Origin of the sequence: Tropicimonas sp. (assembly GCF_047971885.1) — a bacterium.
Classification (GTDB): Bacteria; Pseudomonadota; Alphaproteobacteria; order Rhodobacterales; family Rhodobacteraceae; genus Tropicimonas.
This window is the reverse complement of sequence record NZ_JBKEAE010000164.1, coordinates 1-57,671: the sequence shown is the minus strand read 5'-3', so window position 1 is coordinate 57,671 and position 57,671 is coordinate 1. Positions and strand designations below refer to the sequence as shown.

Genomic DNA, 57,671 nt, shown 5'->3' with positions numbered 1-57,671 from the left:
CGCGCTGGTCGTCCTCCTCGGCATCCTGTTTCCGATGGCGGGGATCGCAATCGCGGTGGTGTTGCTGCTCGACCTGACGCTCCTGCGGGCGGTGCCTGCGTTGAGGCGCGCCCTGTCGTGATACATGGGTGCGGCGGGGGCGCTGCACCGATGTTGCAAGGGGCTCCCTTCCGTCTCCTGGCGGCGCACAGAGGGCAATCTTCGATGCCGCTGCCTTGTGCGGACGGGCGGGGGATTGCCAGCGCCGGCTTCATGGCCGAAAAGACGTTCATGGCAATCAGCGGACGACACGACATGACCGATGGTTCTGGCAAGGACACAGAGAAACGGCTCGCGGCGCTCGAGGCGGGGCTGCGGGATGCGCTGGCGATCCTGGCGCGCATCGAGGCGAAGGTGGACCGCTCGCTCGGTATCTTCGATGCGATCGGCTCCATCGCGGCGGGCATTCCGCCACGGCTGGTGGCGGCGCTGCACGATATGACGCCGGCCGAGCATGTCGCCCTGCAGATGGTGCTCGACAACCGCAGCAACCACGAGATTTCGGTCTGCCTCGACGTGTCCGAGGATCGTGTGCGCGCCTGGGTCGAATCCCTCTCCGGCAAGCTCGGCGTCAAGGCGCGATCCGAGGTGCGCGACCTGATGCGCCCGGTGATGGCCCGCATGCCCGCCGACGAATACGAACGCGCCAGCGGCGGCATCCCCAAGGACTGGAACAACAGATACGGGGTTGGCGGGATACGGGATCCGTACCGCGGCATCTACCATCCCGACGGGCAGAAGCCGGCTGGCTGAAGGTGGTCGAAACGGGGCTGTCCTTTCCGGCAGGGGCGCGGCAGGGCGGTTACGACAATCCCACGGGTTGTTGATTGGCTGTTGCAGGGGGGCCGAGCTAAGACAATCGCGTGCTGCTACGGAAAGTCTGCCGATGAAAGTGACTCAGCTGATTGCCGGTCTTGTGGCCGGGGGGGCGCTGCTGGCCCAGCCGCTGCCGACATGCGCCGAGAGCGGCAACCTCGTGGTTGTCGAACTGTTCACCTCGCAGGGGTGCTCTTCCTGCCCGCCGGCGGATGCGCTGCTGGCAAAGCTGGCGCTGCGCGACGATGTGCTGCCGCTGGCGCTGCATGTCGATTACTGGGATTACATCGGCTGGGCCGATACCTTCGCCCGGCCCGAGAACACCGAACGGCAGAAGGCCTATGCCCGGGTTGCCGGCAGCCGCAGTATCTATACCCCCCAGATGGTGGTGGACGGGCGCGACCAGATCGTCGGAACCCGCCCGATGGAGGTGGCCGAGGCGGTCATGGACCGTTCGGAAGCCGCGCCGCCGGTTGCGCTGACGGTCACGCGCGAGGGCGGCGATGTCTGGATCTCGGCACCGTCCATGGTACATGCCACCGCGCCGCTGACCATCCAGCTTGTCCGCTACATTCCGGAACGCGTGGTCGAGATCGAACGCGGCGAGAACGCGGGCAAGGTCGTGAGCTATTCTAACATCGTGACATCCTGGGATGTGATCGGCGACTGGAGCCCGGCCGAGCCGCTCGACATGAAGGTGCCCGTACCTGACGATGATGCGGCTGCGGTGCTGCTGCAACAGGCCGGGCCGGGCCCCATCGTCGCGGCGGCACGTCTTCCCTGAAGCGGCGCGCAAACGTCCTGTCCGAGCCTCCTGGCTGGCCAATAGAAGGGCACTCTCCGAAGCTAGCATTACAGTTGCATGACACGGAGACGGAGACTGGTGACGGGCCGGCGACTTACCCCGGTTGCGCGAGGCTCCTGCGCTGCATAGGTAGCGGGCAACCGCATGGAGCCCCGCGATGACCGATACCGCACCGCAAACTGTCCGCCTTGCCGATTACGCGCCCTTTACCCACCGGGTCGAATCCGTCCACCTGACCTTTCGCCTTGCGCCGGAAGGCACCCGCGTGATTTCGCGGATCGCGTTCTCTGCCAACCCCGAACGTGCGGACGGCCCGTTCTTTCTGCATGGTCGGAATCTGCGGCTGGTCCGGGCGGCTGTCGATGGAAACGAGGTGACGCCGACACTGACCGGCGAAGGGCTGACCTGCGAGGTGCCCGATGCCCCCTTCGTCTGGGAGGCCGAGGTCGAGATCGATCCCGCCGCGAACACCGCGCTCGAAGGGCTCTACATGTCCGGCGGCATGTTCTGCACCCAGTGCGAGGCCGAAGGTTTCCGCCACATCACCTACTACCCCGACCGCCCCGACGTGATGGCGCCCTTCACCGTGCGGATCGAAAGCGCCATGCCGGTGCTTCTGTCGAATGGTAATCCTGTCGCACGTGGCGCGGGATGGGCGGAATGGGCCGATCCCTGGCCAAAGCCCGCCTACCTGTTCGCGCTGGTTGCCGGCGATCTGGTCGCCCATCCGGACAGCTTCGCCACCCGTTCGGGCCGCGAGGTGGCGCTGAACATCTGGGTGCGCCCCGGCGACGAGGGCAAATGCGCCTTTGCCATGGACGCGCTCAAGCGGTCGATGAAATGGGACGAGGATGTCTATGGCCGCGAATACGATCTCGATGTCTTCAACATCGTTGCGGTGAGCGATTTCAACATGGGCGCGATGGAAAACAAGGGGCTCAACATCTTCAACGCGGCGCTGGTGCTCGCCAGTCCGGATACGGCCACCGATGCCAGCTACGAACGTATCGAGAGCGTCATCGCGCACGAGTATTTCCACAACTGGACCGGCAACCGCATCACCTGCCGCGACTGGTTTCAGCTTTGCCTGAAAGAGGGGCTGACGGTCTTTCGCGACCAGCAGTTCACCGGCGACATGCGCAGCCACGCGGTGAAGCGGATCGAAGATGTCCTCATGCTGCGCGCCCGCCAGTTCCGCGAGGACAACGGCCCGCTTGCCCATCCGGTCCGCCCCGAGAGCTTTGTCGAGATCAACAACTTCTATACCGCCACCGTCTACGAAAAGGGCGCCGAGGTGATCGGCATGCTGAAGCGGCTGGTCGGGGACGAGGATTATTACAGGGCGCTCGATCTCTATTTCACCCGCCACGACGGGCAGGCCTGCACCATCGAGGACTGGCTCGGAGTTTTCGAGGACACGACCGGGCGCGACCTGAGCCAGTTCAGGCTATGGTATTCGCAGGCGGGCACGCCGCGCGTCGGCGTCAGCGAGGCATTTGAAAACGGCACCTACCGCCTGACGCTTACCCAGTTCGTTCCGCCGACTCCCGGCCAGCCCGACAAGGCGCCGATGGTCATTCCGGTGTCGGTGGGTCTTCTGTCGCCCAACGGCGACGAGATCGTTCCGACCCGGACGCTGGAACTGACCGGTGCGGAACAGACCTTTGCTTTCGAGGGGCTGGGCGCCCGGCCGGTGGCGTCGATCCTGCGCGATTTCTCGGCGCCGGTGATCCTCGAGCGCGAGGTCGGCGCCGGCGAGCGCGCCTTCCTTCTGGCCCACGACACCGATCCCTTCAACAGGTGGGAGGCCGGGCGCGCGCTGGCCAGGACGTGCTGTCGCGGATGGTCATCGAAGCGGCCGCGCCGCCGGTGGCCTTCCTCGATGCGCTCGACACGCTGGCGGGCGACGAAAGCCTCGATCCGGCGTTCCGCGCCCTGGCCCTCCGCCTGCCGGGCGAAGACGACATGGCGCAGACCCTGTTCGATGCCGGGGTCACGCCCGATCCGTGGAAGATCCACGCGGCGCGCCGCGCGCTCGCCCGTGCCGTTGCCGGGCAGATCGGTGACACGCTGGGTGGCCTCTACGACGCGCTGCGGGCGCGCGGCGATTCCTATTCGCCCGACGCCGCAAGCGCCGGTCGCCGCGCGTTGCGTCAGGCGGCGCTGGATTATCTGTCGCTGCTCGACGAGGGCGAACGGGCCGCTGCGCAATTCGCCACCGCCGACAACATGACCGAGCAGTTCGGCGCGCTGACCTGCCTGGTGGAAACCGGGCGGGCGGAGGAGGCGTTGGCGGCGTTCCGCCGGCAATGGCAGGGCAACCGGCTTGTGATGGACAACTGGTTTGGCGTGCAGGCCGGCCGCGCCCGGCCCGAAGCGGCGGCCACCACGGTTCGCCGCCTGACCGAAGACGCCGATTTCGACTGGAAGAACCCCAACCGGTTCCGTTCGGTGATCGGCGGGCTGGCGGCGAACGCGGCGGGTTTCCATGACCCGAGCGGCGCCTCCTATGCGCTGGTGACCGACTGGCTGATCCGCCTCGATCCGGTAAATCCGCAGACAGCGGCCCGCATGACAACTCCGTTCGAGACCTGGCACCGCTACGATGCCGACCGGCGGGCGCTGATGCGCGAGAACCTCGAACGGCTTGCCGCCACGCCGGGGCTGAGCCGCAATACCGGGGAAATCGTTACGCGCATCCTCGATCACTGAGGGTACCACCGCCGGTTCCGGGGCGACGGAAACGTTGCCCGCCGCCGCCGCCGCGACCGGTGCGGCAGGCCGGCCCGGCGGAGAAACGCACAGGACCCGGCGGGGCGTGACGAGCCGTTATCAAGCTGTTAAGTTGTGGCTGTAGCGCTGTCTGAATGCGTCAAACCATGGGGCGGAGAATCAGATGAATCATGTTCAGGCGCCCGCAGCCTTCGGTGGCGGTGTGCAGGGCGACATGCGCGCGAGAATCGATCCCCTGATCCGCGAGCGCGCCAACTGGCTGTTCTCGGACAGTTTTGTCAGCCGCAACGCGCACCGGCTTCTAAACCGCGTGCTCAGCTACGACGACACCATCGCGCTCGGCAACCAGCTCAGGAACGAACCCGCCGACGTGATCATGAACCACATGGCCAAGCTGATCGCCCGCGATGTCCAGATTTCGGGGCTCGAAAACGTGCCGCAGAGCGGGCCGGCGCTGATTGTGGCCAATCACCCCACCGGTATCGCCGACGGTATCATCATGTGGCACGCCCTTACCAAGCGGCGGGCCGATCCGTTCTTCTATGCCAATTCCGACATCCTGCGCGTGGTTCCGCAGCTCGAAACCATGATCGCCCCGGTCGAATGGCGGGTCGAAAAACGCAGCCACGCCAAGACTCGCGAGACCATGGCCTATACCCGCAAGGCGATCGAGGCCGGCCGGATCGGCGTGATCTTCCCGTCCGGGCGCCTGGCGAAACGGCGCTGGCTGAAGCTGCACGAGCGCGAATGGATGGCCTCGGCGGCGATGATCGCGCGAAAATTCGACCTCGACGTGATCCCGGTGAACGTGCGGGCGCGCAATTCGGCGCTGTTCTACATGTTCGACCTGATCCACCCGAGCCTGCGGGATATCACGCTGTTCCACGAGACGCTGAACAAGGACCGCCAGCCCTACCGGCTGAATTTCGGCCGTCCGATCCCCGCCAAGTCGCTGCCGGCAAGCTCGGCCGAGGCCATCGAGGAGATGAAGGCGCAGACCCTGCGGCTCGGCGGGCGCCATGCGCCGACTGTTTCGCTGGCCGAGATGACGCGCCGGCCGCGCTGGGTCCGCACGACATTGTCGGCCTGATTCGCCGCCACCCGGTGGCACGCGCGGGCTATCGGGCGGTTTGCCGCCCCAAATCCGGCCGGACCGGCGCGACAGATGGACTTGCCCGGCATACTTGACTAGTTTGCCGTCGATCGCTGAGCCGCGCATCCCGCGTGGCCTCGTCATTGTCAGGTTCAGGTTAGAGCATTCATCCATGCACGAGTCGCTGCTCGACATTCTATCATCGCGCGACATTCAGAGCCGCCTCGAAAGGGTGCGGGTCATGCGCGGCGAACGGTTGATCCGGCAGGGCAGCCCGTCGTCGGAGATCTACTTTATCGCCGCCGGGCGCTTCCGCGTCGAGCGCGACGGGCATTCGCTGGGCGATGTCGATTCGGGCAGCGTGATCGGCGAGATCGCGTTTTTTACTGGTGTTCCGCGAACGGCAACCGTGACGGCCAGCCGGGATTCGCTGGTATTCCGGCTGAACCGCGAGGATTACGACCGGCTGTGCGACGAATTTCCCCGGCTGCGCGACGCGATCACCACCGAGCTTTCGGGCCGTATCGCCAACAGCCACAAGCTGCTCTCGGACGAAAAACGCCCCGACCCGTCGCCGCGAACGATCGTGCCCCTGGCGACCGGCGATGCCTTTCCCGTCGACACGATCATTTCCAGGCTTGCCTCGGCGCTGGCCGTCGACAGGCCGATCCGGGTGATAACCCACGAGGTCTACCTGCGCGAAATGGGGCGCACCCCGCCCGGCAGCCCGAACGCCATCGCCTGGTTCTGCGCCAACGAAAACCCCCAGGGGGTCACGCTCTACGTACCCGATCCCGCCGATGGCGACTGGACCCGCGCCATCCTCCGGCACGCCGACGAGGTGCTGCTGATCGGTACTGCAGACGACCCGCCGCCCGGGCTATCGGCGATGGAATCCTTTGCCTTCGAACAGGTTCCGCAGCCCCAGCGGCGGCTGATGCTGGTACATCCCGCGCGGCGCATTTCTGTCAGCGGAACCGCCGAATGGCTGGCCAGTCGCCCGGTTCGCATGCATCATCATGTCGCGCTCGCGGACAACGAGGATATCAGGCGCGTGGCGCGGTTCGTCAACGGAACGGCGGTGGGGCTTGTCTGCTCGGGTGGTGGCGCTTTCGGCCCGGCCCATGCCGGTGTCTGGGCGGCGTTCTCGCGCGCCGGTGGGCGGTTCGACATTGTCGGCGGCACCAGCGCCGGCAGCGCGATGACCGGTGCCTTCGTTCTGGGCATGGACACGCAGGAGATCGGCGTGCGTGTCGACGACATCTTCGTCCGCAACGGCGCGCTCCGCCGCGCGACGGTTCCGAAATACGCCCTGATCGATCACGTCCGGCTGGATGAGCTGCTGAAAAAGCACTTCACCGCCGTGAGGATCGAGGATCTCTGGCTGCCCTATTTCGCCGTGGCAACCAACCTGACCACCAACGCCACCGAGATCATGCGCACCGGCCCGTTGTGGATCGCTATCCGCGCCTCGTCGGCGATACCCGGCGTGCTGCCGCCCTATCTGGGCAAGGATGGTTCCATCCTCGTCGATGGCGGAATGCTCGATAACCTGCCGGTCGGCGAGATGCGGCAGATCAAGACCGGGCCAAACGTGATCTCATCGCTCGAACGCTGGAAAGAGCGTCGCGCCGATCTGGATTATGACGATCTGCCAGGACGGTGGGACATGCTGCGCGATCTGGTCAACCCGTTCAAAAAGCCCCGTTCCTGGGCGCCCGGGATCACCGAAACACTGGTGCGCAGCATGATGGCCAGCCAGTTCAGCCGCAGATTGCAGGCGACCGACAACGAGATCCTGCTGCGCCCGCCAATGCCGCCGAACATGGATCTGCTGAGCTGGCGGAATTACCAGACCGTCATGGATGCCGCCGACCGCTATACAGAGGACGTGATTGCAAGGGCGGATCCGGCGGACATCCCGGCATGGGCGCGGGTGATTCCGGGGATGGCGGCACAGGCCGGCTGATCCCCGGAAAGCCCGGCGATTATCCGTCGCGCTTGTTGCGGAACGGGTTGGACAGCGCGGCCTTGGCCTTGGGCTGGCAGAACGGCTGGCTGCGTGTCCAGGCCTTCATGTCCTCGCGCTTGGCGGCAGTGTGGAACGGCCCCCAGTCGGCGGCCACCCCGCGCATGCCCTGGCTGACAACTCCGTCGCGCGTCACCGTGCGCGCCATGATGCGGATTGCGCAACTCACGTTGTTCGCGCCGTCCTTGAGCGCCGAGCCGCTTTTGGCGGCACAGCCGTAGGATTGCGCGGTCGCCGGCGAAATCTGCACCAGACCGAACCAGCGCCCGCCGCCGCCAACGGCTGCGGGGTTCCAGGTGCTTTCGTATTTCGCCAGCGCCGAGATCAGGCCGACCCAGAACGCCTCGCGCTCTGCCTGGCTCGCATCGGCATAGCCCGGGCACCAGTTTTCGATATCCTGCGGCACGGTGGCCGGAAGCGCGCTGCCATGCGTGCGCAGCGCGGATACCGCGGTGCTGGTCCAGCGGTCGGATTCGGGGCGGTGATCCCACCGCATGGAATAGGCGCTCGTCGGTGTCTTGGACGAGGCCGTCGCGGCGGTTGCCCCTTCGTCGGCCGAGGTCGCAGGACCGGTTGTGGCGCAGGCTCCCACCGCCAGCGGCAGGGCGACAAGCATGACTTTCAGCGTCGCGAGGCGGGCTCGCATCGGCAGTCTCCGTGAAGGCTTCTGTTCCGGCCGACGTTTAGCGACAATTCCCCTTGCGACAAGCGCGCAGGAGAATTGCCCGAAAAACCGGCAGAACACCGCCGATGCAAACCTCATTAGCAAGATTAAAAATAATCAGTAACAATATGTATATAAAATAATTTTTCAAATAGTATCCTTGAGGAAACTCAAGTGCCGCAAGTCTGCTCCCGCTGCCCGATCTCCCTCGGGCGTGGCATCGGCGGAGGGTCGCGCGAACCAGGCATCGGGTTTACGGGCCCAATATCCTGCCGCAGCGGCCGGGTCCGGCCGGCGATGTTGAAATGGCGGGAAAGTTTGGCTAAGCCGGGCTGGTTCCGTCCAGCGAGGTAACGCGATGCTCGATCTCACCTTCGAAGCCCCGAAGCCAAGGGTCATTTCCGGGGCCCGGGAAGACTGGGAACTGGTGATCGGGATGGAGGTTCACGCCCAGGTCGCCTCGAACGCAAAGCTGTTTTCCGGCGCCTCGACCCGGTTCGGCGCCGAACCCAATTCCAATGTCTCCTTTGTCGATGCGGGGATGCCGGGCATGTTGCCGGTCGTCAACGAATTCTGCGTCGCGCAGGCGGTGCGCACCGGGTTGGGGCTGAAGGCCGAGATCAACCTTTTCTCTGCTTTCGACCGCAAGAACTATTTCTACCCCGACCTGCCGCAGGGCTATCAGATCAGCCAGCTCTACCACCCCATCGTCGGCGAGGGCGAGGTGCTGGTCGACATGGGGCCGGGGGTGGCGCGGCTGGTGCGGGTCGAACGCATCCATCTGGAGCAGGATGCCGGAAAGTCGATTCACGACATGGATCCGGCGATGTCCTTCGTGGACCTGAACCGCACCGGCGTCGCGCTGATGGAGATCGTCAGCCGCCCCGATATCCGCAGCCCCGAGGAAGCTGCCGCCTATGTCGCCAAGCTGCGCCAGATCATGCGCTACCTCGGCACCTGCGACGGCAACATGCAGAACGGCAACCTGCGCGCCGACGTGAACGTTTCGGTCTGCCGCCCGGGCGATTACGAGCGCTACCGCGAGACCGGCGATTTCGCCCATCTGGGCACACGCTGCGAGATCAAGAACATGAACTCGATGCGCTTCATCCAGCAGGCGATCGAATTCGAGGCGCGGCGCCAGATCGCCATCCGCGAGGACGGCGGCGAGGTGATCCAGGAAACCCGCCTCTACGATCCCGACAAGGGCGAGACGCGCTCGATGCGGTCCAAGGAAGAGGCGCACGATTACCGCTATTTCCCCTGTCCCGATCTGTTGCCGCTGGAAATCGACCGCTCGTGGGTGGACGATATCGCCGCCGGTCTGCCGGAGCTTCCCGACCAGAAGAAGGCACGTTTCGTCAACGATTTCGGCATGACCGAATACGATGCCACCGTACTGACCGCCGAGGTCGAATCGGCCGATTACTTCGAAGAGGTGGCGCAGGACCGCGACGGCAAGCTGGCGGCCAACTGGGTCATCAACGAGTTGTTCGGGCGGCTCAAGAAGGACGACCGGGATATCACCCAGAGCCCGGTCACTGCGGCGCAACTGGGCGGCATCATCGACCTGATCGGCAGCGGCGACATTTCGGGCAAGATCGCCAAGGATCTGTTCGAGATCGTGTTCAGCGAGGGCGGCAATCCGGCCGAGATCGTCGAGAAACGCGGCATGAAGCAGGTCACCGACACCGGCGCCATCGAAAAGGTGGTGGACGAGATCATCGACGCCAACCCGGCGCAGGTGGAAAAGGCGCGGGCCAACCCGAAGCTCGCCGGCTGGTTCGTCGGTCAGGTGATGAAGGCAACCGGCGGAAAGGCCAACCCGCAGGCGGTGAACGCGATCGTGGCAAGGAAACTCGGCTAGATCGCCCGGTCGGTCAGAACCGCGACGGGCGGCCGCTGCCATGGTGTGCGGTCGGCGGCAGGCGATGCAAACCCGATTCGCCTGCGGGTGAAGCGCGCGCCCGGAACCGCATTGCTTACCGCAGCGTCGTTGACAGGCATTCGGCCAGACGGCGGAAGGCCGTTTCCGGGCCGTCCGGCGACGGCTCGGCCAGAAAACGGTCGAGCGCGGGCCAGGCCTTGAGCGCGGCATCGATTTCCGGATCGCTTCCCGACGAATAAAGGCCGGACTGGATCATCAGTTCGGCGCGGTCGTAGGTTCCCAGCCGCTGGCGCGCCAGTCTGATCAGTTCGTTTTCCGCCGTGCTTGCCGCGCCGGGAAGGCTGCGCGATACCGAGCGCAGCAGATCGATGGCCGGGAACCTGCCCCGTTCGGCGATCTGGCGGTCGAGGACGATGTGCCCGTCGAGGACCCCGCGCAGGATATCGGCGATCGGCTCGTCCATGTCGGATCCGGCAACCAGGACGGTGAAGATTGCGGTGATATCGCCCTCGCAGGACCGTGGCCCGGGGCCGGATCGTTCGGCCAGCGCCATGATCAGATGGGCGACCGACGGCGGGAAGCCGCGCAGCGAGGAGGTTTCGCCGGAAGCGAGGGCAACCTCGCGATGGGCTTCGGCGAAGCGGGTTACCGAATCCGCCAGGAAGAGGACGTGCCGTCCAAGATCGCGGAAGTGCTCGGCAATCGCCATGGCGGCCCAGAGCGCTCTGCGGCGGGCGAGGGGTGGCTGATCCGAGGTTGCGGCGACGATGACGGATTTCTTCATCCCCTCGGGGCCGAGCGTTTCCTCGACGAATTCGCGAACCTCCCGGCCACGTTCGCCGGCCAGCGCGATAACCGCGACATCGGCATCGACGCCCTTGGCGAGATTGGCCAGAAGGGTCGATTTTCCGACCCCCGAGCCGGAAAACACACCGATCCGCTGGCCGCGCACCAGCGGCAGCAACGTATCCAGAACCGCCAGCCCGGTTACCAGCCGTGGCCCGAGCGGCCGCCGCCCGGTGGCGCGCGGCGGCAGGCTCTTCAGCGGGCGTTCGACCGGCCCGCGCGCAATCGGCCGCCCGTCGAGCGGCTGGCCATAAGGGTTGATTACCCGCCCGATCCAGTGATCCGCCGGCGCGATCGACGCGGCCCCTTCCAGAACGACCGGATCGCCGATCCGGACGCCTTCGCCGGAGCCGTCCGGCAGAACCAGCACGCGCCTGTCGGACAGATCGACGATCTCGCCCCGCAGGGCGCCGGTCGCGGCTTCGACGCAGACGTGATCGCCGAGCGCCGCATCCGTTTCCAGGCCGTCGATCTCGATGGTTCCGTGACCGGCGCGCACCACCCGCCCGACCGCGCGAACCGGTCTGAGAGACATGATTTCCCTGCCGAGCGCACCGAGACCACCCGCACCTGTACCGGTCATTTTCTTCTCCCGATCATCGCAAACCGTTTCTAAACGAATCGAGGTTAAGTCATGATTGAAAGCTGCGGGAGAAACCCAGGTGATTGACAGACTGGAAGTGCTGCAAATGGCTCAGGCGCTGGCCGGCAATGCCGGTGCCCGGCAGGCGATGGTCGCGCAGAATATCGCGAATGTGGACACGCCAGGGTATCGTGCTGTCGATATTGCGGAGTTCAGCGAATTTCTCGCCGCCGATACTCCGGCTGCCGGAATGCGCGCCACGCGCAAGGGGCACGCGGTTGCGCCGGAGGCCGGTTTCCCGCAGCACATCGCATATTCCGGTGCTTCCCCGGCGCCGAACGGAAACACGGTTTCGCTGGAAGAAGAGATGATGAAGATCGCCGAAATCCGCCAGCAGCACGAGATGGCGCTGGCGATCTACAAGAGCGGCCTGTCGGTTGTCCGGTCGGGTCTGGGGCGCGGGTAGGGCGGGACAATGAGCGATCTTGTCCGCACCCTGGAGCTCTCGGCGAGCGGGATGAAGGCGCAATCCGCGCGCCTGCGGTACGTTTCGGAGAATATTGCGAACGTCGATACTCCCGGGTTCCGCCGCAAGCTGACCTCTTTCCAGATCGACCGGACCGGGGCGGAGCATACCGGTCTGGTGAAAGCCGGCCCCGTTCGTCTCGACAGGTCCAGACTCGAACAGATCTACGACCCCTCGCATCCGATGGCCGACGATACCGGTCATTACGAGGGATCGAACGTCGAACTCATGGTCGAAATCGCCGACGCCCGACAGGCGCAGCGAAGCTACGAGGCCAACCTCAAGGTCTTCGATCAGGCCCGGCAGATGGCCTCCAGCCTGTTCGAACTGTTGCGGAAATAAGGAGATTCCAGAATGGAAATCGGTGCATCGCTCGTTCAGAGCGCCTACAGGGCTGCCCAGCCCGCCGTTGCGCCCGAACCCGGCTCCGGGGCAGGAGCCGATATCCTCGGCCGTGTTCTGAACGATTTCGCCTCCACGCTTGCGGAGGGCGAGGCCGTTTCGAAAGAGGCCATGCTCGGCCGGTCCGACCCACATGCGCTGGTGATGGCGCTGACCCAGACCGAACTCGCGGTCGAAACTGCGGCGACCCTGCGTGATCGCGTGGTTGAAGCCTATCAGGAAATCCTCAGGATGCCCGTCTGATCCATGGATGCGTTCGTTTTCTACGATACCCTGCGAGAGGGTCTGTGGATCGCCGTTTCGATCTCGTTTCCCATCCTTGCGGTTGCCCTCGTCACCGGCCTGGCCGTCGGATTGCTGCAGGCCCTTACCTCGGTCCAGGAGATGACCCTGACCTTCGTTCCGAAACTCGCGGCCATCGTCGTCGTTTTCTGGGGGGCGATGGGGTTCATGAGCGAGACGCTGATATCGTTCTTCACCGGTCGCATCGTACCGCTGGTGGCGGGAGTCTGAGACATGAGTTCAGGATATGTGACCCTTTCGCGCCAGGTCGGTCTTTTCGCCGAGATGGGAACGATCGCCAACAATATCGCGAACATGTCGACGGCGGGCTTCCGCCGCGAAGGCGTGGTGTTCACGGAATATGTCACGCGCGGCGCGCCGGGCGGTGAATCGGTTTCGATGGCGGCGGCTCATGCACGCCGCATCGACCTGTCGCAGGGAACGCTGGACCGGACGGGCGGTGCCTTCGATCTGGCGATCGAGGGCGACGGCTTTTTCATGGTGAGCACTCCGAACGGCGAAAGACTGACGCGGGCCGGGGTCTTTCAGCCCAACGATGCCGGCGATCTGGTCACGGCCGACGGATATTTCGTTCTCGACGAGGGCGGCGCGCCGATATTCGTGCCCCCCGATGCCGGTGCGGTGACAGTTGCGCCGGACGGAACGATCAGCGCCGGTGGGCGTCCGCTTGCGCGCCTTGCGCTGGTGCGGCCCGTCGACGGCGCCGATCTCGAACGCGAAGGCAGCGCGCTTATTGCGACGCAGGACGGTCTCGAGCCGGTGCCCGACAGCAAGATCCTGCAGGGCTTCGTCGAAGCGTCGAACGTGAACCCCGTGGCCGAGATCACCCGCATGATCGAGGTGCAGCGGGCCTATGAACTCGGCCAGGCCCTTGCCGAACGCGAGGGCGAGCGGCTCACCAATGTCATCAAGACCCTCGGAAGATAAGCCGGAGATCCCATGCAATCCCTGAGAATCGCCGCCACGGGCATGACCGCGCAGCAGATGCGGGTCGATGTCATTTCGAACAATCTCGCGAACATGAGCACCACGGGCTACAATACCCGCCGCGCGGAGTTTGCCGATCTCCACTACCAGCAACTGACCCGGCCGGGATCGGTCAATGCCGCGGACGGCACGATCCTGCCGACCGGCGTGCAGATCGGGCTTGGCGTCCGGCCGTCGTCGGTCAGCATCAATCCCGAGCAGGGAACCCTGTCGGCGACCGGCGGGGATCTCGATATTGCGATAGACGGGGCGGGGTATCTCGAGGTCACGCTGCCGTCGGGCACGTCGGCCTATACAAGGGACGGCGCGCTGAAGCTGACCGGCGACGGGCTGATCGTGACATCGGACGGGTTTCCCGTTGCGCCGGAAATCACCGTTCCCAGCGACGCGCGCAGCCTGTCGATCAATTCCGAGGGGCAGGTCTTCGCCTATTTCGACGGGCAGGTCGATGCGGAGGAACTGGGCCAGTTCACGCTGGCGAATTTCCCGAACCAGAAGGGGCTCGAGGCGATCGGCGGCAACCTCTTCCTCGAAACCGGCGCCTCGGGTCCGCCGATGGTGGGAACGCCGGGCGAGGAGGGGCTCGGAACCACCCGCCAGGGGTATCTCGAAGACAGTTCAGTCGATGCGGTGCGCGAGATTACCGAACTGATCCAGGCGCAGCGCGGCTACGAGTTGAACGCCAAGGTAATCACGGCCGCCGATCAGATGCTCGGCGCGACGACACAGATCAGATGATCCTTCGTGTTGCGGCCCTGATATGCGCTGCGATGCTGGCGCCCGGCATCGGCATCTCGGATACGCTTGTGGCAAGCCAGACGGTGCGCAGCAAGACAATCCTGACCGAGGCGGATCTTGCGGTGCTGCCCGACGAGGTTGTTGGCGCGCTGAGCGATCCGCGCGATGCGATCGGCATGGAAGCCCGGGTCGCCCTGTATGCGGGGCGCCCGATCCGGCCGTCGGATGTCGGCCCGCCGGCGCTGATCGAACGAAACCAGACGGTTCCGCTGATCTACGACCGGGGCGGCCTGTCGATCGTTACCGAGGGGCGGTCGCTGTCGCGCGCCGGCGCCGGAGACCTGGTGCGCGTGATGAATCTGGCGTCGAAATCCACCGTTACCGGCCAGGTGGACGCCAGCGGGCGCGTGATTGTCGGAGCGGTGCGGGCCGGCACGTACATTCCGGGGGAAAACTGATGCGGTCTATGCTCGTCCTTGTTGCGATTCTGCTGCTCCCCATATCCTGCGCGCGCGTCGCAGATGTGGGGAAGCGGCCTGATTTTACACCCAATTCAGGAACTTACGAACATCGCGCGATGTCGATAACCCCGCTGCCCATGAGCGCCGGTCCCGAACAGGCCATCGATTCCGCGTCGCTCTGGAGCAGGGACCGGGCGTCATTGCTCGGTGATCGCAGGGCGGGGAAAAGGGGTGATATCCTGACCGTGGTGATCGAGATCGACGACAAGGCGGAGATATCCAATTCTACCGAACGCTCGCGCAGCGGCAGTGAGAAGATGGGCGTTCCGTCGTTCTTCGGGCTTCCGCAACGTATCGACGAACACCTGCCCGAAGGCGCCTCCATGGCTGCTGCGGTGGAGGCTAAATCCTCAAGTTCGTCCGAGGGTGACGGCTCGGTTCAGCGACGCGAGAAGTTGACCCTGCGGGTCGCCGCAACAATCGTCGAGGTGTTGCAGAACGGTGTCCTGAAAATACAGGGAAGTCAGGAGGTTCGCGTCAATTTCGAACTTCGTGAATTGCTCGTCACAGGCTATGTGCGCCCCGAGGATATCACGCGGACCAACGAGATAACCTACGACAAGATTGCGTCGGCGCGGATCTCCTATGGCGGGCGCGGGCAGATCACTGATGTCCAGCAGCCGCGCTACGGTCAGCAGGTGGCGGATATCCTCATCCCGTTCTGAGGTGTGATATGAAACGATTTCTGCTTCCAGTGGTGCTCGCGCTGTTCGGCGCGGGGATAGGCGCCGGCGCGGGAACCTTGCTGCGTCCTGACCTGGCCGAAGTCGCCGATACGCGGGAGGCCGCGGACGAGGCCGGTCACGAAGGCGCCCCCCGGGCCACGGATACGGCAAGCGCCGGCAGCCATTCAGAGCAGGCGGCGGAAGGCCATCGAGAAATCGCGCCGGACGGCCACGAGACGGGTACCGCGAGCGCAAGCGCCGGCACGGAATTTGTCAAACTGAACAATCAGTTCATCGTGCCGGTTCTGGCAAGGGGACGCGTGTCGGCGATGGTGGTCATTTCGCTCTCGCTGGAGGCGCGCACCGGCGGCAGCGAAGCGATCTACTCGCAGGAACCCAGGCTGCGCGACGCATTTCTGCGCGTGATGTTCGATCATGCGAATGCCGGAGGGTTCGACGACAATTTCACCATGGACAGCAAGCTGGAACCGCTTCGCAAGGCGCTTGACGAGGCAGGGAAAAAACAGCTCGGCGATCTCGTGGTCGATGTGCTGGTGACCGATATCGCCCGGCAGGACGTATGAGTTCGGTTCGATATCAGCGGCCCTGACGAATGACCATGCTCGCCTCCGGAAGACGGCATTGCGCCCATAGGCGTCATTGCATTCAATGTCTCCGAGAATAATGATGCGATCGCTGGAGGACTCATGCTGCAGAAGACGGTCATAAGGCCCTGCGAGATTAGCGACTATTCCGCGCTGAGAACTTTCGATGAGTTCATGGGGGACAGGCGCATCGACATGCAGCACGGCAACCTGTTGGTCGCCGAGCGGCAGGGCGATGTCGTGGGGTATGCCAAGGTCGCGCCAACCGAGTTCTTAGGTTGGCCGTTGCTTTCAATCGTTTGTGTCGCAGCGGTCGTCCGGGGACAGGGCATCGGGGGTGATCTGATCGCTGCGGTTGCCGAGAGCCCGCAGTGGTTGCGGCTTTACAGCAGCACTGAAGCCTCAAACCTGATCATGCTTTCGCTTCTGAAAAAGCGCGGCGCGCGCGAGGTCGGTTTTGTGGATAACCTCAATATCTCGGAAGAGCGCGAAGTCCTGTTCCGACTAAAATAGGCAACGACAATTTTGTCCGCACTGCCGACTCTTGCGAACGGCTCAGGTCTCATGGCCGTTGATGTGAGACATCTTGCCCGCCGAACAGCGCGGGATGCGGGCGGGATGGGGATTTCAGTGCCGAATCCATAAAAACATGCCGGTGCGGGCAATCTCCCGCTTTCGGCCGGAACTACGGAATCGTGCCCGGCCGGATTGCATCGGGCCTTGGGTGCAAGGTTCGAATTGCGCTGGCCGGCCGGATGTGACCTTGTGGCTGTTGTACCCGATGCGCGGGTGCCGCCCAACGCCGATCTGACCGGAGCCTTCTCATGCCCTACCTGCCGCACCCCGCCCGCTATGAGCGGATGACCTACAACAGATGCGGCGCCTCGGGGCTGTTGCTGCCCGCAATCTCGCTCGGCCTTTGGCACAACTTCGGTCACGACACACCGCATCAGACCAAACGCGATATCTGCCGCACTGCGTTCGATCACGGCATCACGCATTTCGATCTGGCCAACAACTATGGCCCGCCGATCGGTTCGGCCGAAGAGGCGTTCGGCGAAATCCTCCGCACCGATTTCCGTGGCTGCCGGGACGAACTGATCATCTCGTCGAAAGCGGGGTACCGGATGTGGGACGGGCCCTATGGTGAATGGGGCAGCCGGAAATACCTGATCTCGAGTTGCGATCAGAGCCTCCGGCGGCTCGGGATCGACTATGTCGATATCTTTTATTCGCACAGGTTCGACCCGGATACGCCGCTCGAGGAGACGATGGGCGCGCTGGCCGATATCGTCCGCGCCGGCAAGGCGCTCTATGTCGGGATATCGTCCTACAATTCGCGTACGACACGCGAGGCGGCGGCGATCCTGAGCGGTCTTGGTGTGCCCTGCCTCATCCATCAGCCGAGCTACAACATCCTCAACCGCTGGATCGAACACGACGGGCTGAAGACGACCCTCGCGGAGCTTGGCATCGGTTCGATCGCCTTCACGCCGCTGGCGCAGGGCATGCTGACGAACAAGTACCTGAGCGGTATCCCCGCCGAAAGCCGCGCGGCGCAGGGCAAATCCCTGCAACGGGAATTTCTGACCGGGCGCGCGGTCGAGAGCATTCGCAAGCTCAACGCGATCGCCGAACGCCGCGGCCAGACGCTGGCCCAGATGGCGATTGCCTGGGTTCTGCGCGGCGGCGGGATCACCACCGCGCTGATCGGGGCCAGCAGGCCGCAGCAGGTTGTCGACTGCGTGGGCGCGCTCGGCAACCCCGATTTCACCGATGCGGAACTGGCCCAGATCGACGCGGTATCGAGCGAGGAAGATATCAACCTCTGGGCCAGATCCTCGGCCGGAGACTGATGCCGTTCTAGGCGGCGTCTGCATTTCGGCGAGCCAGGCCATTGCGCATGCGATATCGACGAAGGCTTTGAAGGATGAGAGTGTCTTTTCGCATCTCAGGGCGATCCTTCGGAAGCGTTTGATCTTGTTGAAGAAGCATTCGACGAGATGGCGCTCCTTGTAGAGCGCCCAATCGATGCCCTTGCTTCCGCTTCGGGAGGGGTTCTGCCTGATCTGTGTCGTCGCGCCCGGATCTTGTGCGATGAACAGGCGCAGGTGGTCAGCGTCATGGCCCGCATCCATGATGAGGTGCCCGATGCCTTCGAGCCCTTCGATCATCCCGCGTGCCTGCGGACAGTCGCCCCATTGTCCGGTGTGATCGTGAACCGGACGGGCAGCCCGAGCGCATCCACCGCGGCGTGGATCCTGGTGGTCAAACCGCCTTGGGAACGGCCGATGCCGGCGCCTTCAAGCCCCATTTTTGCGCGGTCGCATCGGCATGTGCCTTGCAGATCGTCGCGTCGACAAGGACGTATTCGAAATCGGGCTCCGCGCTCAAGGCCTTGAAAAGAGTCTCCCGGACGCCCGAGATAGAGCCGTTTTCGTACCGTGCCGGCGGGGATGCCGTCAGCGTACCACGAGCACCGGAACCGGCGAGTGGCGCACGACCTTGCCGGCGTGCGAGCCGACGAGCATCGAGCGGAGATCGTCCGGCGGGTGCGAGGCCATCACGATCAGGTCGGCCCGTGCCTTGGTGGCGGCGGCCAGTATCCGCTCCGGGACGTGGCCGATTTCCACATGGGTCTTCACGCGGACACTCTCGGGCACGTGTTCGTCGCGAAACGCGTCGATCTGCGTCTTCATTTTCTTCAGGGCCGAATTCTCGAAATCGGATGGCAGGAAGCTGGAGACCATCCCCGAGCCGGTCTCGTGAACGATGCCGAGCAGGTGCAGGGTTCCGTCGCTTCCGGCAAGCCCGGCGGCCATCGGAAGCGACTTTTTCCATGAGCCGGGGTGGTTGAGATCGATGGGTATGAGGACGTTGTCGAACATCGCGGACACTCCTGTTAGGCAGCCGCTGCCTGCGGTGTTATCCGGCGGCGCTGCATCATGACGACGAAACCCAATACGACCAACGTTGGAATGTACATCAGATACTTGGACGGCTGGCTGACCGGCACCAGAACCGCGACGATTTCCTGATCCCAGTCGAGCCCCGCCTTCTGTGCCGGGCTGTCGAAGGCAACATCGTCGATCATCACCTTGCCGTCGGATTCGACATAGGTGATGCCGGTGGCGGCAAGCCGGTCGGCGCCGGTCGCACCCTCGGGCACCGGTAGAAGTGCGGTGAAGGTGATCGCATCGCCCACATTGTTCACGCCGTTCACCGTCAGGCGGATGTCCTGTCCGGCGGGGGTGTCTTGCAGCGCCTGTTCAAGCTGGGCGGGGGGCATTGCCTCGAACGGGGGCGATACCATATCCATCCAGAATCCGGGGCGGAAGAAGGTGAAGGCGATCAGTAGCAGCAGGACCGACTCATAGAACCTGTTGCGGGTCAGGAACCAGCCCTGGGTTGCCGCCGCGAACAGCAGCATCGCGACTGTTGCCACGACAAAGACGAATATGCCGTGCAGCCAGTCCACGTTGATCAGCAGCAGGTCGGTGTTGAAGATGAACAGGAACGGCAGCGCGGCGGTGCGCAGCGAATAGAAGAACGCCACCACCCCGGTTCGGATCGGATCGCCCCCGGAGACGGCCGCCGCCGCGAACGAGGCCAGCCCGACCGGCGGCGTCACGTCGGCCATGATCCCGAAGTAGAAGACGAACAGATGCACTGCGATCAGCGGAACGATCAGCCCGTTCTGCTGGCCCAGCGTCACGATGACCGGGGCGAGCAGGGCCGAGACCACGATGTAGTTCGCCGTCGTCGGCAGCCCCATCCCGAGGATGAGCGACAGCACGGCGGTCAGCATCAGGATGGCGAGGATGTTGCCGCGCGACAGAACCTCGACCACATCGGCGAGCGCCGAGCCGACGCCGGTCTGGCTGACGGCGCCGACGATGATGCCCGCCGTCGTGGTGGCGATACCAATGCCGATCATGTTGCGCGCGCCGGCTTCGAGCCCCTCGACCAGTTCGCGGACCCCGCGCGAGGCGGCGGCGGCAGGGTCGCCGTTACCGCGGAAGATGGCTTCGAGCGGACGCTGGGTGAGCAGGATGAAGATCATGAACGCCGCCGCCCAGAACGCCGACAGGCCGGGCGACAGGCGGTCGACCATCAGCGACCAGACCAGCACCACCACCGGCAGCAGGAAATGCAGACCCGAACGGATGGTCGGGCCGGGCAGCGGCAGCTTGGTGATCGGGGCGTTGGGGTCGTCCAGCTTGAGCGGCTTCTCGCGGCAGGCGATATAGAGAAGCCCGACATAGGTTGCGCTCAGCAGGGCGAAAATGACATAGCCGGCCGCATCGCCGAACACCGGGCGGATCCAGCCCATGCCGAAATAGACGGCGAAGGACAGGGCGCAGATCGCGGCGATGGTGAAGGCGAGCGAGATTAGCCAGGCAACCAGCGGCTTGGGCTCGTAGGCGCGCGGCAGGCCCTGCATGTTGGCCTTCATCGCTTCGAGATGAACGATATAGACAAGCGCGATATAGGAGATCACCGCCGGCACGAAGGCGTGCTTGACCACGTCGAAATACGGGATGCCCACATATTCGACCATCAGGAACGCGGCGGCGCCCATCACCGGCGGCATGATCTGGCCGTTGACCGAGGATGCCACCTCGACTGCGCCGGCCTTTTCGGCCGAAAAGCCGACACGCTTCATCAGCGGAATTGTGAAGGTGCCGGTCGTGACGACGTTGGCGATCGACGAGCCTGAAATCAGACCGGTCATCGCGGACGAGACAACGGCGGCCTTGGCCGGCCCGCCGCGCATGTGCCCCATCAGCGAAAAGGCGACCTGAATGAAGTAATTCCCGGCTCCCGCCTTGTCGAGCAGCGAGCCGAACAGGACGAAAAGGAAGACGAAGGAGGTGGACACGCCGAGTGCGATGCCAAAGACACCCTCGGTGGTGATCCACTGGTGGTTGACCACTTCGGCAAGCGAATTGCCCTTGTGCGCGATGATTCCCGGCATCACCGGGCCGAGGAACGTATAGGCGAGGAACACGGTGGCGACGATCATCAGCGCCGGTCCGAGCGCCCGGCGCGTCGCCTCGAGCAACACGAGCAGGCCGATCACCGAGATGACGTAATCCTGCATGATCGGCGCACCGACACGGCCGGCGATCTCGTTATAGAAGAAGTAGAGATAGAGCGACGATGCCGCCCCGGCGATGGCCAGCGCCCATTCCCACGGGGGAATGCGGTTCTTGGGCGACCCGAGCAACACCGCCACGATGATGGCGAGGCCGATGATCGGAATCCACCAGACGGGCGTGCCGGCCTTGGCGCCGTAGATGAACAGCAGGCAGAGCAGCGCCGGAACCGTGATGGCAAGCGTCAGTTCGAACCGGGTGCGCGACGCCGGATAGGCGGCATAGGCGAGAAAAAGCGCAAAGGCGAGGTGGATGGAGCGCGCCTCGGTATCGTTGAACACCCCGAAGCCGATCATGAAGGGCAGGGGGCTGGCGATCCAGAGTTGGAACAGCGACCAGACGATCGCGAGCGTCGTGATGAACTTCGCCACCGGCAGCGATGGCGTTCTGCCCCCGGTATCGGAGGACGCAACCAGTTCGTCGATTTCGGCCTGGCTCAGCCCGCCATGTCCTGCGGCTGCCTGTTCGACCGCAGCGGCTTCGAATTGTTCGTCATTCTTCACGGCATTGTCCCCGTTCGCCCATTGCCGGGGTGCGCCACGAGCGCCCCCTAGACGCTGTTCTTGTTCGTTGGGTGCGGCCCCGAGCCCGGGGCGCGGGGCCGCAGTGAATTAGCCGGCGCGGCTTACTGGATCCAGCCCCGCTCGCGATAGTAGCGCTCTGCACCGGGGTGCAGCGGCGCGCTGTTGCCCGACGAGACCATGTCCTCTTCCTTGAGGTTGGCAAAGGCAGGATGCAGGCCCTTGAAGCGGTCGAAGTTGTCGAACACGGCCTTGACGACCTCGTAGATCACATCGTCGGGCACGTCGGCCGAGGTGACGAAGGTTGCCTTCACGCCGAAGGTGTCGACGTCGGCATCGGTGCCCTTGTACATGCCGCCGGGGATGATCGCCTTGGCATAATAGGAATTGTCGGCGACCAGCTTGTCGATGGCTTCGCCGGTGACCGGGAGGATCCGGGCGTCGACCGTCGAGGTCGCTTCCTGAATCGAACCGTTCGGGTGGCCGACGGTATAGATGATGGCATCCACCTTGTTGTCGCCGAGCGCGGCCGATTGTTCGGCAGGCTTGAGTTCGGAGGCGAGGGCGAAATCGCCCATCGACCTGCCCATCGCGTCCAGCACCACTTCCATCGTGGCGCGCTGGCCCGAGCCGGGGTTACCGACGTTCACGCGCTTGCCGAACAGGTCGTCAAAGCTCTCGGCGCCGCTGTCGGTGCGGGCGACGACGGTGAAGGGCTCGCCATGAACCGAGAACACGGCGCGCAGCTTTTCGACCGGCTTGCCCTCGTATTCCGAAGAGCCGTTATAGGCATGGAACTGCCAGTCGGACTGGGCCACGCCCATGTCCATGTCGCCGGCGGCGATGGCGTTGATGTTGGCGATGGAACCGCCGGTCGACGGCGCGGTGCATTTCAGCCCGTGTTCGGCTTCGCCACGGTTGACCAGCCGGCAGATCGACTGCCCGACCACATAATAGACGCCGGTCTGGCCGCCGGTTCCGATGGTGATGAATCGCTCCTGCGCCGCGACGCCGGTGGCCATCAGGGCCAGTGCGGCGGTCGCTGCGGTGATCCTTAGTGTTTTCATGTCATGCTCCCTGGTTGCAATATGCGCATGCGTTGCCTGCGAAACGCGAGATCGCAGGTTCTGTGCCGGTTGAGGCTAGCACCTTGTTCAATCGAGGCAACCGGGAATCCGATGCCACGCCGCGCCCCGGCCGGGGGAATGGCGCCGCTGCAAGCCAGAAATACGGTGCTTTTGCGCAGCATTACATGATTTCCCTGCGGATTCCGGCGACCCGGCCCAAAGCCGGGTCCGGCCGGCGCGATCAGTCGAGAGGGGCGGATACGATCTACATTTTCCGTGAGATCCGGAGCGGGATTGACGCAGAGTGCTGCTACTTTTTATAGAACCTGAAGAATCGCGCGTAGATAATTGGAATAAAATAGTTTTGCACAGTCGGCATGCCGAAGATTCCGCACCTTGCGCCTGTTTTTTCCGGGGATGATTCGCCTGAACGGCGGGCGACGAGCGGAAATTTTGCACAAATTTTGGGCACTCGCGGCCGCATGCGCGCCTGAATCGAAAGCTCCGTTAGGTAATTATGCGCCGGGCGCATAGGTTTCGCGGTTTTCCCGGTGGATTGCGTGCGGGCGGTTGCAGGGGCGCGGCGCCTCGGGTTTGTCCGTCGGCGAATTGGGTGCTAGGCAGGCCGGAAAGACGGAGCGCGCAGGTTCCGTATACGGAGGAAGCCAAGTGTCTCATATCTTTCCGCGACACACCCGCCAGGCGCCGCCCGTCGCGGTGGGCGGTGAGGGTTGCTACCTGATTGACGCCTCTGGCAGGCGCTATCTCGACGCGTCGGGCGGGGCGGCCGTTTCCTGCCTCGGGCATGGCGACCGGGAGGTCGTGACGGCGATCAAGGATCAGCTTGACCGGCTGGCGTTTGCCCATACCGGCTTTTTCACCTCTCGACCGGCCGAGGAACTGGCCGATCTGCTGATCGCCAACGCGCCGGGCCGGCTCGACAGGGTTTACCTCGTCTCGGGCGGGTCCGAGGCGACGGAGGCGGCGATAAAGCTTGCCCGCCAGTACTGGGTCGAAAAGGGCGAACCGCAGCGGGGCCGGCTGATCGCCCGCAAGCAGAGCTATCACGGCAATACCATCGGCGCGCTCAGCGCGGGCGGCAACGAATGGCGGCGTGCGCAGTTCGGCCCGCTTCTGCTCGACGTCAGCCATATCGACCCCTGCTACGAATACCGCCTGCGGCGCGCGGGCGAGAGCCCCGAGGAATACGGCCGCCGCGCGGCGGATGCGCTGGAGGCGGAAATCCTGCGGCTTGGCCCCGAAACCGTCATGGCCTTCATGGCCGAACCGGTTGTCGGCGCGACCGCTGGCGCGCTGGTTCCTGCGCCGGGGTATTTCCGGCGCATCCGCGAGATCTGCGACCGTTACGGCGTGCTGCTGATACTTGACGAGGTGATGTGCGGCATGGGCCGGACGGGCACGCTGTTCGCCTGCGAGCAGGACGGGGTGGAACCCGATATCGCCTGCATCGCCAAGGGGCTTGGCGCCGGCTATCAGCCGATCGGTGCCATGCTGTGCAGCGATACGATCTATGACACCATCGTCGCCGGATCGGGCTTTTTCCAGCACGGGCACACCTATATCGGCCATCCTGTCGCGGCGGCGGCGGGGCGGGCCGTTGTGGGGGCGATTCTCGGGCGCAACCTGCTGCCGCAGGTGCGCGCGCGGGGCGATGCGCTTGCCAGCCGGCTGGACGACCGCTTCGGGCAGCATCCGAACGTGGGCGACCTGCGCGGGCGCGGGCTGTTTCGCGGCATCGAACTGGTGCGCGACCGCGAAAGCAAGATACCCTTCGATCCGGCGGCCGGTCTGGCGGGCAGGATCAAGAAGGCCGCCTTCGAGGCCGGGCTGATCTGCTATCCGATGTCGGGCACGATCGATGGAAAGCACGGCGACCATGTGCTGCTGGCGCCGCCCTTCATCATCGAAGACGGCCAGCTGGACGAACTGGTCGACAAGCTGGATGTCGCGATCGCGGTGGCGCTTGCGACGGTCTAGCGCGCGACCGCCGGAATACAACCATTGGGGAAGGATGACCGATGTTCGACAAACCCACCCAACTGCGAAGCCTTCTGAAAGACCCCGATCTGCTTGCGACGCGGGCCTATGTCGCCGGCGAATGGTGCGACGCCGACGATGGTGCGACCTTCGCCGTGACCAACCCGGCACGCGGCGATGTGATCGCCGAGGTTGCCGACCTTTCGCGGCGCGAGACCGCGCGCGCCATCGACGCGGCATTTGCGGCGCAAAAGGACTGGGCCAGCTGGACGGGAAAGGAACGCGCGGCGGTGCTGCGGCGCTGGTTCGAACTCATGGTCGAAAATGCCGACGATCTGGCGACCATCCTGACCGCCGAGCAGGGCAAGCCGCTGGCCGAGGCGCGCGGTGAAATCCTCTATGGCGCCAGCTTCATCGAATGGTTCGCCGAAGAGGCACGGCGCGTCTATGGCGAGACGATCCCCGGCCATCAGCGCGACAAGCGCCTGACGGTGATCCGCCAGCCCATCGGCGTTGCCGCCTCGATCACGCCGTGGAATTTTCCCAACGCGATGATCACCCGCAAGGTCGGCCCGGCGCTGGCGGTCGGCTGCGCGTTTGTTGCGCGGCCCGCGGCCGAAACGCCGCTTTCGGCGCTGGCGCTGGGGGTTCTGGCCGATCGGGCGGGTATCCCCCGGGGGGTGCTCTCGATTATTCCCTCGTCGCGATCCTCGGATATCGGCAGGGAATTCTGCGAGAACCCGATGGTCCGCAAGCTGACCTTCACCGGTTCGACCGAGGTCGGGCGCATCCTGCTGCGGCAAGCCGCCGACCAGGTGATGAAATGCTCGATGGAACTGGGGGGCAACGCGCCCTTCATCGTTTTCGACGACGCCGATCTTGATGCGGCGGTCGAGGGCGCGATGATCTCGAAATACCGCAACAACGGGCAGACCTGCGTCTGCGCCAACCGCATCTACGTTCAGGCCGGGGTCTACGACGCCTTTGCCGAAAAGCTCGCCGCCGCGGTGTCGGAGCTGAAGGTCGGCGACGGGCTGGAAACGCAGGCGACGCTCGGCCCGCTGATCAACGAGGCGGCGGTCGCGAAGGTCGAGGAACATATCGCCGACGCGGTGTCGAAAGGCGCCACCATCATCGCTGGCGGCAAGCGCGACCCGCAGGGCGGAACCTTCTTCGAGCCGACCATCCTGACCGGGGCGACGGGCGAGATGGCGTTCTCCCGCGAGGAGACTTTCGCCCCGAGGGCGCCGCTCTTCCGCTTCGAGACTGTCGACGACGTGATCGCGATGGCCAACGATACTATCTTTGGCCTTGCCGCCTATTTCTATGCCCGCGACATCGGGCGGGTCACCCGGGTGGCCGAGGCGCTGGAATACGGCATGGTCGGGGTCAACACCGGCCTGATCTCGACCGAGGTGGCGCCCTTCGGCGGGGTCAAGCAATCGGGCCTCGGGCGCGAGGGCAGCCATCACGGGATCGAGGAATTCCTCGAGATGAAGTATATCTGCGTTTCGGTCTGACGCGCAGGCCGATGCAGTGCGTCCGCCATGCCCGGATCACGCCCCGGACTGGCGGAAGAGCCATTCGCGGATGCCCGCTATCTCATAGGCGACCCGCCAGGTATTGAAGTGATTGGGGCCGGGGCCGTCCTCCTGCCCGGGAAGGATGACGGTGCCCGGCTTGAAGGTTGCATAGAGGATCGGAGCGCCTTCGGCGGCCAGGCTGTCGGCCTGGGCCGAAAGCTCGCCAGTTGTGTCGCGCGCGTCCCAGCGCGCCGTGGCGATTTCCGCGCCTTCGCCCCTGAGCACCTGCATGATCGCGTTCTGGCCGGGAAACGCCTTCACGTCGCCCTCGCTGACCAGAACCCACATCTTCTGCGTGGCCAGCGGCCCGCATTTCCCTGCCGCCCACTGGCAGGCCACAAGGTAGGATGCGGCGAAGAACCCCGGATACCTGATGCCGATGGCGATAGACAGCATGCCACCGCCGGATTGCCCGGTGGTATACAGGCGCGTCCGGTCGAGCGAAAACTCTCCGGCCAGCGACAGGACCAGATCGACCATCACATCGGCATAGGGCGAATCGTCGGATTCGTCGTTGACGACCTGATCTGCGAACTGCGGTGCCAGCACGAAGCAGGGGCGCACCGCCTGTTCCTCGGGCCGAACCCAGACAACCGCGCCCAGCCCCTGACAGAGCGTCATCAGCGGATTGTCCGAGCTCACGCCGGCATCGTGCATGAAATTGACCAGCGGATAGGAGCGGCCGGGATCGTAGTCGCGCGGGATGAACAGGTTATAGGGCAGGGTGATTCCCGTCGGCGGATGCGTATAGCTGCGCTGTTCGAACGCATCGACCAGCGGATCGGTTGCACCTGCCGTTTCGACCGGGCCACCGGGTGCAATCTCGTGCCCGTCGGCTGCCCGCAACGGAGCGGTTTGCGTGACCGTCGCCTGCGCGGCGGTCAGGGTGGCTCCGCCTTTCAACGCGGCATAGGTTGCCGCACCTCTATCCCCCGGGTCGAGTTCGACAATCACGAACGCCCCGTCGGCACCATCCGGCGCCGGTTCGGGCGAGGGTCGGGCATAGGCCCGCATCACCGTGCGTCCGTCGACCGCGAAATCGCCGGCGGCAACCGATGCGTTTGCGACCGGCCGGTCGTATGCGATCGCAACTGCCGTCAGGCGCTGCCCGGTACCGAAGACCTGGGTGATTGCCGTCGCCGACAAGACATGCGCCGCCATGTCTTCCGCGATGGCCATGCGTATCCGCCCGACTGAGACCGCGCCGCCGCCCGCGATCAGGAAATGCCGCCTGTTCATTCAAAGTCCCCTGCTTGGCTGAACCCGCCAACCCCTTGAACGACGGGTCGCACGCTTTCCGTCGTTGCGCGTCCGCACCGTGCCGTTTGCCTGTCCGTCTGGCGCACCCGGCAAAATAGCCCGCGCGCGGCGGGCTTTTGCCGTTGCAGCAAGCCGCAGGGAAAGCTAAAGAGACGGGTGTCGCGGGTATAGCTTAATGGTAAAGCCCCTGCCTTCCAAGCAGGCTATGTCGGTTCGATTCCGTCTACCCGCTCCATGCTCACATATCCGGATTGTCGCGCCGAGCGGACCGGTGACAAGTCGCGTGGGCGCGCTCACCAAGGTGTGACCATGCCGCGAACATGGCGGGATTGTAAGCGGGCAGCCATTGCTATAGTGGCTTTCCGTTCCATATTCATGTCTTGTTCCATTGCCGCCTTTCTGTGTTAACATGGCTTGAACAGGCGCCGGGTGCTGTCGCGGATAAGACGCGGCGGCCGGCGGGCCGGATGTGGCGTCCGCACGTGTTGGTGTGCGGGGTGTGTGTTTCTCGTGTGTTCGGATGAGTTTGTGAACGTCGCGACACGTGTGCGCCGGCTGGCGCGGAGGCACAATCATGTTCTGGTCGGGTTCGGAATCCCGAAAGATCGCATATGCCCTGGGTCTTGGCGCGCTGGTCTCGGCTGTGCCGGGCGCAGGGGTATTCGCCGGTCCGTTCGATGGCGGCTGGGCGCTGCAACCGGCGGCCTCGACGCTTGCGTTCCAGTCGATCAAGGGCGGCACGCAGGTTGAATCGAGCGGGTTCGCCGCGCTTTCGGGTGCGATAGACGAGAAAGGCGCGGCCAGTGTTACCGTCCATCTCGAATCGATCGACACCAGGATCGACCTGCGAAACGTGCGGATGAGATTTCTTTTCTTCGAAACCTTCCTCTACCCCGACGCCACGATCTCGGTTCAGGTCGACCCGGCAAGCATTGCCGACCTTCCGCAGGTCAGGCGCAAGGTCGTACCGGTGAGCTACACGCTCGAACTGCATGGTATTGCCAGGACCTCGCAGGCGGAGGTTGCGGTGACGCTGCTGAACGACGACCTGATTTCGGTCTCGTCGACCACGCCGGTTACGGTTCCGGTGGCCGATTTCGGCCTGAGCAAGGGGCTGCGGAAGCTGGAGGAGACAGCCGGGCTGGAAATCGTTCCGTCCGCTTCGGTCAGTTTCGATTTCTCGTTCGCGCGCAACGTACCTGGCGCGGCGGCGGTTGCGGTACCCGCTTCCGCCGAGCCGTCGCTGGCGATGGAGCCCACGGGCGATTTCGGGCGAGAGGAGTGTATAGCCCGCTTCGATGCGCTTTCCGATCTGGATGGCGTTTTCTTCACCTCGGGGAGCGCCTGGCTCGACCCGAAAAGCACGCCGGTGCTCGACGAACTGGTTGGGATCATAACGCGCTGCAAGGGCATGGTGATCGAGATTGCCGGACATACCGACAACGTGGGTTCCAGCAGCGCCAACCTGCACCTGTCGGACCACCGTGCCGTAGCTGTGGCGGACTACCTGATAAAACACGGAATTGACGCAAAAAGGATAACGACCCGGGGGTATGGCGAAAGCCACCCCGTGGCGACCAACGACACGGACGAGGGACGCAGCCGGAACCGGCGTATCGAATTCACGGTCGTGGACGGATGAGGTAATGATGACCGGAGGACATATCCTGCAACGCCTTTGCGCCGCCCTGCTGGGCACCGCGATGCTGCTGCTTGCACATCCCGGCGCGGTGCGGGCCGAGCCGCGTATTGCGCTGGTGGTGGGTAATCAGGATTACGAAAACACGACGGTGCTGGAAAACCCGGTGTCCGACGCGAAGCTCATCGCCGGAAAACTGGCCCGGCAGGGGTTTGCGGTGACCCTTTTGACCGATGGCGACGAGTCGGCGATGCATGTGGCGATCGCCGATTTCGGACGGCAGTTGCGAAGCGCCGGGCCCGAGGCGGTCGGGCTTTTCTACTATGCCGGCCATGCGGTGCAGTCTTTCGGTTCCAACTATCTGCTGCCGGTCGATGTCAGGCTGACCGATGCCGCCGATCTCGGGCTGGATGCGATACGGGCCGATGCGGTGCTGCTGCAAATGGCCTCGGCCCGGAACTATACCAATATCGTCATCCTCGATGCGTGCCGGAACAACCCGTTCATCAACATGCGCGGTATCGACAATCACGGACTTGCCGAGATGTCGGCACCGACCGGGACCTTCATGGCATATTCGACCGCGCCGGGAAGCGTCGCGCTCGACGGCAGCGGCACCAACAGCCCGTTTTCGACGGCCCTGGCCGATGCCATCGATCAGCCTGGCCTGCCGCTCGAACAGGCGATCAAGATGGTCCGGAGCCGGGTTCTGGACGAGACGAACGGCCGGCAGACGCCGTGGAACGCCTCCTCGCTCACCCGGGATTTCTATTTCGCGCCGTCGCGCCCTGAAAGCCCCGAGGCGGTTGCGTCACGGAAATTCTTCGAATCCATCAAGGAAAGCGGCGATCCGGTGCAGATCGTGCTGTTCCTGCGAACCTATCCGGACAGCGAGCATTTCGACGAAGCGCGCCGGCTTCTCACCCAAGCGCTGGATGGCCCGCCCGGACGCGAAACGACCGAGGCGCCGTCGGCACCGCCCGCATCGGTGACCGCGCCGCCGCCGCCGGGCCCGGCGGGCACGCATCCCGGCCCGTCCGAGCGCGAGGAAGCGATGATCGGCAGGGCCTATGCCTCGGGCGAGGTCACCGATTACGAGGCCTATCTCGAAGCCTTTCCGGACGGCACCTTTGCCGAACTCGCCCGGGCGGAAATACAGGTGAGGCTCGACGAAGCGAAAGCGGCGACCGGGCGGGTTGATTCCGCCACCTCGGGCGAGACAACCCAGATGGCGACCGTCGAACCCGGGGTCCTGTTCGACAGGCCGCTGACCCGGGGCGGGATCGAGATCGAGGGGCGTTCGCTGATGGAACTGATTGGCGGAACCCCGCTCTATCCGCCGATCCCGGGCCTGCCGGACGAGGTGTGGAAGGGGCGCCATTGCACCACCTGCCATGTCTGGAGCCGCGAGGCCTTGTGCAGCGAGGCCACCAGCTACATCGTGGCCGCCGGCACCCGGTCGCTCATCGGTCTTCATCCCTATGGTGGCGGATTCAAGGATAACCTGCGCGAATGGGCCAGGGGCGGCTGCCGGTAACCATTGCAGGCAGCGTTGAAGAATGCCTTGCATTGGCCTTGCGAAAGGCGGCATCGAGCCCTTCCTGTTCTGGCAGAGCAAGACACCCGGGCACGGAACAAGGCCGAAGGCCGCCGCGCCAGCGCATGGCCGTTCCCGCGGCCAGGCGCTTTGGTGACGACCGTACAACGTTCGTATTGCGGTCGGATGTGGCTGGCATAAAGCACTTCGTTCTACCGTCAGGAGCGCCTGTCCACGGCCATGCGCTGGTGCGGCTTGCGCTCCCGTCCGAACGACAGCTTCGTCCAGCATACCTCTCTTTCGCGAACGCTCAGTCCGTATGACCGCCGGTTTGACCGGGGCGCGTGGAGACGAGGAAATAGACCCATTCACCCTTGAACCCGGGGTGGGTGCGCCGTGCCCCGGCAATGCGCTGCTTCAGGAAGTCGAGATAGGGGCCCGCCGGTTCGCCGATCGGGCGCAACCCTTCATAAAGCGGATCGGAGGCCGCAAAGGCGACGACGATCTCCTGCCCGAAAGGTGGCCCGATGGTCAGGTCGAGCGCCGGCCGTTCACCGGTTGACCGGCCGGGGCTGAGCGTGCTTCGTGCCGGGCTGATTGCCAGCGGTACGATGGCGTTGGGTTGCAGGTGCAGAACCTGTCCCTGCGCGTCGAAGTAATCGACATAGACGAATGCGTCGTAGTCGGGCGCCGTCAGATCCATTTCCAGCCGCTGCCCCGAGACATAGCGAAATTCGCGCACGTGGGAATCCTGCCCCACGATGCGAGGGTTGGTGATCTGGTCGGTCGATTGCGGCAGGCCGGCATTGGCGATGCCGGTCAGCACCGCGCATTGCGGGCGCGGCAGGATTTGCAACCTGTCGGCAACCGGGATCGAGGTGCCGATCTCGGCCCTGAGGCGGGCCATCAGCGGTGTCCGTATCCCGCTTTCCGGGATGTGCCCGCGCAACTCCAGCGTTCCGCTTTCCGGGTCGAAAACGGTTTGCAGACGCGCGCAGGGAACCGATGCCAATGCCGCCGTCAGACCGTCGCGCACCGTGCCGCCGGCGCGCAGATCGCCGGGGCGCATGAAGCTTTCGATGGCCGCCAGCGACAGCGGATCGGAGACGATCGTGTCCGCACCGCTCCACGCCAGTGTTGCGGCCACGGGCAGTGCAGCGGGCGGCACGCCGCTGACGGCCGCTGCCCTGTCCGCCGTGGCGGCCGATGCCAGACGCGCCGCCGCCGGCCGCTCTTCACGGCCCGGCACCGCGCTGATGGCTTCGGGCGGCGCCGTCCTGCCCGCAGGCGGCAGATCGTCGGGGCGGGTCGGGGAGGGGGCAAGGGCGGCAGCTTCCCGCCCGCGATCTGCGATGACGGGCAGGGTGACCTGTGTCGGGCTGTCGATCCCTGCGGCGGGTTGGCCTGCGATCTGCGCCGGCGAAGCGATCCGCCCGGCAGGCGCCTTTGCCGCAGGCAGGGCCTCCGCCGCGACGGCCAGTCCGGCGAGGGAGGTTTTTGCCGGCGGCGCAATCGCCGGCAGCCTGCCGGATGCGGGCAGAATGTCGTTCTGGCGCATCGCCGGCGCAGGGGTTGCGACCAGTGTTTCGCCAGGTGCGGCGGCGCTTTTCATCACCTGCGCCGTGGCCGTGCTTGCGTGGGCAAGGCGCCGGGCATCGGGCCGGGCGGGTCGGGCGGTGGAGGTGCGGATGGTACCCCGCGCGATGGGGCGTCCGGCCGTTCCCGATGGCTCCTGCGGGGTTGTTTCCGGTGCTGTTTCCTCCGCCGTCTCCTGCCGCACCGCGTGTGCCGCCACCTCGATTGCGCTGCGCGGCAGCTTTTGCGGGTGCAGGTCATCGGGCTGCAACAGCAAGGCGAGCAGCGCGAGAAACGCCGCGTGGGCGCCCAGCGAAACCGCGCCGGCCAGCGGCAGGCGAAGGGGCGCGGCGCTCATCGTGTTTCGCCCGGCGTGACCACCAGCACGATATCGTTCGCCCCCAGCGCCTCGATGCGCGCGATCAGCGGAAGCAATTCCGACATTGCGGAATCGCGGTGCGCGTTGACGCGGACAAGCGTGTCGGGCCGGCTCCGCAAGGTTTCGGCCAGCGTGTCGAGAAGGGCGCCGCTGCCGGTCCGGCTTCCGTTCAGCGCCAGTACTCCGTCGGACGACAACGAAACCGTCGTACCGCCACCGGGCATGATCGAGCCGGTGGACGAGGTTGCGGGGGTCACCTCGAACGGTGCCGTCGCATCCATCCGGCCGACCAGCATGGAAAAGACCAGCAGGAAGAACACCACGTCGATCAGCGCGATGATCGGTTCGGGCCGGTCGCGTCTGCGTGGGCGGGCAAGCTTCACGGGCCGCCCTCCAGCCGCACGATCCTGAGGCGCCGGATTCCGGCGGCGGTGGCGGTGTCGAGCAGGGATACCAGTGCCTGCGTATGGGCGCGGCCCGAGGGCAGCACGATAACCTGCGCATCGGGCGAGGCGCCGGCGAAGGCGGCAAGCGCATCGCGCAGATCGGCGGAGGAGAGGACGCGCCCGCGAATGTGGGGTCGCCCCGCCGCGTCGAGCCGGATCAGCAGCGGCGCGGCGGCGGCGCCCTCGCTGGCGACGGATGCGGAGAGCGGCGGGGAGCCACCGCCCCGCGCGAGCGGAATCATCCGCAGGTTAAGGTAGGTCGAGGTCACCATGAAGAACACCAGCATGATCATCAGCACATCGATCATCGCGACGAGCGATATCGGCGAACTTCCACTATCCGCGTGTTTCAGGCGCATACTGCCCTTTCCGTTCCCCCTTGCGTTTCAGTGCCGTTGCCGGTCGACCGCAATCAGCCGGCCAACCGCGCGTTCCATCGCCGTGGTGATCCGGTCGACCCGCGAGGCGAAAAGGCTGGCCGCGATTGCCGCCGGAATGGCGACGACAAGCCCCGCCGCCGTGGTCAGCAGCGCCTGCCAGATGCCCGCCGCCAGCAGTGAGGCATTTGCCGCCCCCTCGGCCAGTGCAAGCTCCTGGAAGGCGTGGATCATGCCCAGCACGGTGCCGAGCAGCCCCAGCAGCGGACTGATCATGGCGATCAGTTCGAGCGTGCGAATATGGCGGCTCAGCACCTCGACCTCGCTGTTGCCGCGCCATTCGAGTTCGGTATCGAGCGCACCGCCCTGATGGCCGGCCCTGAGCCCGGACATCGCAGCCAGCAGCATCCGGTCCACCGGGGAACCGCCGCCTTCGACGGCTTTCATTGCGCCGACGCGATCGCCCCGGGACCACAGCGCATAGGCTGCCTCGCGCTGCCGGTCGCCCGACAGCGTGCCGCGGAACTGAAGCAGCTTCATCACGATCAGCGTCAGGGAAAAAAGCGAAATGACGATCAGCACCCCGACGATGGGGCCGCCGCGTGTCAGCGTGGAGAGCAGCGCCTCCATGGCCTATTTCGCGAAGCGCGCGGTGGTCTTGCTCGAAAGCTCCATGATGTCGAAACAGTCGATTTCGTCGGCGTTCTGCGGTTTGCACAACGGCATGTCGTGCAGCAGGACCTCGGTGATCCGGTCGCAGGCGAGGTCGGGAATTTCGAACAGCTTGAGCGTGGTGCGCGCGACCGGCAGCGGGGCGGCGTCGATCGTCAGAAGCTGATCGATCACCCCGTTGCTGTCGAGGATCGCCAGCGACATCTCGAAACCCTCGAAAGTTGTGTCGCTATTGTTTCTGAATAAGAAATAAGTGCGACATCCATCGGGCTCCGCAGCTTCGAATTTGTTAAGCTCGATACCCAGCGTCGCCTCGGCGGCGGCTGCGTCTTGCATCCCGCCGACCACCAGTGCACAGCAGTATAGCGCAAGAAATCGGATAATTCTTGCCGACATGCGCATGTTTCCTATCTTTCAGCGCCTATACTTATAACATTGAGTACCCTGAAAGGGGCTATCGTCAAGCTTTCTGTTCTTGAGTAAGGGATTCCTTACCCTAGGGCAGTGCGAAAGACTGGATTCGTTTTTTCGTTCTGATATCGTAAACAATATCAGCAGGTTTTCGTAGCAGGTGACAGCAGGTTCCGGGCAAGCGCAACCTTGCCGTAATCGTTGCCCGTGGGGGATGATGTGACAATCGAAGTTCCCAGCTTTGGTGCCGATGCCCCCAGCGGTGTGAACCTGGAGTACGAGCCGGTTTTCACCGCTCTGGAGATCGCCGCGCAGCCCGGTGAGGAGCGGCAGCGCGGGAACGAGATCGTCGCCGCCGAGGAGCCCGACTACAAGGAAATCATCGCCCGGGCTCACGAGGTGCTGTCGCAAAGTCACGACCTGCGGGCGGCGGTCCATCTGGCGCACGCCGAATTGCGGCGCAACGGAATTGCCGGCCTTGCCGGGGCGACCGGCTATATCCGTGCCTGCCTGAGCGATTACTGGGATACGTGCCACCCGCAGCTCGACGCCGACGACGACAACGACCCGACCATGCGGGTGAACGCGATCCGCGATCTGGCCGGGCCCGGGACGGTCCTGCCGGCGCTGCGGCTGGCGCCGCTCACCGCCAGCCGGACCTTCGGGCGGATCAGCCTGCGCGACCTGATGCTCCAGGAGGGTGAGGTTGCGCCGCGCGCGGGCGAAAGCCTGCCCGACGCCGCGTCGATTGCCGCCGCGTTCAGGGATACCGAGCCGCAGACGCTGGTGGAGATGCGTGATGCCGCGCGCCGGGCGCTCGACGACGTGAACGAGGTCGACCGCATCTTCGGCGAGCGCACGCCGGGGCGGGGGCCCGATCTGGGCGAGTTGCAGAAACTCCTCGGGCGCATCGTGGCGCGCCTGGTGCAGGAGGCGCCGCAGGACATCGCCGCACCCGCGCCGGCCGAAGCCGACGACTGGGGCACGGTGCCGGTTGCCCCGGCAGTACCTGCGCCAGCCACGGGCGGAGCGCCGGGCGGGATAACCTCGCCGCGCGACGTGATCGCAGCGCTCGACCGGATTGTCGATTATTACGCCAGTGCCGAACCCTCCAGCCCGGTGCCGATCTTCCTGCGGCGCGCCAGGCGACTGGTCGGGGCGGATTTCATGACAATCATGAACGACATGGCCCCCGCAGGGGTGAGCAACGTGAAGGTCATCGGCGGGCTGGACGAAAGCGCCGGGGCGGCACGCGATTCCGCCGCGCCCGCGCCGAAGAAGGATGAATCGTCGGACGGGTGGTGAGTGTGAGGCGCCTGCCCGGCGCCGGGAACCAAAACGGTGACCAAAGCTGACAACGACAGGAGACGCGAGATGTCCAGTTCACAGAAGTTCATTGCACGAAACCGTGCACCAAGGGTCCAGATCGAGTATGACGTCGAGCTCTACGGCGCCGAGAAGAAGGTGCAACTGCCCTTCGTCATGGGGGTAATGGCCGACCTTGCCGGCAAGTCCGAGGTTCCGCAGCCGGGGGTCGCCGACCGCAAGTTCCTCGAAATCGACATCGACAATTTCGACAGCCGCATGAAGGCGATGAAACCGCGCGCGGCCTTTTCGGTACCCAACACGCTGACCGGCGAGGGCAATCTGTCGGTCGATCTGACCTTCGAGAGCATGGACGATTTCAGCCCCGCCGCCATCGCCGAAAAGGTCGAGCCGCTCAAGGCGCTGCTGGACGCGCGCAAGGAGCTTTCGAATCTGATGACCTATATGGACGGCAAACCCGGCGCCGAGGACCTGATGTCGAAAGTGCTGGCCGATCCGGCGCTGATGCAGTCGCTCGCCGCGCAGGCCGCGCCGAAGGATGCAGCCGAGGACAAGGAGTAACCCATGGCCGAAGAAGCAACCGCCGCCGCTGCCGGCGCAGCCGCCGCAGAGACAGTCGAATCCGATTTCTCATCGCTTCTGCAAAGGGAGTTTCGCCCGCGGACCGACAGCGCGAAATCCGCTGTCGAGACCGCGGTCAAGACGCTGGCGCAACAGGCGCTGGAGAACGCCACCGTCATTTCGGACGATGTGCTGATGTCGATGGAATCGATCATCGCCGAGATCGACCGCAAGCTGACCGATCAGATCAACCGGATCCTGCACAATGACGAGTTCCAGCAGCTCGAAAGCGCCTGGCGCGGTCTCTACCATCTGGTGAACAACACCGAGACCGACGAGATGCTGAAGATCCGGGTGATGAACATCTCGAAGAAGGATCTTCACAAGACGCTGAAGAAATACAAGGGCACCGCCTGGGATCAGTCGCCGGTCTTCAAGAAGCTCTACGAAGAGGAATTCGGCCAGTTCGGCGGCGAGCCCTATGGCTGCCTGGTCGGCGATTATCACTTCAACCACAGCCCGGCCGATGTCGAGCTTCTGGGCGAGATCGCCAAGGTGGCCGCTGCCGCGCACGCCCCCTTCATCACCGGCGCCGATCCCTCGCTGATGCAGTTCGAAAGCTGGCAGGAACTGTCGAATCCGCGCGATCTGACCAAGATCTTCCAGACCCCCGAATATGCCGCCTGGCGGTCGCTGCGCGAGAGCGAGGACAGCAAGTACCTCGGGCTGGCCATGCCGCGCTTCCTCGGGCGCCAGCCCTACGGGGCCAAGGGCGATCCGGTCGACGAATTCGCCTTCGAGGAAGAGACGGGCAATTCGGAATCCGAGTATTTCACCTGGGTCAACGCGGCCTATGCGATGGCCACCAACATCACCCGGTCGTTCAAGCTCTACGGCTGGTGCAGCCGTATCCGGGGCGTCGAATCGGGCGGCACCGTCGAGGGGCTGCCGGTGCATACCTTTCCCACCGACGATGGCGGGGTGGACATGAAATGCCCGACCGAGATCGCCATCTCCGACCGGCGCGAGGCAGAACTGGCCAAGAACGGCATGATGCCGCTGATCCACCGCAAGAATACCGATCTTGCGGCCTTCATCGGAGCGCAGTCGCTGCACAGGCCGGCCGAATACGACGATCCGGACGCAACCGCCAACGCGAATCTTGCGGCGCGCCTGCCGTACCTGTTCGCCACCTGCCGGTTCGCGCACTACCTGAAGTGCATGGTCCGCGACAAGATCGGCTCGTTCAAGAGCCGTGACGACATGCAGGTCTGGCTCAAGAAGTGGATCGATCAGTATGTCGACTACAACCCGGGGCATTCCTCCGAGGCCACCAAGGCCGAAAAGCCACTGACCGCTGCGGATGTGGTGATCCAGGATGTGGAGGGAAACCCCGGTTACTACACCTCGCAGTTCTTTCTGCGGCCACACTATCAGCTCGAGGGGCTGACGGTTTCGCTTCGGCTGGTCTCGAAGCTTCCGTCGGAAAAACAATAGGGCCCGGCCGGGTGCCGGCCAGCGGGCGCCCGGCTTTTCACAACGGCGGCGAGGCTGCCGGCACATTAAGGAGAAAGTACTATGGCAGTTGATATGTTCCTCAGCATCGAGGGCGAGATTAAGGGCGAATCGCAGGACAAGACCCACAAGGACGAGATCGACGTGCTCGCCTGGTCCTGGGGGATGAGCCAGTCGGGTTCGTTCCATACCGGCGGCGGCGGCGGTGCCGGCAAGGCCAACTTTCAGGATATCAGCGTAACCAAGTGGATCGACAAATCCTCGCCCATCCTGATGCTCTACTGCGCCAACGGCGATCATTTCCCCTCGGCGAAGCTGACGGTGCGCAAGGCCGGCAAGACACCGATCGAATACCTGACCATTCACATGAAGAAGGTGCTCATCACTTCGGTCTCGACCGGCGGTTCCGGCGGCGAGGACAAGCTGACCGAGAACGTCTCGCTGAATTTCGCGCAATGCATGGTGAAATACATCGAGCAGACCGACAAGGGCGAGGAAGGCGAGAAGCCGGAATTCAAGTGGGATATCGCGGCCAACGCGGCGATGTGACCCCGCGATCCGAATGCCGCCGCCGCGCCTTTGCGCACGGCGGCGGAAGATGTTTCCACACCATGCCGGAGCCATGCACTTGACCAGCCGCGCGCAAGACCTGTTGCAGGCCAACGATCTGGAGGGGGCGCTGGACGCCCTTCAGGCGCAGGTCAAGGCCGACCCCGCCGATCCGAAGCTGCGGATATTCCTGTTCCAGCTTCTTTGCGTGACCGGCGACTGGCAGCGGGCCGTCACCCAGCTCAAGCTCTGCGCCACGATGGACCCGTCCGCCGTTCCGATGGCGCAGACCTATCGCGAGGCGATCCGCTGCGAGGTGTTTCGCGAGGCGGTATTCGCCGGCGAGCGCGCTCCGCTGGTCTTCGGTCAGCCGAACGAATGGGTTGCACTGCTGACCGAGGCGCTGAAGGAACTGGCGCAGGGACGGGCGGCCGAGGCGGCTGGCCTGCGCGAACGGGCCTTCGACATGGCGGCGACTGTTTCGGGAACGGCGGACGATACACCGTTCGACTGGATCGCCGATGCCGACATGCGGCTTGGCCCGGTGCTTGAGGTCATCGTCAACGGCCGCTATTTCTGGATGCCTTTCGATACCGTGCGTTCGTTGCGCATCGACGCGCCGAGCGATCTGCGCGACGTGGTCTGGCTGGGAGCCGAGATCACGCTTCGGAACGGTGGTGAGGTGGTGGCGCTGATCCCCACGCGCTATGCCGGAACGGCTGCGCGGGGGGATGCCGCGGCGAAACTGTCGCGCCGGACCGAATGGGCTGATGCCGGGGCCGGAACCTTTGTCGGTATCGGCCAGCGCCTGCTTGCGACCGATGCGGGCGACATTCCGGTCATGGATCTGCGCAGCCTTCAGATGGGGCCCGCCGCGCAGCCCGGCGAGGGCTGATGCCATGGCCGACAGGACCATCCTCGAACGCCTGCAACCATCGCTTCTCGACCGGCTGACCGACGACGAGCCGCACCGGCAGAGCGAGGGGCGCGAGGCGCGGGTGATCGACATCCGCCGCCTGCGCGAGATCGTCCGGCGCGACCTGGCCTGGCTTCTCAACACCACCAACCTCGATTCGCAGATCGACGCGGAGCTTTACCCGAACGTGCGCCGCTCGGTGGTCAACTACGGTATCGACCCGGTGGCGGGCGACAGTTCGACCCTGCGCCGCGCCGATGCGATCCGCGCTGCCATCAGGCGGTCGGTCGAGATGTTCGAGCCGCGCATCCGCACAGGCTCGGTCGATGTGACGATGCGCGAGGACGACAGCGACAGAAGCGTGACCTCGATCTTCTTCGATATTCGCGCCGACATGTGGGCGCAGCCGCTGCCGCTTGAACTGTACCTGCAATCCGAGGTCGACCTGACCACCGGGCATGTCAGCCTGGAACGGAGGGGCTGAGCGATGGATACCCGGCTGCTCCGCCATTACGAGGCCGAACTTGCCTTCCTGCGCGAGATGGGGGCCGAATTTGCCGAGGCCTACCCGAAGATCGCCGCGCGGCTCGGCATGGACGGGATCGAGGTGCTCGATCCCTATGTCGAGCGGCTGCTCGAGGGGTGCGCCTTCCTCACCGCCCGGGTGCAGCTCGAACTGGAACTGCAGTATCCGCATTTCACCTCGAACCTGCTGGAAATCGTATATCCGCATTACCTTGCGCCGACGCCGTCGATGATGGTGGCGCAGCTTCACCCCGATCTGGACAATGCCGCGCTGGCGGACGGATATCTGCTTCGCCGCGGAACGAACCTGCGTTCGGTATCGCCGGACGGCGCGGCATCGGCCTGCGTGTTTCGGACCGCGCAGGATCTGACGCTCTGGCCGGTGGAGATTTCCGAGGCGGAATACCTCGACGGGCGGGGCGAGCTTGTGGCCGCCGGCGTGGCCGGCGGCGCCGAGGCGCGGGCCGGTATCCGCCTCAGGCTGCGGCGCCATGCCGGCATGCCGCTGAACGAGCTTTCGATGGACGGGATGACGGTGTTCCTGGGCGGGCGCGGCGCGGCAAGCTGGCAGGTCCACGAGCTTTTGTGCGCGCAGGGTGCCGGGGTCGCCGCGCGCTCCACCGACCGGCGGGCCGACTGGGTGCTGCCACTGGGCGGATGCCTGCGCCCGCGCGGTTTCGGGTGCGACGAGGCGTTGCTGCCGACGCCGCAACAATCGTTCGACGGCTATCGGTTGTTGCAGGAATATTTTGCCATGCCCGAGCGGTTCTTCTTCGTCGAACTGACCGGGCTGACCCCGGCGCTGGTCCGGGCCAGGGGCTCCGAGGTCGATCTCTACATCCTGCTGCGCGAAGGGCAGCCCGAAATCGCCCCGCAAATCCGGCCCGATCTTTTCCGGCTGAATTGCGTGCCGGCGATCAACCTGTTTCCCAAGCGCTGCGACCGGGTGCATGTGACGGCGCGCGATTACGAGCAGCACGTCGTGCCCGACCGCACCGCACCGCTCGATTTCGAGGTTCACACCATCCGGAGTGTCATGGGGATCAGCGGCGAGGGTGAGGCCGATGTCGAGTTTCGTCCCTTCTATTCGGCCGACGATTTCACCGCGATGAGCGGCGGCGGGCGCGCCTTTTACAGCCAGAGCCGCAAGATGCGCCAGCGCAACGAGAAGGAGCGCCTGCGCGGCGGGCGCACTTCGTACCTCGGTTCCGAGGTGTTCGTGTCGCTTGTCGATGCGGACAACGCGCCCTACCGCGCCGATGTGCGCCAGTTGGCGGTGCAGGCGCTGGTAACCAACCGCGACCTGCCGATGCTGCTGCCAGGCGGTGCGGACAACGTTTTTCACCTGCCCGACGGCGGCCCGGTGGCGCGGGTGAGCACGCCGGTTTCGCCGACCCGCCCGCGCCCGACGCTGGCCCAGGGCGATGCGGCCTGGCGGCTGATCAGCCACCTGAGCCTGAACTACCTGTCGATCGCCGATACCGACGGCGGCACCGGCGCCGGGGCGTTGCGCGAGATGCTGAGCCTTTACGCCCCCGAAGGCGACCGGGTGGTGCGCCAGCAGCTTGAGGGGATCGCCCGCGTCTCCAGCCGGCCGATCGTCCGGCGGATGAGCGACGAGGTGCTTTCGACAGCGGTGCGCGGGCTCGAGATCGGAGTGCATTTCGACGAAAGCTATTTCGAGGGAACGAGCATCTACCTGCTCGGGGCGGTGCTGGAGCGGTTCTTTCGCAAGCACGTCTCGATCAATTCCTTCACCGAAACCGCAATCTTCAGCCAGCAGCGAGGGGAGGTGGCGCGATGGCGTCCCGGGACGGGCCTGGCCCGGATCATCTGAGCCACCTTGCAAGGCTCGAAGCCGCGCCGGAAGACGTGCATGTCTTTCTGGCGATGCGGATCGTCGAGGCGCATTTCGCCGATGCGCCCCGTCTGGGCGATGCGCGCCGCCCCTCGGCCGATCCGGTGCGCATCGGCCAGCAGCCCGGCCTTGCCTTTCCGCCGGCCACGCTGGCGGGGTACCGGCCGCCGCGTCAGGACCGGCCCGGCGTGCTGAGCAACCGGTTCTTCGGCTTTTTCGGCCCCAACGGGCCATTGCCGCTGCACCTGACGGAATACGCCCGCGAACGGCTGGCGAACGAGCGCGATTCGACCCTCGTCGGCTTTGCCGACATGCTGACCCACCGGCTGGCGACGCTGCTCTACCGCGCCTGGACGACCGGCCAGCCGGCGCCGAGCCTCGACCGGGGCGAGGACTCCGCGATGGGTTCCCGCGTTGCGGCGATCGCCGGGCGGCACGGGCGGGCGCTGGACCGGCGCGATGCCATGCCCGACCTTTCGAAGCGGTATTTCACCGGGCATCTGGGGGGCGGGCCACGGTCGCCCGAGGTGCTGGTCGCCATGGTCTCGGCCTTTTTCCGCGCCCCGGTACACTTGCGCGAATTCGTCGGCTGCTGGCTGGAACTCGAGCCCGGCGACCGCTCGCATCTTGGTGCGATGGCGGGGCTGGGGCAGGGGGCGAGCATCGGCAGCCGGGTCTGGAGCCGCGCCGCCAGGTTCCGCCTCGTTATCGGCCCGCTGCCGCTCGACGGCTACAACCGCCTTCTGCCGGGCGGCGATGCGTTGCGCCGGCTGACCGATATCGTGCGGAATTTCGTCGGCGATGCGCTGGACTGGGATGTGAACCTTGTTCTGCGCGGCGATGCGGTGCCGGCGGCGGTGCTGGGCGGCGATACACGGCTTGGCCTGACGAGCTGGATTTGCGGCGCCGCCGGGCGCGCCGAGGTGGGTGATCTTTATCTGGAGCCGGAGAGAGTGTGACGAAATCGTGACGCCGCATCGGCGTTGCGGGACAGCGAGGAAAGGGAACGACATGTCGGAGATCAGCCGCGTCGCGCTGTTCGGCAAGCTGAACGAACTTGGCTACCGGTCGGTCGAGGGGGCGACGACCTTTTGCAAGCTGCGCGGAAACCCCTATGTCGAGATCGTCCACTGGCTGCACCAGATCCTGCAGAACCCGGACAGCGATCTGCACCGGATCGTCGGATTTTATCACATCGATCCGTCGCGACTGGCCGCCGACATGACGCGCGCGCTGGACGGGCTGCCGCGCGGGGCAACCTCGATCACCGATCTGTCGCACCATATGGAGCATGTGACCCAGCAGGCATGGCTTTACGGGTCGCTGATGTTCGGCGATGGCCGGATACGCACCGGGCATCTGGTACTGGCGATGGCCAGGACGCCCGAATTGCGGCGCATGTTCCACGGCCTTTCGGCCGAGTTTGCCAAGGTGAAGGGCGACGATCTGTCGGAGCGGTTTGCCGATGCCGTCGCCGGTTCGCCCGAAGACGGCATGCGGGCGCAGGACGGTTCGTTCAGCGGCGGGGGTGCCGCGCCGGGCGAGGCCTCGGGCGCCATCGCCCCGGCGGCGATGGGCAAGCAGGAGGCGCTCAGGCAGTTCTGCACCGACCTGACCGCGCAGGCGCGCGACGGCAAGATGGACCCGATCGTCGGGCGCGATGACGAGAGTCGCCAGATCGTCGATATCCTGATGCGCCGGCGTCAGAACAACCCGATCCTGACCGGTGAGGCGGGTGTGGGCAAGACGGCGGTGGTCGAGGGGTTCGCGCAGCGCATCGCACGCGGCGACGTGCCGCCGGCGCTGAAGGATGCGCGCATCCTGGCGCTCGATGTCGGGCTGCTTCAGGCGGGCGCGTCGATGAAGGGCGAGTTCGAAAACCGCCTGCGCGCCGTCATCGACGAGGTGCAGGCCAGCACCCACCCGATTATCCTGTTCGTCGACGAGACCCACACCCTGGTCGGCGCGGGCGGGGCGGCGGGAACGGGCGATGCCGCGAACCTGCTGAAACCGGCGCTGGCGCGCGGCACGCTGCGCACCATCGGCGCGACCACCTGGGCCGAATACAAGAGACATATCGAGAAGGACCCGGCCCTGACCCGGCGTTTTCAGGTCGTTCAGGTCGACGAGCCCGATGTCGCGAAGGGCGTTCTGATGATGCGCGGCATCGCCTCGATGCTGGAACGGCATCACAAGGTGCAGGTGCTGGACGAGGGGATCGAGGCGGCGGTGACGCTTTCGGCGCGCTACATCCCGGCGCGGCAGTTGCCCGACAAGTCGGTGAGCGTTCTGGATACCGCCTGTGCCCGCGTCGCCGTCAGTCAGCACGCGGTGCCGGCCGAGGTCGACGATTGCCGCAGGCGCATCGACGCGCTGACGACCGAGCTTGAGATCATCGACCGGGACGAATCGGCCGGGTACGATGCGAGCGCGCGCCGCGCCGCGATTGCCGCGCTGACGATCGACGAGGAAACGCGCCTTGCGGCGCTCGATGCACGCTGGGAGGCCGAGAAGGCGGTTGTCGAGCGTATCCTCGGGCTGCGGGCAAGGCTCCGCGAGGGGGGCGTCGCGGTCGAGGCGACGGACACGGACGAAACGGCCGCCAGCCCGCTGACCCCCGCCGAGCGCGCCGCGCTGCTGGAGGAGTTGCGGGCGACGAATGCGGAACTGCGGCGGATTCAGGGCGAAAGCCCGCTGATCCTGCCCATCGTCGATGCGCAGGCGGTGGCGAGCGTGATCGGCGACTGGACGGGTATCCCCGTCGGCCGGATGGTCCGCAACGAAATCCAGACCGTCCTGAATCTGGAAGAACACCTGGGCAGGCGGGTGATCGGGCAGGATCATGCGATGAAGATGATCGCCAAACGCATCCAGACCAGCCGTGCCGGGCTCGACAACCCGTCGAAACCGATCGGGGTCTTCCTGCTGGCCGGTACTTCGGGTGTTGGCAAGACCGAGACGGCGCTGGCACTGGCCGAGGTGCTTTATGGCGGAGAGCAGAACGTCATCACCATCAACATGAGCGAGTATCAGGAGGCCCATACCGTCAGCAGCCTGAAGGGTGCGCCGCCGGGGTACGTCGGCTATGGCGAGGGCGGCGTTCTGACCGAAGCGGTCCGCCGCAAGCCCTATTCCGTCGTGCTGCTGGACGAGGTGGAAAAGGCCCATCCGGACGTGCACGAACTGTTCTTTCAGGTCTTCGACAAGGGCCGGATGGAGGATGGCGAGGGGCGGATGATCGATTTCCGCAACACGCTCATCCTGCTGACATCGAACGCGGGTTCGGAACTGATCATGGATATGTGCGCCGATCCCGACCTGATGCCCGAACCCGAGGGCATTGCCCGGGCGCTGCGCGACCCGCTGCTCGCGGTCTTTCCGGCGGCGCTGCTGGGGCGTCTGGTGACGATCCCCTATTATCCGCTCAGCCCCGAGATGATCGGCCGGATCGCGGTGTTGCAACTCGACCGGATCAGGAAGCGGGTCGAACAGCGGCACGGCGTGCCGTTCGCCTATACCGACGCGGTGGTCGACACCATCGTCTCGCGCTGTCAGGAGGTCGAGTCCGGCGGGCGGATGATCGACGCCATCGTGACCAACACCATGCTGCCCGAGGTTTCGGCCGAGTTCCTGCGGCGGATGATGTCGGACGAGGCGGTCAGTTCGGTCACCGTGGATGCGAGGGAGGGCGATTTTACCTATGCGTTCGGCTGATCCGATCCGGACCTTCGGGCGATCTGTTGCGTCGTTGCGCGGCGCCGTTGCCGGCGGCGCGCGGACAAGGAGGCGTCATGAGTGCTAAACCGCCCAATGCCGCGGATTATCCGATCAGGATGGAATGCTGCTGGCCGCAGACCGAGGTTTTCCTGGTCGCGGCGAAGATCGGGGAAAAACTGGGCCGTCCGACGGAAACCACTATCGAATTTGTCGCCAACAACCGGACGATCGACCTGAACGAGATCGTCGGAACCACCGTCAGGCTGAAACTGGGAAAGCGGCAGGCCGAAAACGCCCCCGATACCGAACGCGCCTTCGCCGGGCTCTGCGTGTCGGCGGGTTTTCTGGGGGAACATGCCGGCCTTGCCCATTTCACCGCCGAGCTTCGTCCGCCGGTCTGGATGCTGTCGCTGTCGCGAAACTCGCGCGTGTTTCAGGACATGACCGCCCCCGAGATCGTCAAGCAGGTTCTGGGTGAATACGGCCTTTCGGGCGATATCACCGACAAGCTCAGCGACAGCTACCCCGTGCGCGGGCTTTGCGTGCAGTATCGCGAAAGCGATCTCGATTTCCTGCACCGCCTGATGGAAGAGGAGGGGATCTATTATTTCATGACGCCTGATGAGCCCGACGGCAAGCTTGTGCTGGCGGACGATGCAGGTGCGCACGACCCGGTCGAGGGGGGCGGCGTGCCATTCATCGATCTGGAAAGCAGGAACCGCCGGCAGCTGGAACACCTGTTCGAATGGGACAGCAGCCAGCGGGTAACCACGGGCAAGGTCACGCTCAACGATTACAACTTCCTGACGCCGCGCGCCGATCTGAAAAGCTTGGTTTCCATCGCAACCGGCACGCACCAGCGCAGGGAGATCGAAGCCTACGAATACCCGGGCCATTACGGCGATACGGGCGACGGTGACCGCTACGCGCGCATCCGGATGGAGCAGAATGCGCTGCGTTACCGGCAATGGAGCGGCGCCGGCAACGCCTCGGTCATCGCCATCGGCGGCACCTTCACGCTCGAGGATGCGCCGCGAAAGGAGGACGGAACCGAGTTCATGGTCACGCAGGCGACCCATTACCTGCAACTCGATCCGAAATCGGCCGAGGCGCTTGGCGTGTCGAAGGTAACCGATGCAGCGATATTGTTCGGCGACGACAATCAGGACCCTTATCGCGTGCGTCTGAACGCGGTGCCCAAGGGCGTTCCCTACCGTTCGCCCATGCGCACGCCCTGGCCCGAGGTGGCAGGCGTGCATTCGGCGGTCGTCACCGGACCGGCCGGGGAGGAGATCCATACCGACAAGTACGGCCGTATCCGCATCCAGTTCCAGTGGGATCGCGACGGCAAGCGAGACGAGAATTCGACCTGCTGGGCCCGCTGCATGATGCCTTGGACCGGCAAGAACTGGGGCATGATCGCCCTGCCGCGCGTCGGCCAGGAGGTGGTGGTCCAGTTCGAGGAGGGCAATCCGGACCGGCCGCTGATCGTCGGCATGGTTTATAACGCCGACACGATGCCGCCCTATGCGCTGCCCGGCAACAAGACCCAGTCTGGCATCAAGACCCGATCGAGCAAATCGGGGACGACCGACAATTTCAACGAATTGCGCTTCGAGGACAAGAAGGGCGGCGAAGAGATTTATTTCCACGCCGAACGGGATTTTACCCAGGTGGTCGAGAACGACGCGAGGATCGATGTCGGGCTCGACAAGAAGGACAAGGGCGACATGGCGCTGACAGTGCATCGCCATCTCGACGAGACCCTCCGGACCGGCGACCACACCTTCACGGTGGAGGATGGCAACCAGACGATCAGTATCAGCAAGGACCAGACCGAGACGGTGGAAGGCAAGCTGACCCAGACGGTTACGGGAAATGTCACCGGAAAGGTCAGGCAGGGCAACCGGAGCTGGACGCTCGATTCGGGTAACGAGTCCCTTACTATCTCGAAAGGCGATTACTCGGTAAAGACTTCGCTCGGAAAGATCACCATGGAGGCGATGCAGTCGATCGAATTCAAGGTGGGTGGAAATTCGGTGAAGATCGACCAGACAGGCGTGACGATCAAGGGAACCATGATCAGGATCAGCGCCCAGGCGATGCTCAAGGCAAGCGCGGCGATGACCAGAGTTTCCGGTAGCGGTATCGTGATCGTTCAGGGCGGTCTGATAAAGATAAACTAGGATCGCGGGAATGGGAGAACGTTTCGAAGGACTGAGGAAGATCCCGCAGGAGCCGGCCGCGCGCCTGCTCGCGGGTGCGAACGTGAGGTTGCAGACCCCGCTCAGGGGGCCGGCGACCGCCACCGTCAGCGCGGTGCTGAGCGAGCTGGACCGGATCGGCGCATTTGTCGACATGCTGCGGCTGCTTTCGGTGGCGCTGCCGCCGCGCGAGCGTACCTGGTGGGCCTGCCTTGCCGGGCGCGACCTGCTGGGGCCGCAGATCGACCCGTTGCCGCGCGCCCTTGCCATGGCCGAGGCGTGGGTCTTCCGCCCCTCGGAGGAAACCCGCGCCGCCGCACAGGCTGCGGCAGAGGCGGCGGATTCCGATGACGACACGGCGATGTGCGCGACAATCGCCGTCATGTCCGAGGGCTCGCTCGGGACCGGTGCGATGCAGGGTTACGAGGCGCCGCCGGGCGCTGCGGCCAACATGGCGTTCGGCATCAACATCATGGCGCTGGACGCGTTGGGGGAGGATATCGAGGCGTCGGCCGATCTGCTGATCGACCGCGCGCTCGACATCGCCCGAGGCGGCAACGGCCGCATCGCGCGCCCCTTTGGCGGGCCCGCATGAAGGCCGGGAGAAAAAGACGCGGCCACCCGGGTGGCTGAAATGAACAACGTCAGGTAACCGAATGGAATGACTGTAGTGATCCGTTTTCAATCCACAGGTGTCGTCCCCGGCGAGGGCCGCCCCGTTCCCATGGTGGGGAACGCGCTGACCATCGGCCGGGCGAACGACAACGATCTGGTCCTGCCCGACCCGGACCGGATCGTCTCGTCGCATCATTGCGCGATCGAGGACCAGAACGGCAATGTCGTGGTGATAGACCTGTCCACCAACGGCACCTTCCTGAACTACGGCAAGGTGCCGCTCGGCCGGGTGCCGACGCCGCTCAACGACGGCGATATCCTGTGTATCGGCGGTTACGAACTTGTGGTCGATCTGTCGGCACGGATGCGCAAAGACCCGCTCGCCGATCTGCCGCCTCCGGCCGAAACCGGCGCGCTGGGGCCGGGATCGGCCCGTGCGGACGATGATCTGGCCAGCCTTCTCGACGATCCCGGTCCCGGCGGCAGGGATTTCCTCGACGAGCTTCTGGGTGAACCGGCTGCGCCGGTCGGCCCGCGCGGGGTCAGGCGGCCGGAACCCGGCGACGACGGGCTTCTTCCACCGCTGGGCGAGGGGGAGGACGACCCGCTAGCGCCGGCGGCGGATCCCGATTCCGGCCTTGGTGCCAGCCAGCCGTTCGACAGCCCGTCGATGCACGATCACATGCCGTTGCCGCGCGCCGTGCCCCAGGCCATTCCCGACGACTGGGACCTGGATTTTCCGGCGGACGGCCCGGTGCCTGGGCCTGCGGCCATACCGGACGAGGGCAGCGCGCCGCATATGTCTGGTGCCGCCTTTATCCCCGACAACGAGGATCCGGGCTTCCGCGCCCCGAAAACCGATACCGTTCCGGCAAGACGCGGTGTGGCACGACCGCAGCCCGATGCGGGCGCGGATGAACTGCCTGCGACGCCGCCGGCGACAGGCAGTCCGGACAATCCGACTGCCGGCCCCGCGCGCCGCGCGACAGGGTCTGGCCGAAATGCGGCATCCGACGCGGCGGCGCTCGGCGTGTTTTTCAAGGCAGCGGGCGTTGCCGATATCGACCTGACGGATGTCGAGACCGACCCGACCATGGCGCGGCTGGGCAATGTGCTGCGGATCATGATCCACGGATTGCGCGATATCCTGATGACGCGAACCTCGATCAAGTCGGAGTTCCGCATCGACCAGACACGCATCTCGGCCAGCGGCAACAACCCGCTGAAGTTTTCGGTCACCCCCGAACAGGCGGTCGAGGTGATGATGAAACCGCCGATGCGCGGCTATCTGGAGGCCGAAGCCGCCGCCGAACAGGCGCTGCGGGACATCAAGGCGCACGAGATCGCGATGATGACCGGCATGGAGGCTGCCCTGAAAGGTGTGCTGAAAAAGCTCGCGCCCGACCAGCTTGAAGGCAGGATCACCTCGGCAGGCGGATTGGGCGGGCTGCTGAAGGGAAAGAAGGCACGCTACTGGGAAACCTACGAGAAAATCTATGCCGATGTCGCCGATCAGGCCGAGAACGATTTTCACGACCTGTTCAGCCGCGAATTCGCGCGCGCCTATCAGGCGCAGCTCGAAAAACTGAAGGATGCGAAATGACGGCGGGGTGCGCTGATGTCGTGGGATAGCAAGGTACTCTGGACCGAGGGGCTGTTCCTGCAGCCCCATCACTTTCAGCAGGCCGACCGCCACACCGAGGCGCTGGTCGGCGGGCTGGCGCGGCGCGTGGCGCCCTATGCCTGGGGCGTGTCGCAGCTTGAAATCGACGACGAGGTGCTCAAGGTCGGACAGTTCGCGATCAAATCCTGCGCCGGGCTGACCCAGGACGGGGCGGTGTTCCGCGTGCCCTCCGCCGAGACCCATCCGCCGGCGCTCGACGTGCCGCCGGGGATCAAGGATTGCATCGTCTACCTGAGCGTGCCGCAGCGCCGCCAGGGCGCGGCCGAGGTCGACATGACAGGCGCCGAGCTTTCGGCGGCCCGCCTGCGCCCGGCGGAACTGGAGGTCACCGATACGATGGGCGCGGGGCGCAAGCCGGCAATGCTGGCGGTGGGCACGCTGCGCCTGCAATTCGCGCTGGAGGTGGACGATCTGGCCGACCGGCTGGTGATTCCCATCGCACGGATTGTCGAGGTAAGGGCCGACAGCGAGGTGGTGCTCGACAAATCCTTCATCCCGACGGTCATGGATCTGCGCGCCGCGCCGCCGCTGGCCGATTTTCTGAACGAACTGGAAGGCCTGCTGAACCATCGTTCGACCGCGCTATCGGGGCGGCTGACCCAGGGCGGCAAGAAGGGCGCGGCCGAGATTCAGGATTTCCTGCTGCTGCTGGCGATCAACGCGATGCAGCCGGTGGTTCGCCACCTTGCCGGGATCGAGAACGTGCATCCGGTGGCCTTCTACCGCGATTGCGTGTCGCTGGCCGGGCAACTGGCCACCTTTACCGCGCCGGCGATGCGCCCGCCGGAATTTCCCGCCTATCAGCATCACGACCTGACAGCGAGCTTCGCCCCCGTCATCCGCGAGTTGCGCCGCTATCTTTCGGCCGTGCTGGAGCAGACGGCGATTTCGATCCCGCTGGAGGAACGCAAGTACGGCATTTCGGTCGGCGTGATCGCCGACCGCAAGCTGATCCGCGATGCCGGCTTCGTGCTGGCGGTTTCGGCCGATACCCAGGCCGAGAACATCCGCCGCCATTTCGCCGGGCAATCGAAGATCGGCCCGGTCGAGGAGATTCGCACGCTGGTCAATTCGGCGCTGCCGGGAATCGCGCTCAGGCCGTTGCCGGTGGCACCGCGCCAGATCCCCTATGTCGCCGGTTCGGTCTATTTCGAGCTCGATCCCGAAAGCCCCTATTGGGGCAAGATGACCACCTCGGGCGGCATCGCGGTGCATGTCTCGGGCGCTTATCCGGGGCTCGGTATGGAGTTGTGGGCGATACGGCAGGGATAACCTGAACGGGAGGATGACCGGGTGAACAGTGACGATCCTTTCTCCGAGCGCGACGACGGCGAACGCACTGTTATCCGGCCCAATCCCGGTGGCCGCCGGCCCGCGCAACCGGCACCGCAAGCACCCCCGGCGGTGACTGCCACGCCGACGCCCGTGCCTGACGAGAACTTCGGCTACGGGATTCCTGGTGCCACGGCCCGGCCACGCAGCCCCGGGCCGCTGGGCCCGGACGAATTCGCGGCACTGGCGCTGTCGTTTACCGGGCTCAACCCGCTGGTCGCCTCGGCCGCGCCGCTTTTCGCGCTGGTCAGCCGCATCCGCAACCGCGCCCAGCACGCCGACCCCGAACGCCTGCGCCAGAGCGTCATCGGCGAGGTGCGCGAATTCGAAAGCCGCGCCCTGAAGGCGGGATGCGATGCCAAGGATATCAAGGTCGCCCGCTACGCGATCTGCGCCACGCTCGACGATGTGGTGCTGAACACGCCATGGGGCGAAAGCTCGGTCTGGCAGCAGCAGTCGATGGTGGCGACCTTCCACCGCGAGGTGGTGGGTGGCGACAGGTTCTATGACCTTCTGGCGCGGCTGGAGCAGGATCCGGCGAACAATATCGAGATGCTGGAGTTCATCTACCTGTGCCTGTCGCTCGGCTTCGAGGGGCGGCTGCGGGTCGAGCAGGGCGGGCGCGAGCGCCACCGCGAGATCCGGGCCGGGCTCGCCCGCCTGATCCGTGCACAGCGCGGTGCCGTCGACAGCGAGCTTTCGCCCCACTGGCAGGGGCTGGAGGTGCCCAACCGCACGCTTTCCCTGTGGCGTCCGGTGTGGATTGCCATGGGCTGTGCGGCGGCGGTCATGGTCGCCGGGTTCGTCGGGTTCAGCTGGGCGCTCGGCGGGGCGACCGAGCAGATAACCGGCAGGCTTTCGGCGCTGGAGCCCGGGATCGCGCCGACGATCGCGATCAAGGCGCCGCCGCCCCCGCCGCCGCCGCCGCAGGCCGAACCGCTGCCCGAGAAGTTCAGGGCGTTCCTGAAGGCCGAGATCGACGAGGGGCTTGTCGAGGTCGACAGCAAGGGCAATACGCTGATCATCCGGCTTACCGGATCGGGGCTGTTCGGCTCGGGCTCGAACGTGCTGGCCGAGCAGTACCGCGAGCCGGTGCAGCGCGTCGCCTTGGCGCTGAACGACGAGCCGGGGCCGGTAATCGTTGTCGGCCATTCCGACAACGTGCCGATCCGCTCGTCGCGCTATGCCTCGAACATGGAGCTTTCGCTGGCGCGGGCGGAATCGGTGCGCAAGCTGATGGCGCCTGATCTCGACGATCCCAAGCGGCTCTCGGCCGAGGGCCGGGCCGAGCGGGAGCCGCTGGCCACCAACGATACCCGCGAGGGGCGCGCCCGCAACCGGCGCATCGAAATCCTGCTTGTCCGGGTCGGAGACGAATGATGCGCTTCCTTGCCTCGACCTATTTCCTCGTCCCGTTGGTCACGCTGATCCTCAGCCTGTTCTTCTGGGTCTTCAGCCCGTTCATCGGCAGCGATACCTGGCAGCCTTTTGCCGGGTATTTCCCGCGCGCTGTCGTTGTCGGCATAATGTGGTTTGTCGCGCTCGTGTGGATCGCGATCGCCGCGCTGCGCCGCGGCAGGCGCGACCGCGACATGGCCGAGGAGATCGTCGAACAGGCCGCCGATGCCGGTCCGGAGGGCGACGAGATCGTTCAGGAGGAACTGGACGAGATGAAGGGCAAGCTGCGCGGCGCGCTGGCGCGGCTGCGCAAGTCGAAGCTGGGGCGCAGGCACCTCTACGAACTGCCCTGGTATGTGATGATCGGCCCGCCGGGAGCGGGAAAGACCACGGCCATCGTCAATTCCGGCATGCGCTTTCCGCTGGCAGAAAAGGACGGTGCGCACGCGCTGGCGGGTGTCGGCGGCACGCGCAACTGCGACTGGTGGTTCACCGAAAACGCGGTGATGATCGATACCGCCGGGCGCTACACGACGCAGGAAAGCGACGCGCAGGTCGATAACGCGGCGTGGCTCGGATTTCTGAAGCTGCTGAAGAAATACCGCCCCCGCCAGCCGATCAACGGCGCGATCGTTGCCATCAGTCTGAGCGATCTTTCGCTTCAGGACGAACTGACCCGCAAAGGTCATGCCGCCGCGATCCGCCGCCGCCTGAACGAGTTGCGCGAGCAGCTTGGCGTCCGGTTTCCGGTCTACGTGCTGTTCACCAAGGCCGATCTGATCGCCGGCTTTGCCGAAAGCTTCGAACCGCTCGGCAAGGAGGCGCGCGAGCAGGTCTGGGGCTTCACGCTCGACCTCGACAAGAGCCGCGCCGAACGCTCGCCGACAGCAGAGTTCCAGCCCGAATTCGGCGGCCTGCTGCAACGGCTCAACGGGCAGTTGCTCGAACGCATGCAGGCGGAAACCGATACCGGCCGGTGCAGCCTGATTGCTGGTTTCCCCAGCCAGGTCGCATCGGTCCGGCAGGTTGCCAACGAACTGTTGGCCGAGGTCTTTGTCGACAGCCGCTACGAACAGCGCCACATCCTGCGCGGGGTCTATTTTGCCTCGGGAACGCAGGAGGGCAACCCGATCGACCGGCTGATGCTGGGCATGGCGCAGACCTTCGGCATCGGGCGGCAGGCCATCGGCGCCGGCCGGGGCAGCGGGCGTTCGTATTTTCTGACCCGGCTGTTCGAGGGCGTGATCTTTCCCGAAGCCGGGCTGGTTTCGACCGACGACAAGGTAGAGCGCCGCTATCGCTGGACCCGGCGGCTGGCCATCGCCGCCTCGGTTTTGCTGGTGGCGGCGGTCGGTGCGCTGTGGACGCGCAGCTATCTGGGCAACCAGCGGATGATCGCCGGCGCCCAAGCGCAGACCGCCGCCTATCAGGAGGCAGCGGCGGTCATTCCCGGCAATCCGGTGGGCGATACCGACCTGCCGGCCATCGTACCGGCGCTGAATATCCTGCGCGACATGCCGACGAACCCGGTAACCCACGAGGCAGACCCGCCGCTGGCCATGGGATTCGGGCTCTATCAGGGCGATCTGGTCGGCAATGCCGCCGCACAGGCCTACCGGGCATCGCTGAACCAGCACCTGCTGCCGCGCATGCTGTTGCGGCTGGACGAACAGATGCAGGTTTCGATGAACGATCCGGACCGTCTCTACGAGGCGCTCAAGGTCTATCTGATGCTTGGCCTTCAGGGGCCGATGAACCGCGATCAGGTGCTGGAATGGGCGGCGCGGGATTTCGAGACCTTCTATCCGGGCGCCGCGCGTGAGCAGATGCGCAGCGACCTGACGGGCCATCTGGCAGCGCTGATCGACCAGCCGATGCAGGAGGTCGCGCTCAACGGCCATCTGGTCGAGAGCGTCCGTCAGGTGCTCAGGGCGATGCCGCAATCCGACCGCATCTACACCAGCATCGTCAACAGCCCCCGGGTTGCGTCGCTTCCCAGATGGCGGCTGACCGACGGCAACCCGACCATTGGCCGTGCGATGACGCGTTCGTCCGGCGCGGCGCTTGGCGACGGGATTGCCGGCATCTACACGCGCTGCGCCTTTCACGAGGTCTTTGTTCCCGAGGCGCTGAAGGTCAACGAGCGGCTTGCCAGCGAGGCCTGGGTGATGGGCGAGGCGGGCGAGGCCCAGAGCGAGGAGGCCAACGTTGCCACCACGGCGGGTGTCTTCCAGCTCTATTTTACCGACATGGTGCAGCAATACGAGGCGATGCTGAGCGATCTCGACATCATCCCGCTCGATTCGCTGAACAAGGCGGTCGAGGTGACCAGCGTGCTGTCGAGTCCGGCATCGCCCATTGCCAACGTGCTCGAATCCGTGGCCGACCAGACCCGGCTGACACAGGATTGCACCGTGCCGGAGAACGCCGCCGCCGAGGCCGGCGGCGAGGCGCTTGCGCACGGGGCGGTCCGGCAGCTTGCGCTTGGCCTGAGCGTCCGCCAGCGTATCCTCAAGGAAGCGGTCGAGGCAAGTTTCAGCGCCGCCGCCGGTGGCGAGGCGCAACCGCTCGGCACGCAGGTGGAGCGGCGTTTCGGCTGGTTGCAGGAGCTTGTCGCCCGGCCGGAGGGCCAGCCGTCGCAACTCGATCAGTACCTCGACCTGCTGAACGAGGTTTATCAGGAACTGAACAAGCTGACCTTCAGCGGTGGCGCGAGTCAGGTGTTGCAGAACCCGGTGATCCAGCGGTTTCAGGCGACATCCTCGCAGATGCCCGAACCGTTGCCGCGCTGGTCGACCCAGATCGCCGCCGGTGCCGCCGGTATCGGCGTCGAGGGGACGCGCACCTCGGTCAACGCCGAATGGCAGAGCAAGGTGCTGCCGTTCTGCGAAAAGGCGCTGGCCAACCGCTATCCCTTCACCCCGCGCGCCAAGGCCGATGTCGCCTTGCAGGATTTTACCAGACTCTTCGCACCCGACGGGCTGATCGACGGATTCTTCAACCAGCACCTGCGGGATCATGTCGATACCCAGGCAGACCCGTGGGTCTGGAATGGGGCAGGCGGGGTCGATCTGGGAATCTCGCCGGCGGTTCTGACCCAGTTCCAGCGGGCGGCACAGATTCGCGATACCTTCTTCGCCGCCGGCCCGCAGATCGCGGTGCCGTTGCAGATAACGCCGCAGGCGCTCGATCCGGGCGCGGCCGAGATGCTGCTAGAAATCGACGGGCAGAACCTGCGCTTTGCCCATCGCGATGGCCGCCCGACGCCCGTTGCGATCAGTTGGCCGGGGCAAGTGGGCATGGCGCGGCTGACGCTGGCGCCGCCGGTCAGCAATGGCGAAAGCTCGTTCGGCCGTGACGGGCCGTGGGCGCTGTTCCGTCTGTTCGACGCGGCCGAGGTGCGCCGCACCGACGCACCCGACCGCAAGCGCGTCATTTTCCGCATCGGCGGGCGCATCGTGATCTTTCAGGTTCAGCTTGGTTCGGTGAACAACCCGTTTTCGCTGGCCGCGCTGACCGAGTTCAAGTGCCCGCAGACGTTCTGATGCCGGTTCCGGTGATTCACGGTGCCATCGGCGCTTTCGGCAAGATGCCGTCGCAGGGGGATTTCTTTCGCTTCGAAACGCCGAAGGGGTTCGTGCGCGCGTGGGACGGCTGGCTGCAACGCACCTTTCCCGGTGCGCGCCAGACGCTTGGCGCCCGGTGGGAGGAGTGCTACTACAGCGCGCCGATCTGGCGGTTTTCCATCCTGCCGGGGGTGGTGACGACAAACGCCCTGGCCGGGGTGATCATGCCGTCGGTCGACCGGGTGGGGCGGGCATTTCCCCTGACGCTGGTCTGCGCCGTGGCGCCCGAGAGCGCCACCGCCGACGCCCATCTCGCACAGGCGCCGTTCTTTTTTGCGCTCGAGGAAATCGCGCTCGACGCGCTCGACGACGCGACGACGCGGGAATCGCTGGCCATGTCCCTGCGGGCCTTTCGCGACCGGTGCCGGAGCGGCATGCTCGCCCCCGTCGATCGGGCCCGCTGTGGTGTGATCGTCACACGTGGGGTTCAATCGCGCTGCCAGTGGAGTTCGCAGCTCGAGAATGGTGTTGTGCAGCTCAGAACGTCCGGTCTTCCTGACCTTGCGTTATTGGCGCGGATGTTCGATTCCGCGTCAACATTCTGGATAACGGAGGCCGCAGGATGACGCGCCGGATGCGCCATAATGCGTCAACGCATGTGGGACATGTAAGACGGGTCAACGAGGATTCATTCCTCGCCATGCCCGATCGGATGATCTGGGCCGTTTCCGACGGGATGGGCGGGCATGCCGCAGGCGATTACGCCAGCCAGACCGTCACCGAAGCCATCGCGACGGCGCCCGACAACGGCGATCCGGCTGCCCGCATGCGCGCGGTTCGCGATGCGCTTCACGCGGCGCATGCGCGGATTCGGGCGGAATCGTCGCAATCCGGCGCCGGCACCATCGGTGCGACGGTGGTTGCGCTGCTGCTGTCGGACGATCATTTCATGGCCTTCTGGGTGGGTGACAGCCGGCTCTACCGGTTGCGCGACAGTGTGCTCGAATTGCTGACGCAGGATCATTCGGTGGTCGGCGC

General features: G+C 65.2%; 48 protein-coding genes, 1 tRNA gene and 3 pseudogenes (1 of these 52 running past the window's edge). 40 read left to right on the top strand and 12 right to left on the bottom strand.

The annotated features are described in order from the left end of the window. From ACK5IR_RS14065 to ACK5IR_RS14040, 6 genes and pseudogenes are all read left to right on the top strand, one after another. Nucleotides 1-121: pseudogene (locus ACK5IR_RS14065) on the top strand (PepSY domain-containing protein); its annotated part reaches 168 nt to the left of the window's first position; the annotation flags it as partial. 173 nt (nucleotides 122-294) lie between these two features. Next, on the top strand, nucleotides 295-792 hold the full coding sequence (locus ACK5IR_RS14060; protein ID WP_416929801.1) for a LuxR C-terminal-related transcriptional regulator: 498 nt from the start codon (nucleotides 295-297) through the stop codon (nucleotides 790-792). A 133-nt stretch (nucleotides 793-925) separates the two neighbouring features. After that, on the top strand, nucleotides 926-1,639 hold the full coding sequence (locus ACK5IR_RS14055) for a DUF1223 domain-containing protein (RefSeq protein WP_416929800.1): 714 nt from the start codon (nucleotides 926-928) through the stop codon (nucleotides 1,637-1,639). Nucleotides 1,640-1,817: 178 nt separating this feature from the next. Further along, nucleotides 1,818-4,372: pseudogene (gene pepN / locus ACK5IR_RS14050) on the top strand (aminopeptidase N). 235 nt (nucleotides 4,373-4,607) lie between these two features. Continuing rightward, nucleotides 4,608-5,483 carry a 1-acyl-sn-glycerol-3-phosphate acyltransferase gene (locus ACK5IR_RS14045; protein ID WP_416929802.1) on the top strand — a complete coding sequence of 292 codons (876 nt, stop codon included), beginning with the start codon at nucleotides 4,608-4,610 and terminating at the stop codon, nucleotides 5,481-5,483. 175 nt (nucleotides 5,484-5,658) lie between these two features. Further along, a complete protein-coding gene (locus ACK5IR_RS14040) occupies nucleotides 5,659-7,455 on the top strand; it encodes a patatin-like phospholipase family protein (protein WP_416929799.1) in 1,797 nt (598 codons plus the stop codon). A gap of 19 nt (nucleotides 7,456-7,474) precedes the next feature. Here the strand turns inward: ACK5IR_RS14040 and ACK5IR_RS14035 are convergent, their stop codons facing one another. Then, the gene (locus ACK5IR_RS14035) at nucleotides 7,475-8,161 is read right to left on the bottom strand and encodes a transglycosylase SLT domain-containing protein (protein ID WP_416929798.1); all 687 of its coding nucleotides are present in this window, start codon (nucleotides 8,159-8,161) and stop codon (nucleotides 7,475-7,477) included. A 376-nt stretch (nucleotides 8,162-8,537) separates the two neighbouring features. Here ACK5IR_RS14035 and gatB point away from each other — a divergent pair, with 376 nt between their 5' ends. Then, complete coding sequence (gene gatB / locus ACK5IR_RS14030) at nucleotides 8,538-10,046, top strand: Asp-tRNA(Asn)/Glu-tRNA(Gln) amidotransferase subunit GatB (protein ID WP_416929797.1); 1,509 nt, start codon at nucleotides 8,538-8,540, stop codon at nucleotides 10,044-10,046. 115 nt (nucleotides 10,047-10,161) lie between these two features. Here the strand turns inward: gatB and ACK5IR_RS14025 are convergent, their stop codons facing one another. After that, complete coding sequence (locus ACK5IR_RS14025) at nucleotides 10,162-11,496, bottom strand: FliI/YscN family ATPase (RefSeq protein ID WP_416929796.1); 1,335 nt, start codon at nucleotides 11,494-11,496, stop codon at nucleotides 10,162-10,164. 79 nt (nucleotides 11,497-11,575) lie between these two features. Between ACK5IR_RS14025 and ACK5IR_RS14020 the strand changes: the two genes are divergently transcribed. From ACK5IR_RS14020 to mgrA, 11 genes are all read left to right on the top strand, one after another. Next, nucleotides 11,576-11,962, top strand: coding sequence for a FlgB family protein (locus ACK5IR_RS14020; protein WP_416929795.1), 387 nt, complete (start codon nucleotides 11,576-11,578; stop codon nucleotides 11,960-11,962). Nucleotides 11,963-11,971: 9 nt separating this feature from the next. After that, nucleotides 11,972-12,364, top strand: a complete 393-nt coding sequence (gene flgC, locus ACK5IR_RS14015) for a flagellar basal body rod protein FlgC (protein ID WP_416929794.1) — start codon at nucleotides 11,972-11,974, stop codon at nucleotides 12,362-12,364. 12 nt (nucleotides 12,365-12,376) lie between these two features. Beyond that, nucleotides 12,377-12,667: a flagellar hook-basal body complex protein FliE gene (gene fliE, locus ACK5IR_RS14010; protein WP_416929793.1), complete on the top strand. Its 291-nt coding sequence runs from the start codon at nucleotides 12,377-12,379 to the stop codon at nucleotides 12,665-12,667. A 3-nt stretch (nucleotides 12,668-12,670) separates the two neighbouring features. Beyond that, nucleotides 12,671-12,937 carry a flagellar biosynthetic protein FliQ gene (locus ACK5IR_RS14005; protein ID WP_416929792.1) on the top strand — a complete coding sequence of 89 codons (267 nt, stop codon included), beginning with the start codon at nucleotides 12,671-12,673 and terminating at the stop codon, nucleotides 12,935-12,937. Between the two features lie 3 nt (nucleotides 12,938-12,940). Next, nucleotides 12,941-13,654 carry a flagellar hook-basal body complex protein gene (locus ACK5IR_RS14000; RefSeq protein ID WP_416929791.1) on the top strand — a complete coding sequence of 238 codons (714 nt, stop codon included), beginning with the start codon at nucleotides 12,941-12,943 and terminating at the stop codon, nucleotides 13,652-13,654. Nucleotides 13,655-13,666: 12 nt separating this feature from the next. After that, nucleotides 13,667-14,452: a flagellar basal-body rod protein FlgG gene (gene flgG / locus ACK5IR_RS13995; protein ID WP_416929790.1), complete on the top strand. Its 786-nt coding sequence runs from the start codon at nucleotides 13,667-13,669 to the stop codon at nucleotides 14,450-14,452. Then, nucleotides 14,449-14,910: a flagellar basal body P-ring formation chaperone FlgA gene (gene flgA / locus ACK5IR_RS13990; protein WP_416929789.1), complete on the top strand. Its 462-nt coding sequence runs from the start codon at nucleotides 14,449-14,451 to the stop codon at nucleotides 14,908-14,910. Before flgG ends, flgA begins: the two co-directional genes overlap by 4 nt. Continuing rightward, entirely contained in the window at nucleotides 14,910-15,638 is a 729-nt protein-coding gene (gene flgH, locus ACK5IR_RS13985) for a flagellar basal body L-ring protein FlgH (protein ID WP_416929788.1), read from the top strand. The genes flgA and flgH overlap by 1 nt, the downstream gene beginning before the upstream one ends. 29 nt (nucleotides 15,639-15,667) lie before the next feature. Continuing rightward, complete coding sequence (locus ACK5IR_RS13980) at nucleotides 15,668-16,222, top strand: flagellar basal body-associated FliL family protein (RefSeq protein ID WP_416929787.1); 555 nt, start codon at nucleotides 15,668-15,670, stop codon at nucleotides 16,220-16,222. Nucleotides 16,223-16,345: 123 nt separating this feature from the next. Further along, on the top strand, nucleotides 16,346-16,756 hold the full coding sequence (locus ACK5IR_RS13975) for a GNAT family N-acetyltransferase (RefSeq protein ID WP_416929786.1): 411 nt from the start codon (nucleotides 16,346-16,348) through the stop codon (nucleotides 16,754-16,756). A gap of 311 nt (nucleotides 16,757-17,067) precedes the next feature. Beyond that, nucleotides 17,068-18,099 carry an L-glyceraldehyde 3-phosphate reductase gene (mgrA, locus tag ACK5IR_RS13970; RefSeq protein ID WP_416929785.1) on the top strand — a complete coding sequence of 344 codons (1,032 nt, stop codon included), beginning with the start codon at nucleotides 17,068-17,070 and terminating at the stop codon, nucleotides 18,097-18,099. Nucleotides 18,100-18,129: 30 nt separating this feature from the next. Here mgrA and ACK5IR_RS13965 read toward each other — a convergent pair. The 4 genes and pseudogenes from ACK5IR_RS13965 to ACK5IR_RS13950 all read right to left on the bottom strand — a co-directional run. Continuing rightward, nucleotides 18,130-18,691, bottom strand: a pseudogene (locus ACK5IR_RS13965) (IS5 family transposase); the annotation flags it as partial. Nucleotides 18,692-18,705: 14 nt separating this feature from the next. Beyond that, nucleotides 18,706-19,131: a universal stress protein gene (locus tag ACK5IR_RS13960; RefSeq protein ID WP_416929784.1), complete on the bottom strand. Its 426-nt coding sequence runs from the start codon at nucleotides 19,129-19,131 to the stop codon at nucleotides 18,706-18,708. A gap of 14 nt (nucleotides 19,132-19,145) precedes the next feature. Next, a complete protein-coding gene (locus tag ACK5IR_RS13955) occupies nucleotides 19,146-21,905 on the bottom strand; it encodes a TRAP transporter permease (protein ID WP_416929783.1) in 2,760 nt (919 codons plus the stop codon). A gap of 122 nt (nucleotides 21,906-22,027) precedes the next feature. Continuing rightward, nucleotides 22,028-22,990: a TAXI family TRAP transporter solute-binding subunit gene (locus ACK5IR_RS13950; protein ID WP_416929782.1), complete on the bottom strand. Its 963-nt coding sequence runs from the start codon at nucleotides 22,988-22,990 to the stop codon at nucleotides 22,028-22,030. A 669-nt stretch (nucleotides 22,991-23,659) separates the two neighbouring features. Here ACK5IR_RS13950 and ACK5IR_RS13945 point away from each other — a divergent pair. Together ACK5IR_RS13945 and ACK5IR_RS13940 are read left to right on the top strand one after the other, a co-directional pair. Next, nucleotides 23,660-24,988 carry an aspartate aminotransferase family protein gene (locus tag ACK5IR_RS13945; protein ID WP_416929781.1) on the top strand — a complete coding sequence of 443 codons (1,329 nt, stop codon included), beginning with the start codon at nucleotides 23,660-23,662 and terminating at the stop codon, nucleotides 24,986-24,988. A gap of 41 nt (nucleotides 24,989-25,029) precedes the next feature. Continuing rightward, the gene (locus tag ACK5IR_RS13940) at nucleotides 25,030-26,508 is read left to right on the top strand and encodes an NAD-dependent succinate-semialdehyde dehydrogenase (protein ID WP_416929780.1); all 1,479 of its coding nucleotides are present in this window, start codon (nucleotides 25,030-25,032) and stop codon (nucleotides 26,506-26,508) included. Between the two features lie 36 nt (nucleotides 26,509-26,544). Here the strand turns inward: ACK5IR_RS13940 and ACK5IR_RS13935 are convergent, their stop codons facing one another. Next, nucleotides 26,545-27,810: a hypothetical protein gene (locus ACK5IR_RS13935; protein WP_416929779.1), complete on the bottom strand. Its 1,266-nt coding sequence runs from the start codon at nucleotides 27,808-27,810 to the stop codon at nucleotides 26,545-26,547. A 182-nt stretch (nucleotides 27,811-27,992) separates the two neighbouring features. Here ACK5IR_RS13935 and ACK5IR_RS13930 point away from each other — a divergent pair. From ACK5IR_RS13930 to ACK5IR_RS13920, 3 genes are all read left to right on the top strand, one after another. Then, nucleotides 27,993-28,066 (top strand) — tRNA-Gly (locus ACK5IR_RS13930). 339 nt (nucleotides 28,067-28,405) lie between these two features. Continuing rightward, on the top strand, nucleotides 28,406-29,473 hold the full coding sequence (locus ACK5IR_RS13925) for an OmpA family protein (RefSeq protein WP_416929778.1): 1,068 nt from the start codon (nucleotides 28,406-28,408) through the stop codon (nucleotides 29,471-29,473). 4 nt (nucleotides 29,474-29,477) lie between these two features. After that, nucleotides 29,478-31,007 (top strand): caspase family protein, encoded by a 1,530-nt coding sequence (locus ACK5IR_RS13920; protein WP_416929777.1) that lies wholly within the window; start codon nucleotides 29,478-29,480, stop codon nucleotides 31,005-31,007. Nucleotides 31,008-31,317: 310 nt separating this feature from the next. On the opposite strand, the gene ACK5IR_RS13915 is transcribed toward ACK5IR_RS13920, so the two are convergent. From ACK5IR_RS13915 to ACK5IR_RS13895, 5 genes are read right to left on the bottom strand one after another with little or no spacing between them, the layout of a single operon-like run. Then, nucleotides 31,318-32,940 (bottom strand): DUF4384 domain-containing protein, encoded by a 1,623-nt coding sequence (locus ACK5IR_RS13915; protein ID WP_416929776.1) that lies wholly within the window; start codon nucleotides 32,938-32,940, stop codon nucleotides 31,318-31,320. Continuing rightward, nucleotides 32,937-33,344, bottom strand: a complete 408-nt coding sequence (locus ACK5IR_RS13910) for an ExbD/TolR family protein (protein WP_416929775.1) — start codon at nucleotides 33,342-33,344, stop codon at nucleotides 32,937-32,939. Before ACK5IR_RS13910 ends, ACK5IR_RS13915 begins: the two co-directional genes overlap by 4 nt. After that, nucleotides 33,341-33,766, bottom strand: a complete 426-nt coding sequence (locus ACK5IR_RS13905; RefSeq protein ID WP_416929774.1) for an ExbD/TolR family protein — start codon at nucleotides 33,764-33,766, stop codon at nucleotides 33,341-33,343. The genes ACK5IR_RS13910 and ACK5IR_RS13905 overlap by 4 nt, the downstream gene beginning before the upstream one ends. A gap of 27 nt (nucleotides 33,767-33,793) precedes the next feature. After that, nucleotides 33,794-34,414, bottom strand: a complete 621-nt coding sequence (locus ACK5IR_RS13900; RefSeq protein WP_416929773.1) for a MotA/TolQ/ExbB proton channel family protein — start codon at nucleotides 34,412-34,414, stop codon at nucleotides 33,794-33,796. Between the two features lie 3 nt (nucleotides 34,415-34,417). Continuing rightward, entirely contained in the window at nucleotides 34,418-34,792 is a 375-nt protein-coding gene (locus ACK5IR_RS13895; RefSeq protein WP_416929772.1) for a hypothetical protein, read from the bottom strand. Between the two features lie 294 nt (nucleotides 34,793-35,086). Between ACK5IR_RS13895 and tssA the strand changes: the two genes are divergently transcribed. The 17 genes from tssA to ACK5IR_RS13810 form a co-directional block, all read left to right on the top strand. After that, nucleotides 35,087-36,172: a type VI secretion system protein TssA gene (gene tssA / locus ACK5IR_RS13890; RefSeq protein ID WP_416929771.1), complete on the top strand. Its 1,086-nt coding sequence runs from the start codon at nucleotides 35,087-35,089 to the stop codon at nucleotides 36,170-36,172. Nucleotides 36,173-36,241: 69 nt separating this feature from the next. After that, nucleotides 36,242-36,754: a type VI secretion system contractile sheath small subunit gene (gene tssB / locus ACK5IR_RS13885; RefSeq protein ID WP_416929770.1), complete on the top strand. Its 513-nt coding sequence runs from the start codon at nucleotides 36,242-36,244 to the stop codon at nucleotides 36,752-36,754. A 3-nt stretch (nucleotides 36,755-36,757) separates the two neighbouring features. Beyond that, complete coding sequence (tssC, locus tag ACK5IR_RS13880; RefSeq protein WP_416929769.1) at nucleotides 36,758-38,251, top strand: type VI secretion system contractile sheath large subunit; 1,494 nt, start codon at nucleotides 36,758-36,760, stop codon at nucleotides 38,249-38,251. A gap of 81 nt (nucleotides 38,252-38,332) precedes the next feature. Next, entirely contained in the window at nucleotides 38,333-38,818 is a 486-nt protein-coding gene (locus tag ACK5IR_RS13875) for an Hcp family type VI secretion system effector (RefSeq protein WP_416929768.1), read from the top strand. Between the two features lie 79 nt (nucleotides 38,819-38,897). Beyond that, nucleotides 38,898-39,713, top strand: coding sequence for a type VI secretion system accessory protein TagJ (locus tag ACK5IR_RS13870; RefSeq protein WP_416929767.1), 816 nt, complete (start codon nucleotides 38,898-38,900; stop codon nucleotides 39,711-39,713). A 4-nt stretch (nucleotides 39,714-39,717) separates the two neighbouring features. Next, nucleotides 39,718-40,218 (top strand): type VI secretion system baseplate subunit TssE, encoded by a 501-nt coding sequence (tssE, locus tag ACK5IR_RS13865; protein ID WP_416929766.1) that lies wholly within the window; start codon nucleotides 39,718-39,720, stop codon nucleotides 40,216-40,218. 3 nt (nucleotides 40,219-40,221) lie between these two features. After that, nucleotides 40,222-42,096, top strand: coding sequence for a type VI secretion system baseplate subunit TssF (gene tssF, locus ACK5IR_RS13860; RefSeq protein WP_416929765.1), 1,875 nt, complete (start codon nucleotides 40,222-40,224; stop codon nucleotides 42,094-42,096). After that, on the top strand, nucleotides 42,060-43,076 hold the full coding sequence (gene tssG / locus ACK5IR_RS13855) for a type VI secretion system baseplate subunit TssG (RefSeq protein ID WP_416929764.1): 1,017 nt from the start codon (nucleotides 42,060-42,062) through the stop codon (nucleotides 43,074-43,076). The genes tssF and tssG overlap by 37 nt, the downstream gene beginning before the upstream one ends. 52 nt (nucleotides 43,077-43,128) lie before the next feature. After that, the gene (tssH, locus tag ACK5IR_RS13850) at nucleotides 43,129-45,831 is read left to right on the top strand and encodes a type VI secretion system ATPase TssH (protein WP_416929763.1); all 2,703 of its coding nucleotides are present in this window, start codon (nucleotides 43,129-43,131) and stop codon (nucleotides 45,829-45,831) included. A 77-nt stretch (nucleotides 45,832-45,908) separates the two neighbouring features. Beyond that, a complete protein-coding gene (locus ACK5IR_RS13845; protein WP_416929762.1) occupies nucleotides 45,909-48,020 on the top strand; it encodes a type VI secretion system Vgr family protein in 2,112 nt (703 codons plus the stop codon). A 10-nt stretch (nucleotides 48,021-48,030) separates the two neighbouring features. After that, nucleotides 48,031-48,633 carry a DUF6931 family protein gene (locus ACK5IR_RS13840; protein WP_416929761.1) on the top strand — a complete coding sequence of 201 codons (603 nt, stop codon included), beginning with the start codon at nucleotides 48,031-48,033 and terminating at the stop codon, nucleotides 48,631-48,633. Nucleotides 48,634-48,699: 66 nt separating this feature from the next. Further along, nucleotides 48,700-50,256: a type VI secretion system-associated FHA domain protein TagH gene (gene tagH, locus ACK5IR_RS13835; RefSeq protein WP_416929760.1), complete on the top strand. Its 1,557-nt coding sequence runs from the start codon at nucleotides 48,700-48,702 to the stop codon at nucleotides 50,254-50,256. Between the two features lie 15 nt (nucleotides 50,257-50,271). Continuing rightward, nucleotides 50,272-51,609 carry a type VI secretion system baseplate subunit TssK gene (tssK, locus tag ACK5IR_RS13830; RefSeq protein ID WP_416929759.1) on the top strand — a complete coding sequence of 446 codons (1,338 nt, stop codon included), beginning with the start codon at nucleotides 50,272-50,274 and terminating at the stop codon, nucleotides 51,607-51,609. A gap of 21 nt (nucleotides 51,610-51,630) precedes the next feature. Then, nucleotides 51,631-53,049: a type IVB secretion system protein IcmH/DotU gene (icmH, locus tag ACK5IR_RS13825; protein WP_416929758.1), complete on the top strand. Its 1,419-nt coding sequence runs from the start codon at nucleotides 51,631-51,633 to the stop codon at nucleotides 53,047-53,049. Further along, nucleotides 53,049-56,612: a type VI secretion system membrane subunit TssM gene (tssM, locus tag ACK5IR_RS13820; protein ID WP_416929757.1), complete on the top strand. Its 3,564-nt coding sequence runs from the start codon at nucleotides 53,049-53,051 to the stop codon at nucleotides 56,610-56,612. Before icmH ends, tssM begins: the two co-directional genes overlap by 1 nt. Beyond that, entirely contained in the window at nucleotides 56,594-57,259 is a 666-nt protein-coding gene (gene tagF / locus ACK5IR_RS13815) for a type VI secretion system-associated protein TagF (RefSeq protein ID WP_416929756.1), read from the top strand. The genes tssM and tagF overlap by 19 nt, the downstream gene beginning before the upstream one ends. Nucleotides 57,260-57,333: 74 nt before the next feature. Next, on the top strand, nucleotides 57,334-57,671 hold a 338-nt coding region (locus ACK5IR_RS13810), incomplete at its 3' end, for a PP2C family protein-serine/threonine phosphatase (protein ID WP_416929755.1).

Excerpts from the sequence above, each read along its gene's own strand:
- fliE (WP_416929793.1), top strand. The coding sequence starts at position 12,377 with ATGGAAATCGGTGCATCGCTCGTTCAGAGCGCCTACAGGGCTGCCCAG.
- ACK5IR_RS14040 (WP_416929799.1), top strand. The coding sequence starts at position 5,659 with ATGCACGAGTCGCTGCTCGACATTCTATCATCGCGCGACATTCAGAGC.
- flgA (WP_416929789.1), top strand. The coding sequence starts at position 14,449 with ATGATCCTTCGTGTTGCGGCCCTGATATGCGCTGCGATGCTGGCGCCC.
- ACK5IR_RS13900 (WP_416929773.1), bottom strand. The coding sequence starts at position 34,414 with ATGGAGGCGCTGCTCTCCACGCTGACACGCGGCGGCCCCATCGTCGGG.
- tssK (WP_416929759.1), top strand. The coding sequence starts at position 50,272 with ATGTCGTGGGATAGCAAGGTACTCTGGACCGAGGGGCTGTTCCTGCAG.
- ACK5IR_RS13925 (WP_416929778.1), top strand. The coding sequence starts at position 28,406 with ATGTTCTGGTCGGGTTCGGAATCCCGAAAGATCGCATATGCCCTGGGT.
- ACK5IR_RS13940 (WP_416929780.1), top strand. The coding sequence starts at position 25,030 with ATGTTCGACAAACCCACCCAACTGCGAAGCCTTCTGAAAGACCCCGAT.
- ACK5IR_RS13975 (WP_416929786.1), top strand. The coding sequence starts at position 16,346 with ATGCTGCAGAAGACGGTCATAAGGCCCTGCGAGATTAGCGACTATTCC.
- ACK5IR_RS14055 (WP_416929800.1), top strand. The coding sequence starts at position 926 with ATGAAAGTGACTCAGCTGATTGCCGGTCTTGTGGCCGGGGGGGCGCTG.
- tssE (WP_416929766.1), top strand. The coding sequence starts at position 39,718 with ATGGCCGACAGGACCATCCTCGAACGCCTGCAACCATCGCTTCTCGAC.
- ACK5IR_RS14060 (WP_416929801.1), top strand. The coding sequence starts at position 295 with ATGACCGATGGTTCTGGCAAGGACACAGAGAAACGGCTCGCGGCGCTC.
- tssH (WP_416929763.1), top strand. The coding sequence starts at position 43,129 with ATGTCGGAGATCAGCCGCGTCGCGCTGTTCGGCAAGCTGAACGAACTT.
- tagH (WP_416929760.1), top strand. The coding sequence starts at position 48,700 with ATGACTGTAGTGATCCGTTTTCAATCCACAGGTGTCGTCCCCGGCGAG.
- ACK5IR_RS13950 (WP_416929782.1), bottom strand. The coding sequence starts at position 22,990 with ATGAAAACACTAAGGATCACCGCAGCGACCGCCGCACTGGCCCTGATG.
- flgH (WP_416929788.1), top strand. The coding sequence starts at position 14,910 with ATGCGGTCTATGCTCGTCCTTGTTGCGATTCTGCTGCTCCCCATATCC.
- ACK5IR_RS13845 (WP_416929762.1), top strand. The coding sequence starts at position 45,909 with ATGAGTGCTAAACCGCCCAATGCCGCGGATTATCCGATCAGGATGGAA.
- ACK5IR_RS13915 (WP_416929776.1), bottom strand. The coding sequence starts at position 32,940 with ATGAGCGCCGCGCCCCTTCGCCTGCCGCTGGCCGGCGCGGTTTCGCTG.
- flgG (WP_416929790.1), top strand. The coding sequence starts at position 13,667 with ATGCAATCCCTGAGAATCGCCGCCACGGGCATGACCGCGCAGCAGATG.
- ACK5IR_RS13935 (WP_416929779.1), bottom strand. The coding sequence starts at position 27,810 with ATGAACAGGCGGCATTTCCTGATCGCGGGCGGCGGCGCGGTCTCAGTC.
- tssF (WP_416929765.1), top strand. The coding sequence starts at position 40,222 with ATGGATACCCGGCTGCTCCGCCATTACGAGGCCGAACTTGCCTTCCTG.
- tssM (WP_416929757.1), top strand. The coding sequence starts at position 53,049 with ATGCGCTTCCTTGCCTCGACCTATTTCCTCGTCCCGTTGGTCACGCTG.
- ACK5IR_RS14035 (WP_416929798.1), bottom strand. The coding sequence starts at position 8,161 with ATGCGAGCCCGCCTCGCGACGCTGAAAGTCATGCTTGTCGCCCTGCCG.
- ACK5IR_RS14005 (WP_416929792.1), top strand. The coding sequence starts at position 12,671 with ATGGATGCGTTCGTTTTCTACGATACCCTGCGAGAGGGTCTGTGGATC.
- flgC (WP_416929794.1), top strand. The coding sequence starts at position 11,972 with ATGAGCGATCTTGTCCGCACCCTGGAGCTCTCGGCGAGCGGGATGAAG.
- tssC (WP_416929769.1), top strand. The coding sequence starts at position 36,758 with ATGGCCGAAGAAGCAACCGCCGCCGCTGCCGGCGCAGCCGCCGCAGAG.
- tssG (WP_416929764.1), top strand. The coding sequence starts at position 42,060 with ATGGCGTCCCGGGACGGGCCTGGCCCGGATCATCTGAGCCACCTTGCA.
- ACK5IR_RS14045 (WP_416929802.1), top strand. The coding sequence starts at position 4,608 with ATGCGCGCGAGAATCGATCCCCTGATCCGCGAGCGCGCCAACTGGCTG.
- ACK5IR_RS13895 (WP_416929772.1), bottom strand. The coding sequence starts at position 34,792 with ATGCAAGACGCAGCCGCCGCCGAGGCGACGCTGGGTATCGAGCTTAAC.
- tssB (WP_416929770.1), top strand. The coding sequence starts at position 36,242 with ATGTCCAGTTCACAGAAGTTCATTGCACGAAACCGTGCACCAAGGGTC.
- ACK5IR_RS13905 (WP_416929774.1), bottom strand. The coding sequence starts at position 33,766 with ATGCGCCTGAAACACGCGGATAGTGGAAGTTCGCCGATATCGCTCGTC.
- ACK5IR_RS13840 (WP_416929761.1), top strand. The coding sequence starts at position 48,031 with ATGGGAGAACGTTTCGAAGGACTGAGGAAGATCCCGCAGGAGCCGGCC.
- ACK5IR_RS13960 (WP_416929784.1), bottom strand. The coding sequence starts at position 19,131 with ATGTTCGACAACGTCCTCATACCCATCGATCTCAACCACCCCGGCTCA.
- ACK5IR_RS13920 (WP_416929777.1), top strand. The coding sequence starts at position 29,478 with ATGATGACCGGAGGACATATCCTGCAACGCCTTTGCGCCGCCCTGCTG.
- ACK5IR_RS14000 (WP_416929791.1), top strand. The coding sequence starts at position 12,941 with ATGAGTTCAGGATATGTGACCCTTTCGCGCCAGGTCGGTCTTTTCGCC.
- mgrA (WP_416929785.1), top strand. The coding sequence starts at position 17,068 with ATGCCCTACCTGCCGCACCCCGCCCGCTATGAGCGGATGACCTACAAC.
- ACK5IR_RS14025 (WP_416929796.1), bottom strand. The coding sequence starts at position 11,496 with ATGACCGGTACAGGTGCGGGTGGTCTCGGTGCGCTCGGCAGGGAAATC.
- gatB (WP_416929797.1), top strand. The coding sequence starts at position 8,538 with ATGCTCGATCTCACCTTCGAAGCCCCGAAGCCAAGGGTCATTTCCGGG.
- ACK5IR_RS13875 (WP_416929768.1), top strand. The coding sequence starts at position 38,333 with ATGGCAGTTGATATGTTCCTCAGCATCGAGGGCGAGATTAAGGGCGAA.